Genomic DNA, 57,671 nt, shown 5'->3' with positions numbered 1-57,671 from the left:
ACGTGGAAATCCCGCAGAACCAACGTTTCGTGACGCCCGGCAACAGGCGTGAGCGCAGTTTCCCAAAGCGCACGAAAAGCGACATCAAACGCCTCTGTGTCCAGTCCGGGCGCAACCGCAGGCGCGAACCAATGCGAGAAAGTCGATAGCTCATCAAGATACACTTGCATGTCGTAGGCCGGGCGGTCGATCTGCCGACCCTCTGGGGCGTGGTGAAGCTTGAGAAGGGCGTCAACCGCCAACTCATACAGGGCTTTCTCATCAAGCCCACGGGCGAGGCAAGTCGCATAGGTCGCATCGCCGAAATCCTCCAGCAGTGCCAGCCCTTCCTCATGTTCCGCATGCCAGACTCTCGGTGCCGACAGCCCCAATCCGTTCAGGTGCGACGAAATCATTATGAAGGCGGCAAAGCCCGGCAGGTCGAACTGGTCATCCATCAGCAGCAGGTCGCGCCCTACCACACGGTAGTAGCTGCGGGTGGAGGCATCGGCGGTGAAGGCCTCCAATCGGGCGCTCCCCAAGCCATGTGATCCTAAAAACGCGGCCGCCGCAGTACGCAGGTTTCCTGCGCCAAGGGATTTAGACGTCGTCTGGGTCATCGGATCGTGCAGACCTTCTTCACAGTCACATGAACGGGGCTGGCTCCTTGCCAACCTTTGGGGAACAATCCCGCAGAGTCTGGCGTGGACTCAATCACATCTCCAGAAGCGTTTGAGTAGGTGCCGCGGCCTTCCAGAAAGTGGCAGACTTCGTCGCGGGTCATATGGTACTCCCATTTGTCGGGCGTACAGATCCACAGACCGCATTCGCTCTGGCCATCGGAACCTTTGTGCAGGGCCTTGCCAGAAACATGGCTTTCGCCCCCGATCATGGTCCGGATGCTTTCCCAATCCATCGCTTCGGTAATGTCCAGTGGCCTGTGCATTGCGGGTGCTTTCAAGTCTCTCTCCAATTCAGACCAACATGTAGATGTTGCGCAAGGGTTCTGTGATCTCAATCGTGCCTCCCCAGCCTGCCGGAAACAACACACACGTGCCGGTACCTGCCTAGATTACCTCTTCTCCATCTTCGCGGCGATAGATTACGCTCCCTTTGACGACGTGGCAGAATTCGTCGCGCGTAAGGTGATATGCCAGAGCCCGGGGTGCACTCCCAGATCTCGCTATGCGACGAATTGTTCGTCCCCCTGTACGAGAGCCGACCGCTGAAAAGGGACGCATTGTCGACCACTTGGGACTGCGGCCCCCAGTCGAGCAGCGCGTCATGGGCGGTAGCACCATGGACGTTCGATGCGGAAGATGTCAGATCAATCACCGCTTTTCTTCGTCACGCATATGAGCAGGTTTGCGGGCTATACCTGACCTTCTGGTACTGCATGTGATCGAAAATTTTTTCAAGCCGCGGCGCGATATTGGAGTCGTTCAGAATGTCTTCGATCTTCTCAATCATTTCATCTTCAATCGGCTCTGTTGCACAAATCGGCTGAAGGTCGAGGTTCCCCTTTCCCCGGAGGGACTTATCCTAAGGGCCCTTTGACTGGGATGCCGGGAGCTGTGTAACGGTTTAGCACAGCGATGCGGATTTGGGTCTCCGCGACCTGCCGGTCGAAGTGCCGCGCCATGCCCCGCCCGGCAACGGGCAAAAACCGATAAAAAGGGAATTACCAATGAAACCCACTGAAAACCCTTTCCCCCTAGATGACGGTGAGCGTCATGCCATCTGGGAGACCCATATGCGCGTTGATATTGACGCCTTTATCGCTGGCGATTGGGAGGCCGTGGCGCAGGATTTCGACGCTGAGCGTTTTATGGCCTTTGACGCCCATCACAGTCACGACCCCGCCAAATGGACCATAGGGTTTCCCGATCTCGCGGCCTACCGCGACACATGGCTGCGCATGTCCGCCGAGACCCGCGATAGGGCCGCCCCGGACAGGCTGCGAGACGCGATGTTCGCGGGGGCGAGGGTAAAGCGTATCGAATTCCAGAATGATACTACAGCTATCCTGCACAAGGTTTTCAACGGCAGCACGCCCCTGAAGGGCGGCAGTGAAGAACCTTACGGTTGGCAGTCGGTTTTTTCGCTGCGCAAGGCTGACGGCCGCTGGAAAGTCTGTTCCTTCGTGGGATACATGCCGCACACGGACCGGTAGACCGATCCTTTAGCGATTTCAGGCGTTCAGTGCTTCCATCTGGCACGCTGCGCCGAGCTGTCCCCACCGATCCTTGAATGCCCGCTTTGCAAATGCGGGCATGGGGCGTGAGGTTTGGACAGTGCGCGCCATTGGTTCGGGTGAAATGGTCAATAGGCGCTTTCACCAAACGCGTGAAACTGTGTCAGAGGCGTCCGCGCACAGCGTATCGGTGCTACTGTCGCGGCACATTCTTTGTAAGCCAAAGAGAAAGTTATCGTCTTTTTCGGGGACGTATTAATACCACCAGGACCAGAACCCACTGATCTTCTTGGGGCATGGTGAGCCACTGTTCGAGAATAGAGCGGTGAACATTTCTGGTCTCCTGTGGCTGAGCGACGCGCCTGCAAAATACGGTACACACAAGACCCTAAATAGTCGTTGGAAACGGTGGAGCGAAAATGGAAGCTTCGCACGGATGATGGCCGGTCTGGCCACCGAGCATGGCGAGACGAAAATCGTGATGATCCACTCTCGGGATAACCATGTGGGATGCCCTTCCGTGCAGTGGACGCGCCCGGCATCAAAGGGGAGCATGGACGCTTGGTAGACCAAACCGAGGCCGGCATGAACACCAAGCTGCACGCCATCTGCCACAGCCGAGAGCGCCCGTGCGACCTCTTCGTCACAGCCGGATAAGTACGTGTTTACATCAACGCCTGGGCGTTGCTCGAGGGCCTGCCAAATGTCGATTGGCTTCTCGGAGATTGCAGCTAAGACCCGGATTGCCGGAAAGTCCCGCAAGATCGACACTTGTGAGGTGCCCATTTCCAGACGCGTTACAGGTCACCCGGGATGAGCCGCTTCCGGGCAGGTTTGTCCGCCAGCCCCGCAACCCTCAGGCCAGCACCCCGCCGGGCCAGTTCCTCGCTGCTGCGTTGCCGGCGACGGTCGGCGCGTGACCTTTGCGGAGAGGGGGGCTGACATAGCTTTATTAAAAAAACCGCCTTTGGGGCAGACCGCCCCCATTCCAAGCAGGGTTTATCCTACGTCGTCAGTGCCAGGTATGCGACGAGCGGCGGAGACGCCGTTTGACAGAACGCTTCTGCGGTCTTGGTCGCGTTGGGATTTGGTCGAGCAACTCGGGCAGCATAGGGGTATTACTGAACTGCTGTTGACGACCGCGCTTGTCGCTCGGATGTGGTGCCCACATCCTATAGGGATCGAATCAACCCTTTGGGACATCGCCATGACATGCCGCTCCGATCAACGGATCGCAAGCGATCCGCTTCATTTCAGTGTGTCATTGTAAGCCGACGAATTCGTGACCTTGCACTTCGCAGGATCCCAGCTGTTACGCTGTGTGCACGAGATAAATCCCCAAACGGTCGTTGTGCAACAAAGCCGTTATGGCTTTCACCTCATATGGCGTTGCAATTGCTTAATAATTCAGAAACAGCCTTTGCCTTTCCGACGGCTACAGCACTTCTGTTGACAAAAACTCGATTGATTAACATGTTCATTATAGGGGGAAGAATCATGCCGCATATGACCGTGGAGTTTTCGGAAGGTTTGTCGACAGAGAGTCTGCGCCTTCTATGCCGGACGATTTATGATGTCTTGGCCGCCTCGGACGATTTTCCGACGGCGGGCATTCGGGTTCGCGCGCACAAGGCGGACATGGCTTTTGTGGGAGACGGGCTGCCGGAGAACGATTTTGTTGCGCTAACCCTATCCGTTGGCGCCGGGCGGACCCGTGACGTGCTTCACGCTGCAGGCAGTCAAATCTTTGCCGCCGCGCAAGAGGCCCTGGCCGACCGGTTAGCTGAACCATACTTTTCGCTGTCTTTGGAAATTCGCCAGATCGATCCGGATCTGAGCTGGAAAGACACCCCGATTCACGCCCGTTTCTCGCCCAAAAAGGACTGACACCATGAGCATCCTGGATCAGAACATCGAAAAGGCCCGCAACTATATGCAGCCTTTGGTCGAGGCCGGTGTCCTCAATCACATAGACGGGCAGACGGTGCCGGCACACTCTGGTGCGCTGATGGATACGATCAGCCCGGTGGACGGCACAAAGCTGGCCGACGTGGCCAAGAGCGACGCCGCTGACATTGACGCCGCCGTCGCCGCCGCAAAGGCCGCGTTCAGGGGCTGGTCGCAAACGCCGGGTGCGGAACGCCGCAACATCCTCATCAAGGTGGCCGAGGCGATAGAGGCCCGCGCCGAGGAAATAGCCTTTACCGAGTGTATGGATACCGGACAGGCGCTGCGGTTCATGTCAAAGGCCGCCATCCGCGGCGCGGCCAATTTTCGCTTCTTCGCCGATCAGGCGCCGGGCGCAGAGGACGGCGAGGTCAGCCGAACACCGACGCAAATGAACACGACATCGCGCCGCCCTGTTGGCCCGGTGGGAGTGATCACACCGTGGAACACCCCATTTATGCTGTCCACGTGGAAGATTGCCCCGGCCTTGGCCGCAGGCTGCACCGTGGTGCACAAGCCCGCCGAATTCAGCCCCATGACCGCCAAGCTGTTGGTGGAGATCGCCGAAAGCGCGGGGCTTCCGCCCGGCGTTCTGAATGTGGTCAATGGGCTGGGGGAAACCGCAGGAAAGCGGCTGACAGAACACCCCGACATCAAGGCTATCGCTTTTGTCGGAGAAAGCCGCACCGGCTCCATGATCATGAAACAGGGCGCAGAAACACTTAAACGGGTGCACTTCGAGCTGGGCGGCAAGAACCCTGTGATCATTTTTGACGACGCAGATATTGACCGCGCCGTGGATGCGGCGGTCTTCATGATCTACTCGCTGAACGGCGAACGCTGCACCTCATCCTCGCGCCTGCTGGTACAATCGAGCATCTATGATGAGGTCTGCGCTCGGGTTGCAGACGCCGCCAAACGTATCAAGGTGGGACATCCGCTCGACCCTGACACGGTGGTCGGGCCGCTCATCCACCCTGTGCACGAAGAAAAGGTGCTGTCCTATTTCGTTAAGGCAAAGGACCAAGGCGCAACCATCGCGGCAGGCGGCGAGAAGGTCGGCGATCAGGGCAACTTTGTCGCGCCGACGCTGTTCACAAACGCCACAAATGATATGAGCATCGCGCAGGAGGAGATTTTTGGCCCCGTGCTCACCGCCATTTCATTCGACACCGAAGATGATGCGCTGGCGATGGCCAACGACACGCAATATGGCCTCGCCGCCTATCTCTGGACCAACGATCTGAACCGCGCCATTCGTATGACGGACCAGTTGCAGGCCGGTATGATGTGGGTCAATTCCGAAAACATCCGCCACCTGCCCTCTCCTTTTGGCGGGGTGAAGGCCAGCGGCATAGGTCGCGACGGCGGCGATTGGTCTTTCGATTTTTACATGGAAACGGTCAACGTCAGTTTTCCACGTGCGGAACATCGCATCCCCAAGCTAGGCGGCTGACCCCCGTCCGCCACGCCCGCCCCAACTGTCCGTAGGAGACCAGACATGCCGATCCCTGCCCCGAATTTGTATCCGCCGTTCAACATCATCCGGCTGAGCCACGTGGTCTTTGGCGTCACCGATCTGGCGAAATCACGCCACTTCTATGTAGACACGCTGGGCTTGCAGGTCACGGACGAGACCGCCGATACCCTCTACTTGCGTGCCATGGAAGAGCGCGGCCACCATTGCATCGTGCTGAAACAGGCCGACCAAGCCACGGCGCGCGCCCTATCATTCAAGGTCTTCTCTGAAGAGGATCTGGACAAGGCCGCGACCTGGTTTGCGAACAAGGGGCACGCGGTGGACTGGGTCGACCGCCCCTATCAGGGCCGCACGCTCGCGACTGTGGATCATGACGGAATGCCGATCGAATTCTATCACAAGATGGACCGTCTTGCTCCGATCCATCAGAGATACGAACTGTATCGAGGCGTAAAGCCTCTGCGCATCGACCATTTCAACTGCTTTTCGCCATCGGTGGATGCCTCTGTCGCATTTTACAACGAGCTTGGCTTTCGAGTGACGGAGTACACAGAGGACGAGGACAGCCAGCTGCTTTGGGCCGCATGGACGCACCGCAAGGGGGGCGTGCACGACATGGCGTTTACCAATGGCACCGGCCCACGCCTGCACCACACGGCCTTTTGGGTGCCGACGCCGCTGAACATCATCGACCTGTGCGACCTGATGGCCACCACCGGCTATGTGGGCAACATCGAACGCGGGCCGGGGCGACACGGAATTTCCAACGCCTTCTTTTTGTATATTCTCGACCCCGATGACCACCGGATCGAGATTTATTGCTCCGACTATCAGACGGTTGACCCGGATCTGGAGCCGATCAAATGGGATCTGAAAGACCCGCAACGTCAGACACTTTGGGGCGCCCCCGCGCCGAAATCGTGGTTCGAGCAAGGCTCCCTGTTCGAGGGTGTCACCCCGCGCAAGGCCGATCTGGACGCCACCCCCATCGTCGCGCCATAACGGCAGCATCCGCTTCACCCGTTGTATTGAGAGACCGCCATGCCTGCACCAGCCAACCCGTTCAAAGCCCGCCTAAAAGCAGGCGACACACAGATCGGCCTTTGGGTTTCTTTCGGGGATCCATCGGTGGCGGAGCTTTGCGCACATACCGGCTTTGACTGGCTGGTGATCGACGGGGAGCATGGCCCCAACGGTCTGCGCGATGTGATGGCACAGCTTCGGGCCGTGGGGACCAAAACGCATCCCATTGTTCGCACCAAAGACGACAATCGCGCCGACATCAAGCAAATGCTCGACATCGGGGCGCAGACCATCCTTGTGCCGATGGTGGAAAGCGGCGCGCAGGCAGCAGAGATCGTTCGCTCGGTGCATTATCCGACCCAAGGCGCGCGCGGCGTCGGTGCGGCGTTAGCAAGAGCGTCGGGCTATGGTACGATCCCGGACTACCTGACCACCGCCGCCGATCAGATTTGCCTGCTGTTGCAAGTGGAAACCATGGCAGGGCTAGAGGCGCTGGACGATATTCTCAGCGTGAACGGCGTCGACGGGATCTTTGTCGGACCAGCGGATCTGGCTGCCGACATGGGCCACATCGGCAACCCCGGCGCGCCAGAGGTGCAGGCTGCGATCAACAATGCGCTGACCCGTATCCGCGCAGCGGGCAAGGCGGCAGGCATCCTGACCTCTGATCAAAAGCTGGCGCAGGGCTACATTGATATGGGATGTGAATTTGTCGCCGTCGGGTCTGATGTGGGCGCGCTGCTTGGCGCTTTGCGTGCGCTGCGGGCAACTTATTGATCCGGTGCATAGCGGTCGAGGGCATCGCATGGTGACTTTTGACGTGCTTGCCCTTTAAGCTGTCCGCCAGAACCAAGCCGCCCGGCAGACCAAGGCAGGCTTGCAGCAAAGGCTCCTATGACGAAAAAGCTGCCCTCTACCACGCGGTCTCTACCGATTGCCCTTATTCGCGCGCGCGAAGGCGTCATGGCGCCGATCCGTCATATGCTGTCCGAGACAGGCCTAACGGAGCAGCAATGGCGCGTCCTGCGCGTTCTTGCGGAACAAGGCGTTATGGATGCCAAGACGCTGGCGGACCGTTCCAGCCTGCTTTTCCCAAGCCTGACCCGCATCACCTCCACCTTGCGTGACAAAGGGCTGGTGACGCAGAAGCGCGACGATCAGGACCGCCGACGCCAGTTCGTCGCAATCGCCCCCGCCGGTCAGCAGATCATAGACGATCATTCTGCAAATGCCGCCGAGATCGTCGAAAGCTTCAAGGCGACACTCGGCGCAGACAATTACGACACGTTGCTCGACTTGCTGGCCCTGCTCGACCCCGGCCAGCAGGACCAATAATCAAATCACCTTAATGTCTGCCCCATGCCAATCCCGACCATGCGAGTCAGACGACACGCTCTCCTAAACCGGATCGCTAAGGTCACCGCCAAAGGCAGGGACGGCGGTTAAAGGTTCAAGACTGGATAACAGAGTGTGACTGGCAGCAGCGTCATGGCGGTGCCCATATTTAAGTCCACAGGCATTTCCGCAACCACCAGCGGGCACTCCAGAATGCCATCTCTAAGGAATTCGGAAAGCTCGGCAGAACTTTCCCGGAAACGTGTGGCAATGCGGGGTCGCTAATCGCCTGTGCCACCATCAATCTGCTGTGCGAACAACCGTTTCCGGGAGGGCCGTTGCAAGATTTCTCCATCGCGCTCCTCGGGCCCTGGCACGGCATTTTCGCCTTGACCGATCAGCGCAGATCCAGAAGCTGACAGTCGATGCTCGCCGGCTTTACGATAAGATAGGCGCTGCCATCAGCCTGTTGCTTTTCAGGCACCAACTGGCGGAAGGGGTAAAAGAGTGCAAAGCCCCGTCGCAAGGACATAAGGCCAGACGTGGTATATACGACATCTGAAAATCCGTCATGAAACCCCTACGAGGCCCGAGATCACAGGATCACCCGGCCCCCACCTCTACGCGGCAAACTCTCGTGCGGCTTATCCTGAATGGCCACCTCCGCTTAAGATTCAGAGAATGCACTGAATAAAGTTCGGCGATTTGTTCGGTCCGACGCCGTACAGACCTTCAAAGTGTGCAGATGCCTGACATCGCAACGTTCATCCCCGAACCTAATGTCAATGGAGCCCAGCCTGTCGGGGCGCGGCGGATTGAGCGGACGCGATCATGAAACTTGGCGCGTACATTCGCGGCGTCAATCGTGAGCTGCGCAACCTTGCCTTTTGCCGCCATCCGAGAGGCAAGGCTTGAAAGTGACCATCGGACTGATCGACCGGCGTGCCTTCCACCTGCCTACGGAGAAGGCACAAGACAAAGGTCTAGCGCGGCACGCCCTCCTCCAGCACCACGTGTCCGCCCTGAAAAAATATTGCCATTTCGCCGAAGGAATATGAGCCGGTTTTCGGATTGGGCGGTGCACGTGGTTTGCATCAGTTTATTGCATTCTGAATGTTCAGACCCAGACTGTTGAGCCCTACTGAAGTGCGACCATCAGAAGGATGCATCAAAGGAGAAACTCTTCACGCGAACACCACGACCACGTACGCCGTCCAAGGCCTGTTACAGCGATCACTGCCCGGCCGGGCTATGCAGAGCGTCCGTCCGATGGGGATATCATCCCAAAGAAGCGCTGTGCCAGAACTTGGGTATCACCCCAAAGTTATCGAGACGTGGCCAACGCCTGCGACCAAACTTGACCGCCTCAACTTCGCCCCCTTAACCTGAAACCCGCTTCAGGTAGCGCGGTTTACATCCATCATCCTGTGCTGACATCGGCCCAACGGCCCATGGTCAGGGGCACCACTGTAGGTTCGGCGCCCAGAGCACGACGTGCCGCCGTTGCAATGTCCAGCGCGGTCATACCGGCATCGGCATACATGTCTGCGGGACTGGCTTGATCGATGAACCGGTCCGGCAGACAAATGTTGCGCATGGCCAAACCACGGTCGAATGCACCCGCCCGCGCCAGCGCGTGCATCACGATCGAGCCAAACCCACCCTCGATCCCCTGCTCTACGGTCAAAAGCGCGCGATGCTCGCGCGCGAGCCGCATCACCAGATCGCTGTCGAGTGGCTTGGCAAAGCGGGCATCGGCCAGGGTCACAGACAACCCGTCGTCGCGCAGCATTCTGGCCGCGGCGCGACATTCTTCGAGGTGAGCGCCGTAGGACAGGATCGCGACATCCTCTCCCTCCTCCAGCACACGGCCTTTGCCGATCTCCAGCACCTGACCACGGTCTGGCAGCGCAACTCCTGTGCCCGCGCCGCGCGGATAGCGGAAGGCGATCGGACCGCTGTCGTGGGCCGCGGCGGTGGCCACCATATGCGTCAGTTCTGCTTCGTCTGAAGCAGCCATGACGGTAAACCCGGGCAGGTTGGACAGGTAGGCAATGTCATAGGCCCCGGCGTGGGTCGGCCCGTCTGCCCCCACCAAGCCGGCGCGATCAATGGCAAAGCGTACAGGCAAACCCTGCAGTGCCACGTCATGCACCACCTGGTCATACCCGCGTTGCAGGAAGGTAGAGTAGATCGCGCAGAACGGCCGCAGACCGCTGGCGGCCATCCCGGCGGCAAAGGTCACAGCGTGCTGTTCAGCGATACCGACGTCGAAGACGCGCGCAGGAAAACGGTCGGCCATCAGGCTTACTCCGGTGCCCGAAGGCATCGCTGCCGTCACCGCTACGACGCGGTCGTCGCGCGACGCCTCCGACAGCAGCGCTTTGCCGAACACGCTGGTGTAGCTGGGTGGGCCGCCGCTGGATTTCACTTGGGCAAAGGTTTTTGGGTCAAATTTCGACACACCGTGTCCACGGTCGACGCTGGCTTCGGCGGGGGCATACCCCTTGCCCTTGACCGTGCAGCAATGAATCAGAACGGGGCCGGTGGCACGAGACCGGGCGGCGCGCAGCACCGGCAGGAGCTGGCCCATATCGTGGCCGTCAATGGGGCCGATGTAGTCGAAACCCAGCTCCTCGAATAGGGTGCCGCTGCCGGTCAAACCGGTCACCAACTGACGTGCACGTTTTGCGCCCATTCGCATGGGTTCGGGTAGTGCAGCCTCGAACCCTTCGGCCAGCACTTTCATTCGGGCCATGGGTTCTGTGGCGTACATACGGCTGAGATAAGAAGACATGGCCCCCACCGGCGGCGCGATGCTCATTTCATTGTCGTTGAGGATCACGAACAGTCGGCGGCCACTGGTGCCGGCGTTGTTCAAAGCTTCATAAGCCATCCCCGCGCTGATCGACCCGTCGCCGATCACGGCAATGGCGTCACCCGTGGGCCGCCCCATGTCTCGCGCCACGGCAAACCCCAGCGCAGCACTGATCGAGGTGGAACTGTGCGCCGCGCCGAATGGGTCATGGTCGCTTTCGCTGCGCTTGGTAAAGCCGGACAGACCACCTTTTTGACGCAGAGTGTGCATACGGTCGCGCCGCCCGGTCAGGATCTTGTGCGGGTAACACTGGTGGCCGACATCCCAGATCAGCTTGTCCATAGGGGTGTTGAACACGGCGTGAATGGCCACAGCCAGTTCGACAACCCCCAGCGACGACCCCAAATGTCCGCCGGTTTCCGAGACGACGGAAATCACCTCGGCGCGCAGTTCATCGGCCAGAAGGGTCAGTTTGTCGTCGGGCATCTGGCGTAGGTCAGAAGGTCCTGCGATCCGGTCCAACAACGGGGTTTTCGGGGTGTCCTGGGTCATCACGCGCGCTCCTCCCGCAGAGTGGTGGGGCGGCGAACGCGATGCGGGGCGCGAACGGCGCGAAGGAAAAAACGGGCGGCGCGAGGGATCGTACCGCCCGATCTGATCTTATTGGCTGTAGCTCGGGGCACCTTCGGTGACAGCGAGTTCGGGCCAGTCGTTGATGACATTGGTTCCTTGGATGGGCTGCTGCGCGCCTTTGTGGCAGGTCATGCAAGCCGCCTTTGGGGCGTCACCCATAACTGGACCTAGGCGGGTCTGCGGGTAGACGTCCTTTAGCGGAACGAGATACTCATTGTTCAGCTCGTTCACCATCTGAATGCCCAGCGTTGCCGTCGCCCATTGTGGTGTCACCTGACCTGCATCGTAAAACGCGCGGGTGTTGTGGCAGAAGGTACAGTTTACCCCCAGAGAATTGGCCACGTAGTTCATCAACGAATAGGTGCGTTCCGCGTTCTGGATGGCAGGATAGTCGTCCTTGCCTGGTACCCCGGCAACACGGCTGTCAAGATCATGGACGGCAATGATCTCACCATTCAGCAGGTACGCTTCGAGCGCGTCAGACGGCAGCGAGGTATACTGCGACAAAGGGGTTACGCGGTTTTGATGTGCCGCCCACCCTTCGGCGGATTTGTTTACCTCGCCCAGTTGGTACCAGATGCCGCTGGGAACGTTCTGCCCGCGGTGGCAGGTCAGGCATGTGACGCCAACCTGCTTGTTCGCGTTCACATGCACATCCCAGTTTTCGTTGATGTTCTGGGTCATCTGGATCATGCGGCGGGCAACGACCTTGGTATACAGAGTGTCCTGGCCGTAGGTCTCCAGATCGCCATCACCGTGGCAATAGGCGCAGCCTTGTTCGGGGGCGACCCATCGGGTCATCGCTCCCATCACACGGTTGAAGTTGGCGTCGGTCAGATCGCCCAGCACCTGGACGTTCTGGTAGATGTCTCCAGCCAGCTCTTCGCCTTCCTCGGGCAGATAGGGTTCGTCCGAGAACATCGTGGCGATGATCGGGTCCGGGGTCGCCAGATCGGCCTTGAATTCCGGCACGGACATCCCCGTGCCGCGTGGGCCGGTCTGCAGACTGTCGGTGGCAAAGGGTTGCCCCAGTGTCACCAGTGCCGTCACTGCGATCACTGCAACTCCGACCACTCCGACCACAACCGCCGGCCATTCGACGTTCACCGGATTATCGCGATTCCATTTGCTAAACCACTTGGGGAACATTGGGCTCACTCCTTTCCGATGAAGGCTTCGTAGGACCCAAAGGCCTCGTAGCCGTAACTGCCGTCATACATCGGCGCAAAGTTGTGTTCCTGTGCCCAGATGAACCAGTTGTCGACCACGGTGCCGGTCAGCAATATGCCGATGCCACCGGTGATCGGGCAGAGCACGGCAAACCACCAGGCCCAGCGGTGAATCCCTTCCATCGTGGCGTTGAAGCCCATGGTCCAGCGCCAGAAAAGAGCCGCCCGTTCCGAGGCCGTGCCCCGGTCGACAATCTGTTCCAGTTCACGGTCGCCGCCAAAGCGGCTGACCGCCAGAATGGTCGCACCGTGCATTGCGAACAGCAGAACCGAGCCATAAAGGAAGACGATCGAGAGACAGTGGAATGGATTATAGTAAAGATTGCCGTAGCGAATGGAAAAGGCTGCGGTCCAGTCCAGATGCGGGAAGATACCATAGGGCACGGCCTCGCTCCACGACCCCATCAGGATCGGGCGGAAAAGGCCCAGCACCAGGAACAGCCAGATCGCACTTCCAAAGGCCCAAGCGACGTGTTTGCCCATCTTGTGCTGTTCGGCCAGCAGATAACTGCGCAGCCACCAAGTGCAGACGCTGACCAGCAGCATGAAGCTGGAAATGATGTACCAGCCGCCATCCTGCAACGGCGGGATTTGAAGCCCATAGCCCGGGCTGGGCGGTTCCAGCGCCAGCCAGAACCCCTGCCGCAGGAACTCGGGGATCGACCAGTTGACCTGCGCCAACATGTTGATGCCCACGATATTCAGGAAAAGGATTCCGGTTGCGAGGCTGACCATGCCGGTCCAGCCCAAATAGATCGGACCGATCTGCGCATTGCCGATCAACCCCATCAGTCGGCTGAAGAACGGGGTAATCATCCGCTCTTCGGTCATCTTGTTTTCATTGTCCATGCCCCACTCGACCGGGCCCTGAACCTGCACTTGGGTGAAAATATTTTTATACTCAATCATTGGTCACATCCCCACTTGGCTTGGCCAGATCGGCAGTTCAAGCCACCAGTTCCACCACTCGGGCCAGCCCTTGGTCCAGACCGGGCCGCTGATGATGATGCAGACCGCGCTGAAGAAAACCGCGTTGATCGCCAGAAGGAAGCCGACGCGGTGAATACCCAGCGTGCCGATGGAGTAGCCGACAAAATCACGAAAGAAGGTGTCCTCGTCGTCGGGCGTCTTCATCTTCTGACCCTTTTCAGGGTTGGCCGCCGACAAGATCAGCCCGCCATGCAAGGCCAGCGCCAGCGTGGTGGTAAAGAACAGCGTCACGGCCAGCATATGTGCCGGGTTGTAGTGGAAGTGCAGATAGGCGTAGCCGGTGTTGCTGACCCAATCGAGATGGCTGAAAATGCCGTAAGGAAATCCATGTCCCCAGGCCCCCATCAACACCGGCCGGAACACCGTCAGTGTCACATAGGCCAGGATCGCGAAAGCGAAGGCCACCGGCACGTGGTACCCCATCCCCAGCTTGCGGCAGATTTCGACCTCGCGTAGCGCCCAGCTACAGAATGCGCCGATGGCGCAGATCGTGATGATCTGCCACAGGCCGCCTTCCATCAGGGGGGCTGCGCCCAGCCCATAGGACAGGTCCGGAGGGGCGATATTTATCAACCAGGGATTAAAGGTGCCTTGATAGGCCGCCCCCCAGAAAATCAGAATGGTTCCGAGCAGGGCGAAAAATGCCGTCGTGACCCCGAAAAAGCCCACGTAGAATGGACCAACCCAGAAATCGAAAAGTTCGCCGCCGATCAACGTCCCTCCGCGGACGCGATACTTTTTTTCAAAGCTAAGCAACGCCATCGTTGTACTCCGCGTTTGGCGGCTCGTCCCGTTCAGATTTCAAGCCGTCGTCATGAATGGTTAAGGTTGCAGCGGGCGATCACACCGCCCGCAGCAGTCTCGTCGGGCTGACGCCCGGTCTGGTTTAATCGGCTGCTGCGCGCGACTCGGCGGCATTTTCGAACCAGTTGACGCCATTGGACAGAACCACCAGGTGGATCATGACAGCCAACAGGAACAGGAAAACGCCTTGCGCGACGAAGACGCGGCGAGGATCAAAGATCAGCCAAATCTTGTAAAATTTTGACACGTCCATATCCCTTCCTTAAAACCAAGGGGCCCAGATGTAGGTTGCCAAGTGGGCAACCACTGCGACGATCGTGAAGAGGTATAACCCACTCATGTAGACCGAATGCAGCTCTTGGGCCTGTTCGTCTGTGAGACCTGTGAAGGACAGGTCGGTGTTATCAGCCATTAACTTTCCTCCGGAAAACTACGCTGACGCCGCGATCCCCGCGGCCGGGTCCTGCGGGGCCTTCACGGTCCCTCAGGTCTCTGTCCGCCCCTGAAAGGGCAGGCAGCTGGTGTCTCGGGTCCTGTGCCGCCGTGGGCTCAGGCCGAGAAAATCATCGGGGTGATCCGCCCGGCGTCGCGTCGCGCGCGCGCCAGAGGGCCGGACCACTGCCGGGTGTTGCCCAAAGCGAGATCGCGCAGGCAGCTCACAACGGCAAATGCCAAGGCGGTCACGAAGATTGCGCCAAAATAGACAGCATACTCCGCCCCCTGGCCGCGGCGTGCCGCATAGCGGCCGGGAGCGTGGGATGTGACATCGGTCATCGATCAATCCTCCTCATTGACAAAGCGTGTTTTTGGGGCCAGCCCCTGCACGGTTTCCAGAACAACGCGTTCGGCACCGGACTTCAGAGCGGCGTCTTCAGCAGCATCCCGCAGGGATTTGGCCGCGGAAATTCGGGTCAGAATGGGGTGGCTGGCTACCAGCCGATCCAGCGCCGCCTGTGCATCCGCATCCCATGGGAAATTGCGGCGCAGCGGAGTTGGCGTGGCCTCGACCGCATCCATGTCGCTGGCCAGCGGCAGGATATGGAACAGCGCGTCGAACAACCCGTTGCAAACCTCTTGCAGCAGGTAAGTCGCCCCAGCGTAGCCCATCATCGGCGTGCCCGTGGCGCGCCGGATCGCCGCTCCCGGAAAGCTGGCAGGGATGAACGTCGGACGCGGACCATGCCCGCACTTCAGTTCGGCCAGATACATCTTTTCGTTGATCGACCCCAGCACCACCAGCGGGCGGTCCTGCGCGATGCGGGCGCGAACCTCGACGTTGTTGGTTTTCTTGCCCGCGATGCGCGCAATGGCAAAGGCGCAGGGCAGTCCAAGGTCATCTTCCAGATACTTGCGGATGCCCCGGGCGTAGGTCTCGTTCGCCACAATGCCAAAGCTCGCGGTGGCAAAGAAATCCTGCGTGACCGACCGCCAAAGATCCCAGACCGGTTTGATGGTCGAATGCTTTTCCTGCTCGATGAACGGTTCCGGGTCCAGATCCAGCATCTCACCCAGCTTGCGGAGGAACAGGGTTGTGCTGTCGACGCCGATGGGCGCCTGCAGATAGGGCTTGCCCAACACCTCGCACAGGCCACGTCCAAATTCGCGGTACATGCAGATATTGACGTCGCTGTTTACCAGATCGCGCATTTCAGCCAGATGCGCGCCAAGCGGCAGCACCATGTTGACCTCTGCGCCGATACCTTCGACCAGGCGGCGGATCTCGGCCAGATCTGATGGCATGTTGAAGGTGCCGTACATCGGGCCCAGGATATTGACGCGCGGGGCGGCATCCTCGGCGCGGGGCTTTTCCTTGGGCATGCGGCCCTTGGTCATGCCGAATTCGGTGAACAGCCAGGTCATGGCGCGATCCGCCGCCTGCCACTGGTCCTCGTCGATGGTGCGCGGCAGGAACCGCTGAATGTTGGTGCCCATGGGCGTCACGCCCCCGCCGATCATCTCGGCAATCGAGCCGGTGACAACCACCGCAGGCAATGCCGGGTCCAGCGTGCCCCAGGCGCGTTTCATCGCGCCTTCGGTGCCTTCGCGCCCCAGTTCCTCTTCGCCCAGACCTGTCACAACGATGGGCAGTTCATGCGGCGGCAGCGCGTCGGTGTAGTGCAGCACCGATGTCACCGGCAGGTTCTCACAGCCCACCGGGCCGTCGATCACCACTTGCAGGCCCTTTACGGCGCAAAAGGCATAAACAGCGCCCCAATATCCGCCGGCGCGGTCGTGGTCCTGGATCAGCATGGGCCTGCCTCCCCGGTTCTGATGCCGAAAGGCGCAAACTCGAAACCAGCGGTCATATCATCTGCTCCGCCTTGGCGGCGCGCGCTTTCTTCTCGATCTTCTTGAGGTTCAGCGCCCGGTATTCCGGCCGCAGGTTCGGCGCGCCTTCCCAGACACCGGCGGTGTCGCCTGCACCGACCCCTTCGAAAAAGTCGCGCATCTTGTCCATGCGGCCCTTGTTGGCCATGGCGGCATTCACGACTTCGGCCAGCGACCCGGCCCCGGCAGGCCCCATCAGGGGGCGCGCGGAGATCAGGTTGGTGAAATATAGCGCCGGAATGCCCTGCGCCTTGGCCTTTTGCACGACCGGAGTCGTCCCGATGGCGAGGTCGGGTTTGACCCCTTCCATCGCGGCGCAGTCATCCTCCAGAGAGGCGCGGAATTTCACCGTCACGCCGCGCGCGCGCAGCCATTCCGCATCCTCGGCGGACCAGGGCGACTTGGCGCAGGCGGTCCCGACGTAGGGAATATGCGCGCCGCTTTCGATCAGCAGGCGGGCGACCAGAAGTTCGCTGCCTTCGTAACCCGACAGGGTGATGGTGCCCTTGATCGGGACGGCGGCCAGCGCGCCCTTGATCGCGGGCAGAAAGGCATTCTGCGCGGCGGCAATCTTCTCCGGCGACAAGGCGAATGCATCACCAATCGCCGCAAGCCAAGCCGCGGTGCCGTCATGACCCACGGGGGCACTGCCCACGACCTTGCGCCCTGCGGCCTCGAACTCCCGCACGGCGGCAGTGTAGAACGGGTGGATCGCGGCCACAGCGCCACAATCCAGCGCGGCATACAATTCTCGCCACTCGCGCGTTGGCACCACCGGCCCCGCCGCCAGTCCCATCGGGGCCAGCATCGCGCCGATCATCATCGGGTCCGCCGGGAACATTTCGCCCAGCAGGGTCACGGTCGGCAAGTCGGATGTCCCACCCACCGGGGCGGGCACCGGGCCTGCCTTGATCTCCTTGCGAGCGTAATTCAGCATCGCGCCGGCCAGCACGTCTTTGGCTTCGGCGTGGGTCGGGATGCCAAAGCCGGGCACGTCAATGCCGACGATCCGCACGCCGTTGATCTCATCCGGCAACAGCCGCAGAGGCACGCCAGAAGCGGTCGGCACACAAAGGTTGGTCACAACCACCGCGTCATAGAGATCAGGGTCGGCCAGTTCATGCACCGCGTCACGGATGTCTTCGAACAGCTTGCCCGTTACCAGCGATTCCGAATTGAATGGCACATAGCCCACAGACCGCCGCGCACCATAGAAATGGCTGACAAAGGTTAGACCATAGACGCAGCAAGCCGAGCCGCTGAGCACCGTGGCCACCCGCTTCATCCGTAGGCCCACACGCAGCGACCCGAATGCGGGGCACATGCTTTGGGGTTTGTCATGTGGACCTTTGGGGTAATCGCGGGCGTATTGGTCGAGGATCTCGCTGGAACCTGCGGCTCTGGCTGCCTTTTCCAACTCGCTGCCGGAATGACAGCCAAGTCCTTGATCTGCCGTGATTTCGGGCGCGGCTTCGTCAGAGGGATCGGAACTTTTCAGCACCTTGACCTCTGCGGCGGCATCATATGTCACTTCGTCGTTCATTGCATGTCCGAACGCGAAGCGTGTTGCCGGGCAGATTTCCGGATGTCCTGCAAGAGCCGGCGGATCTGTTCGGGGTTGGCACGGGCCAGAATGACATGAGCCGACGCCATATGTGGATCCCGTTCTTCTTGGGTTTCAGACGGTGTCATAGACCACCTCCAGCGTTTCCTGCGGAGCGGCGTATTTGCCGCGCATGTCCGCATCGGTGGCCGGGACCAGAACGTAGTCGCCGCCGGTGTCCTTGCTGTCGAACAATGCCAGAAGGCCGTCCTGCTCCAGTGGCGTCGGGCGCACGGGCGGTGCAATGGACACCGCCTCTGCCAGTTCGGCAAACAGGCTGCCCCATTGGCTTTGTTCGGTGCCAACGATCTGGTAATTGGCGGATTTCTTGCGCAGATCATCGTCCTGCGGGATCGCTGCCAGCACTGGAATGCCTACTTCGCGGGCAAAGGCCTGCGCTTCGCCGGAATGGTCATCCTTGTTGACGACCAAACCCGCGACACCCACATTGCCGCCCAGCTTGCGGAAATACTCCACCGCCGAACATACGTTGTTGGCCACATAGAGCGACTGCAGGTCATTCGAGGCGACCAGGATTACCTTTTGCGCCATGTCCCGGGCAATCGGCAGGCCAAAGCCGCCGCAGACCACGTCGCCGAGGAAATCCAGCAGAACATAGTCGAAATCCCAGTCGTGAAAGCCCAGCTTCTCCAGCAACTCAAAGCCGTGGATGATGCCGCGCCCGCCGCAACCGCGACCGACCTCGGGTCCGCCCAGCTCCATGGCGAAAACGCCGCCGCGCTTGAAGCACACATCGCCGATGGCAACCGCTTCGCCAGCGAGGTTCTTCTTGGTCGAGGTTTCGATGATCGTCGGGCAGGCCTTGCCGCCGAACAACAGGCTGGTGGTGTCCGATTTCGGGTCGCATCCGATCAGCAGGACGCGCTTGCCCTGCTCCGCCATCATGTGGCTGAGGTTGGCAAGGGTAAACGATTTGCCGATGCCGCCCTTGCCGTAAATCGCGATGATCTGGGTCTTGCTCTTGGGCTCTTCGGTGATCCGGTCCGCCAGATCCTCGTGCGCTTCGTCACGCAGTCGCTGGTCGAAGTCCTTCAGATTGGGTACGTCGTCCTTCACGCTGCGTCCTTCCAGTTGAGTATCATTTTCAGGCAGGTCGGATCCTCAAAGGCGGTGCGGTATGCCGCTGTCGCCTGTTGGGCCCCGGCCTGGTGTGTGATCAATCCGCCAAGCGACAGCGCGCCGGTGTCCACCAAGGCGCGCACGGCGGTGAGATCTTCGCGCTGCCATTCAGCGGCGACGCGCAGGCGCGCCTCCTTCATGAAGGCGGGGGGAAATGCAAAGCTGAGACCTTGCGGATAGAACCCGGCCAGCACCACTTCGCCGCCTTTGACCAGACGTCCGATGAGGTCGTTGAGGATCGAAGCGTTGCCTGAGGCGTCGTAGATGGCGCAGTAATCGCGGCGTGGATCGTCGGCGGGGTCAATCACCTCATAGCCAATCGCACCGCTGCGGCGGCTCATGTTGGTTTCCCAGACGGTGGGAGCCGGAGCCCCAGACGCGACGGTCAGGCGGGCCAGCAACCGGCCAAGTGTACCGTGTCCAACGATCAGGTCAGGGACGCGCTTCTCCAAACCAGCCATGGCGTGCCGCGCGGTGGCGGCCAGCGCCAGCAGCGCGCCTTCGGGCCCCATGGCGCTGTCGATCTTTGTCACCCGCGCCGCATCCGACACCAAGTGCCCCGACGCGCCACCGAACAGGCCATAGGCTCCTTCGAAACAATCGGCTCCCGGAACAAACACGCGGTCGCCGGGGCGGTAGCCTGTGCCCGGTGCGGCCTCGATGACCTCGCCGGTGGATTCGTATCCCGGAACCAACGGATAGCCCATGCCCGGAAATGGGGGCATCGCCCCGGACCAGAAAAGTTTTTCGGTGCCGGTCGAAATCCCTGAATGGGACACCTCGATCAGCAGCTCACCTTTGGCCGGCGTCTTGAGCGCCAGTTCATCCAGGTGAAGATCCTCGGGACCCTTCAACAGGACAGCGTGGGTAAACATGAACGCCTCCTCTCCGTCGTTCGTCTGGCGTGTGCCGCCAGTGGTGAACGCTACGTTAACGTAAGGCTACATCTACACACAAATCTGTCAAGTTAAGTTTACACTGTGGTGAACTTTGTCAGGCGCGATTGGCGGTTACAACACGCGTGATGTAAGGACGCTCTGACGGAATAGGGCGAAGATTGGCGAATCCCGCCTGCTGACACAGTTCAACGATTCGCTCGGCAGAACGCGTGCGTCCGGTGCCCATCGCCATAGTGTAAAAAGCGAAGTAGACATCCGTCGCCCGATCCGGCCGCGAGCCACCAGACATCGGTTCTGAAATAATAAGTCGACCGCCGGCCGGCAGCGCCGCGTGGACCTTGGCCAGAAGATCACGCACCGTGTCGTCGTCGTGGTCGTAAAGCACCCGCACGAGGGAAACGGCATCGGCGCCAGTCGGCAGCGCAGTCGCGCGAAAACTGCCGGGACTGAACCGTGCCCGCCCAGCCGGCCCCAACAGGCCTTCCCGGGTCAGCGCAGTTTCTGCCGCGCGTTGCACACCGGGCAGGTCAAAAACGACGCCGGTCATGCTTCGGTATCGGTGTAGCGCCGCGCTCAGAAACACGCCCGATCCGCCGCCAACATCCATCAGCTGCCGCACGCCTCTCAGGCGCACTGCCCGCAACGTGTCCTCGGCCACCAGAACCTGCGACCGCGCCATAAGGTCGGAATAGCGGGCCGACGCCTCCGGGCTGATGTCGGCCCCTTGACCAAAGACATAGGGCCAGAAGCGGGCCATGTTGGTTTCACCTTCCCCGCGCAGCAAAGCGACGGGGTCAGACATGTCGTCATAAAAAACGCGGTGATGGCGAACCATATCCTCCAACCCCGGCACACCCAAGATTGCCGCGCCCTTGCGGGCCAACACGAAACGGCCATCACGCCGCAGCCGCAGCAGGTCCAGCGCCGCGCCCGCCTGCAACAGCGCCTGCATTCGTGCCACGTCGATCCCGTGATCCACCGCAAGCTCGGCCGCGTCCCGCGCGCCGTCAAGCAAGCGCCGCAGAACGTCCATTTCGATCAATGCCAAGAGCACCTGAGCCGCCACAAACCCTTGAAGAATATCAAAGATATTCGCCCCGTCGCGCCGCGCCATGCCGCGCCCGAACGGAACACGCCCGGCCCATTTCTGGAAGCCGGGCCGCGCAATCAGACGGGGAAGCCAAGCGCCAGACGCCCTTGGCCCGCTTGTCGAGACCACCTTCTCAGACCCGATATTTTGCGGGCACCGACGGCATTATCTTTTCCGCTTGGTGACTGACCATGCGGGCCAGAGCCGCCTCTCCGGGACACGACGGAATCGACGCGATTGCTCCTGCAAGGATTTGCGACAACCGGTCCAGCGCGCCCTTCACCCCCAGTTGTGCCACCGCGTTGGGTCGGCCGTGCAGATCGTCCTGACCGGTCGGCTTGCCCAAGGTCTGTTCGTCCAGCAGCGCGTCGCGAAGGTCGTCGGCGACCTGAAAGGCCTCGCCGATCAGCGCGCCAAGGTCGTGCCATTCCTCGGGCGCGTGCCCAGCGGCGATCGCGCCCATTTCGGTTGCGGCGATGAACAGCGCGGCGGTTTTCGACCGATGGTATGCGCTAAGGTCGATTTTGGCCTCGCTTTCCCAGCCCTGCCCGGCGCAGATCCCGCCCGGCATTCCTGACCGATGTGTCAGCGACAGCAACAGCTGCGCAGCGCGGTCGGGGTGGTCGGGGATTGCGCGGGCCAGAACCTCGAACGCCAAGATGATCAGACTATCGCCGGCCAGCACCGCCAACGGTTCGGAATAGGCGCGATGCAAAGAAGGCTTTCCGCGCCGCAAGTCCGCATTATCGAAACACGGCAAGTCGTCGTGAACGAGGCTGGCGCAATGGATCAACTCCAACGCCGCCGCCGCAGAACTGGCCAGGGCCGGTCGGTCATCACCACAGGACATCGCCACCGAAAGCAGAATCGTCGGGCGAATGCGCGCGCCGCCCGGCGACGTGGCATAGTGCAGCGCACTGGCCAGTTTCCGCGGCGCCAAGGGGTCTTGCGACAAACTCAGCGCCTGTCCCATCGCCGTTTCGATCCGTTTGGACAAAGGCATCGCAGTCTCCCCGATTGCAGCTATGTAATTATAAATTTACCCTTCATTGTGTAAATATTAATGGACACTTCGTCAGGCCGAGTCAATAATTTCGAAATGACATCTGCCCCACGAGGTCCGGGATCCGGACAAACTGCCCTTGTAATCGGTGCTGGCATAGGCGGGCTGGCCGCAGCCGTTCGGCTGGCTCAGGCGGGGTTTGCAGTGACGGTCCTGGAACGCCAAGCCACCCCCGGCGGCAAGATGCGTTGCCTGCCGTCCGATGCAGGGCCGGTCGACGCCGGCCCTACCGTGTTGACGATGCGCCCAATCATTGATGAGCTGTTCGCCGACGTCGGCGAAGCGCTCGACGACCACCTGACCCTGCATAGGCAACACCTGATCGCGCGGCATTTCTGGCCGGATGGCAGCTGCCTGGATCTGTACGATCGTCTTGCGCTCAATCTTGCCTCCATACGTCGCTTTGCGGGGAACCGGGCGGCGCAACAGTTTTTGGCTTTCTCCGACAGAGCCCGCGTGCTGTTTTCCAGCTTCAACGGGCCGATGATGCAGACCGCCGCGCCGTCGCGACTGGCCTTGGCGCTGAACTGCCTGCGCAGCCCCAATTTGATTGCCCGCATGGCGCCGTTCTCATCCTTGGCGACGTTGCTTGAGAACAGCTTTGACGATCCGAGGCTGGCACAATTGTTCGGGCGCTATGCGACCTATGTCGGCGGCGCGCCCGATCAGGTGCCTGCCCTGCTGGCGCTGATCTGGCAGGCCGAACTGTCGGGAGTGTGGAAGATCCACGGCGGTATGCATCATCTGGCGCGGACGCTGGAAACGCTGTGTATCGCGCGTGGCGGCCAGTTCGTGTACAATTCGCATGTCTCGGAAATCACCCAGACAGCGGGGCGCGCCACCGGGGTTCTGCTGGCAGACGGCAGCCGTATCAAGGCGGGTGTTGTGGTGTTCAACGGCGACCCGCGCGCGCTCGCCACCGGCGCGCTGGGAGGTCAAGTCACCTCCATCGCCTCCCAAACACGCAGTGTTGCACGTAGCCTGTCGGCGCAGGTCTGGGCCTTTGCCGCCCGCGCTGAAGGCCCAGACCTCGCGCATCACAATGTGTTCTTCCGCAACAGCGGCCAATCTGAATTCGACGACCTCGCCCGGGGCGCACTGGTTTCAGACCCGACGCTGTACATCTGTGCGATGGACCGCGGCGACACCACCCCGCCACCAAATGTAGAGCGATTCGAAATCATCGCCAACGCTCCGCCCCTGCCCGCGCCCGATCAGGAGTTCGCTCAATGCCACACTCGCACTTTTCAGACGCTGCGGCGTCATGGTCTTTCCTTCGATCCGGAACCGGGACCAGAGGCGCTGACGACCCCGACGGGCTTCGACCAACTGTTTCCGGACTCTCAAGGATCACTCTACGGGCAGAGCCCGCACGGCCTGATGGCGGCCTTTCAGCGCCCTACGGCCCGAACCGCGGTGCAGGGACTGTACCTGGCGGGCGGCGGGGCGCATCCGGGGGCGGGTGTGCCGATGGCGATCCTCTCCGCGAGGCACGCGGTCGAGGCGATCTTGGCGGACCCAACTTTGACCTCCATGTCCCGCCGAATGGCTACGCCTGGTGGTATGTCGACGGACTCAGCGCCTGCGGAACCCGCGCCGTCAGCGTCATCGCGTTCATAGGGTCGGTGTTCTCGCCTTGGTATGGCTGGTCCGGGCGACGGCAACCGGACAATCACGTCTGCATCAACGTCGCCACTTATGGCCCCGGCGGGCGGTTCTCCATGACAGATCGTGGCAGTGCAGCGCTGCGCCAGACCCGGCACAGCCTGACCGTCGGGCCGTCGTCACTGCATTGGCAGGGCGACCGGTTGGTGATCGACATCAACGAAATCAGCGCCCCCCCTGTGGTGTCGCGGGTGCGCGGGCAGATCACCGTAATGCCCGCGGCGCTGACCGGTGTTGAACTGCCTCTGACGCCAGACGGCACGCATGTCTGGCGGCCCTTCGCGCCGACCTGCGAAATCGACGTGGACTTGGATGCGCCCGGCTGGCGTTGGCAGGGGCACGGATACTTCGACGCAAATTTCGGCACGCGCGCGCTGGAGCAAGATTTCGACTACTGGACATGGGGGCGGTTCCCCACGTCACAGGGCAGTACCTGTTTCTACGATGCAACCCGTCGCGACGGATCCGTGCTGGCGGCGGCGTTTCGATTCAGCCGTGACGGCAGCGCGACAGCCATCACGGCCCCGCCCAAGGCGCCCCTACCCCGGTCCTTGTGGCAAGTCCGCCGGGAGACCCGCGCCGATGCGGGCTTCAGGCCACGTCAGGTGCAAAACATGCTGGACGCGCCGTTCTACAGCCGCAGTGCTGTGCAAACCTGTCTGGACGGCATAGCCACCACTGGCGTGCACGAGGCGCTCGACCTGCGCCGGTTCCGCATACCACTGCTGAAGCCAATGCTGGCGATGCGCGTTCCGCGCCGGGCGCATTGGTCCTTCGATTGAGAGGTCAGGCAGTGCTTTCTGCGGGTTGGTCCGGGTTCAGCCGCCATACAGAAAAGTTCAACGCCCAAGCAACTGTGACCCATGTCAGGTAAGGCGCAAACAGCATCCCAGCGATCTGGTCCACCTCCCACAGCGCCACAAGGCACGCCGCGACAGCTATCCAAAGTCCGCTAAGGACAATCAGCCCTGCTTTCATTCGGTGAAGGCCGAAAAAGACCGGCGTCCAAAGCCCGTTCAGCGCGATCTGCAAAGACCATAACGCCAACGCGACTACGTTATCCGGCGCCATCGCCGCCCGCGCCCCTGCAAAGGACATGCACAGGTAAAGCGTCGTCCAAGCCACCGGAAACAGCCAGTTGGGAGGGGTCCATGACGGCTTTGCCAGACGGTCATACCAAGAGCCGGGCGGGAACAACCCGCCGGTTGCGCCGACCGCCAGACAAGACGCCAAAAAGATGCCAAAGAGAATCCAGAACATGTTTTTTATCTTAAGCCGTGTGCGGAAGACATCAATGCCGCGCGGCGCTCTTCTTCGCGGGTGTGCAGAATTTCCAGCGTCGCGTTCAGCCCGTCGCTCCAATGCGGAACCTGCCGGTGATCCGCCGTGGCCGTGATCAGAAAGGCGGTTTCCGGCACCGGTCGCGCGTGAATGACTGACGACCTTGGCAAGGCGAGCGTCGCTCCGGTCCGCAGGATCGACAACGCCAGCCAGCCCAGCTTTTGCGCCTTGTTGGTGCGGGCGCGCCGCGTGATGGAGTCATAGCCTTGGCGCGCCACCTGTTGACCGATCCCGGCATAGATGAACCGCGCGGCGTAAATCCCTGGACGAGCGCCCAGCGGCAAGGCTGCGATCCCCGCCTCGGACCGATGGTACAGGCCCTGCACTTCGCGCAGCAAACGCCGCACGACACGGCCCAGGTCCGGCGTCATGGCGGGCGCTTTCAGAAACGCGTCCGGATCAATCCCGGCCTCTGCCAACCAATCCAGCGGTAGATAAAGCCGCCCTTCACGGGCATCCTCGCCCACGTCGCGCGCGATGTTGGTCAATTGCATGGCCACGCCCAGATCGCAGGCACGCGCCAATGCATCCCGGTCGCGCACCCGCATCAACACACACATCATTGCGCCCACAGCAGAAGCCACGCGCGCCGAATAGGCGCGCAAACCCGAAAGATCGTCGTACCGCCGTTCCATCGCGTCCCAGGCCAAACCCTCCAGCAGAGCCTCGGGCAATGCACGGGGCATCTCGAATTCCTCAATGATCGCGGCAAAGGCCCGATCGGCCGGGGCATCCTTCGGGCGTCCGGCATAGGCCTTGTCCAGCCTGTCATGCAGCCGCAGCACCGCATCGCCCTTGGCCGATTGCAAATCGACCGCGTCGTCCGCCAAACGGCAAAAGGCATAAAGCGCCAACGCCGGGTTGCGCACGCGCGCGGGCAACAGCCGGGAGGCCGCGTGAAACGACCGCGACCCATGGCGGATCGACTCGACGCAGTGCTCCAGATCCTTTGGTGCAATCATTCTTGTCCTGCCATTTTTGCGTGAGGGACCAGTTGGTCCAGAACTTCGGCGCTGCCGATCACTCCGGGCAGGCCAGCGCCGGGGTGCGTGCCCGCACCGACGAGAAACAGCCCCTCGGCCTCTTCGCTCACATTGTGCGGGCGGAAATAGGCGCTTTGCAGGATGCGCGGCTCGATCGAGAACCCTGCCCCGTGGGGGCTCAGATACCGGTCCCGGAAGGTCTCGGGCGTGAACACCAGCTGCTCTGTCAGATGCGCGCCCAAGCCAGGCAGCACGTCGCGTTCCAGAACGGCCTGCACTTTTTGACGATAGACTTCGCCCATACGCGCCCAGTCGACTGGGTTATCGTGGCCCAGATGCGGCACCGGGCTGAGGGCGTAAAACGTATCGTCACCCTCTGGCGCGGCACTGGGGTCGGTCACTGTGGGACGATGGATGTACAGGCTCATGTCCTCGGACAGCTTTCCCTTTTGGAATATGTCCTGCAACAATCCTTGGTAGCGCGGCCCGTTCAGGATCGTGTGATGGCCCACGTCCTGCCACTTGTCCCGCGTGCCCTTGGTCCCGAAGTACCAGACAAACAACCCCATAGACCAACGCGTGCGTTTCAGGCGCGGCGCGGTCCAGCGACGCCTTTTGTGGTTGCGCAACAGCCGGTCATAGGTGTGGCCCGCATCGGCATTCGAAACGGTGATATCGGCGTCGATCATTTCGCCGCTCGTCAGGGTCACGCCACGCGCCCGGCCATCAGTGATGCGGATCTCGTCAACCTCGGATTTCTGCCGGATCAGCCCGCCTTGGTCGGTGATTACGTCGGCCATCGCCTTGGCGATCGCCTCGACCCCGCCCATGGCATAGTGCACGCCAAAGGCCTTCTCCAAGTGGCTGACCAGCGCATAGATCGAGGTGACGCTAAACGGATTGCCGCCGATGAACAAAGGATGGAAAGACAGTGCCATGCGCAGCCGAGCATCCTTAACGCAGCCCGCGGCGTGGGTGGCAATGGATCGGTCAGCCCGCAACAGCACAAATTTCGGGAGCGCCTTCAGCAGATCGCCGACGCGATGCATCGGGCGACGCCCCAAATCCTCGAAACCGACGTGATACCGCCGTTCGCTGTCCCTTAGAAATACAATGTAGCCTTTTACGTCATCGGGCGACAGACGCTCGACCTCGGCCAGCATGGCGGCCTCGTCTTGGCGCACGGTAAAGTTGCTTCCGTCGGGCCAACGGATTTCGTAGTATGGGTCCAGGGCGCGCAGATCGACGGCCTCTTCGAACCGTTTTCCGCAGGCCGCCCAAAGATCCTCAAACAGTTGAGGGACGGTTACGATGGTGGGCCCTAGATCAAAACGGTGTCCACCCTGAGTGATCGCAGACCCGCGCCCGCCTGGACTGTCCAGGCGGTCCAGAACCGTGACGCGGTAGCCTTTGGCACCCAGTCGCATAGCCGATGCAAGGCCACCCAGCCCCGCGCCGATCACCACGGCATGAGGGCGCGGCCCCAAGAGGGCTTCTGCCTTTTGTACGGGATCTACGCCTGTCAACATTCCCCAATCCTACATGTGTAATGTTTAATTGACAATCTGAAATTCTTCTCTTTTCCAATGACCTCGAACATGTAAAGCTGATTAGACATAACGCGCTTTTGGGGAGAAGTTCGATACAAGTCGTCAGCCTCAGCTTTTTTCACTTTCCCAAGGGGACTTCGCGGCTCTGGGCCTTTGCCATGATGGGCGTGGCCCGGCGGGGCCTGCGTCGTACCGTTGGCATTGGCTTCTGGAAGCTTTGTGGCTCTGGTACTGGTGAGGGGTTCACACCCGTCCCGAACACCGGCGTCTACGCGATCCTCGCCACTTGGCCCGATCTGGATACGGCGCGGCACCAGACTGACGCGACGCCAGTGTTTCGCGCCTACCACGCGCGCGCTGACGAAAGCTGGACAGTCTTCCTGACGCCGATCTCTGTGCGCGGCGCGTGGTCGGGGCACAATCCGTTCAGCGCCACTCCGATCGTTTCTTCCCCGGAATCTGGCGCAAAATCCGGGCCCATCGCCGCGCTGACCCGTGCCACCGTGCGCCCTGCGCGTGCCATCCGGTTCTGGCAGCGCGTTCCTGACATCAGCGCAATGATCAGCCAAAATCCCGACGCTCTTTTCAAGATCGGGATCGGCGAAGTCCCCTTGCTGCACCAAATCACCTTTTCGATCTGGCCCGACACCTCATCCATGGCGCGTTTCGCACGTGAAAGCGGTCCGCATGCGTCGGCCATCCGCGCCGTGCGGGACGGCGACTGGTTCCGTGAAGAGCTATATGCCCGCTTCCGCATACTCGGGGATAGGGGCACATGGATGGGCAGATCCCCTCTCAATGCTTTCGGAACAACCTCATGACCAACCCCTTCCCGTTTTCCGCAATCGTTGGCCAAGACCAGATGAAAACCGCCATGATCCTGACGGCCATCGACCCCGGCCTGGGTGGTGTTCTTGTGTTCGGGGATCGCGGAACAGGGAAATCCACCGCCGTGCGCGCGCTGGCCGCGCTGCTGCCGCCAATCACTGTGGTACAGGGCTGCCCGGTCAATTCCGAAGCTCCCCAGGATTGCCCGGTTTGGGCCAATGTCACTGATCATACCACGACGGAGCGCCCAACCCCGGTTGTCGATCTGCCGCTGGGAGTGACGGAAGACCGCGTGACCGGCGCGCTGGATATCGAACGCGCACTGGCCCACGGCGAGAAGTCCTTTGAGCCCGGTCTGCTTGCCCGCGCCAATCGCGGATACCTTTATATAGATGAGGTCAACCTGCTCGAGGATCACATCGTCGACTTGCTGCTTGATGTTGCGCAGTCCGGCATCAACACCGTAGAACGCGAGGGCCTGTCGATCCGCCACGCCGCGCGGTTCGTGCTGGTCGGGTCCGGCAATCCCGAAGAGGGAGAGCTGCGTCCGCAGCTGCTCGACCGCTTCGGACTGTCTGTCGAGGTGGCATCCCCCAACACCGTCGAGGAACGGGTCGAAGTGATCCGCCGGCGCGACGCCTATGACCGCGATCACGCGGCTTTCATGGCGAAATGGCAAGCCGAGGATGCCACTTTGCGCGATGCGATCCTTGCCGCCCGCGCGGCCTTGCCGCAGGTCGAAACTTCCGACGAGATTTTGCACGATTGCGCCCACCTCAGTCTCGCGCTTGGGGCAGACGGCCTGCGCGGCGAATTGACTCTGCTGCGCGCGGCGCGCGCGCTGGCCGCCCTGCGCGGCGCCGGCCGGATTGATCGCGCGCACCTTCGAGACATCGCCCCGCTTGCGCTCAGCCACCGGTTGCGACGTGATCCACTGGACGATGCCGGCTCCTCTGCCCGGGTCGCCCGCACCGTGGCCGACACCCTGCCATGATCAACACTGCGCCAACCGCCCACTCCTCGGACTGGGACCGGGCGCTGCGAGCGCTGTCGGCGCTGATGGTAGACCCTGCCGGACTCGGTGGCATGGTTGTGCGCGCCCGTCCCGGCCCCGTGCGCCAAAGGCTGGAAGGCGCCCTGCCCGGCCTGCCCTTACCCCTGCGCCGCATTCATCCCGGGCTGGATGACGCACAGCTGTTTGGCGGATTGAACGTGGCGGCCTCGCTGGCGGCGGGGCATATGATCCGAGATCCTGGCCTGGCCGAGACACCTTGCGCGCTGGTCCTGCCCATGGCAGAGCGCACACCCGCCGCACTTGCCGCGCGGCTGTCGCAACTACTGGACTCAGGTCGCGGCCATTGCATCGTCTTGCTGGACGAAGGCGCCGAGCCGGAGGAAACCGCGCCAGCCAGCCTGTCCGACAGGCTGGCATTTTTCGCTGACCTGTCCGCGGTGCGCCCCGCTGACGCCGCGATTCGCCTGCCAGCGCCCGCCGATCTGGACAGTGCGCGCCGTCACTTGGATCGGGTGCAAACCCCTAGCGATGACCTGACGCAACTGGTGCTGCTGGCCGCACGTTTTGGAATAGACGGCGCACGTGCACCAATGTTTGCGCTGCGCTGCGCTCGGGCATTGGCCGCTTTGGACGGCAAGGACAACACAACGCAGGACCACCTGCGCGAGGCTGCGCAGCTGATTTATGCCCCGCTTGCGACCCAGATCCCCGAAGACGATGAGAGGCCAGACCCAGACCCCGATCACGACGCCCCGCCTGACCCCGCAGATACGGACGCGGACAGTGTCGCGTCTGACACGGGGCAGATCCCCGACGATTTGCTCGTCCAGGCCGTCGCCGCCTGCCTCCCTGCGGACCTGCTGATGCGCCTCGAACGCAGCAGCCAGCCACGCGGCAGCCACGCTGCCGGCAGCGGGGCGGGGTTCAAACGCCAAGCCAACCGGCGCGGACGGCCGCTTCCATCGCGCCCCGGCCGCATCGACGGGCGCGCCCGCATCGACGTCATTGCTACGCTACGCGCGGCCGCCCCTTGGCAAACTCTCCGCCGAAAAGCACGAGAAAGCCACCCACAGCTGATCATCCTGCCCGCCGACATCCGCTTGCGACGGTTCGAGGATCGCTCTGACCGGCTGCTGATTTTTGCGGTCGATGCGTCGGGGTCCGCCGCATTGTCCCGCATGGCCGAGGCAAAGGGCGCAATCGAGATGCTGCTTGCGCAAGCCTATGCCAAGCGGGATCAGGTGGCGCTTGTCGCCTTTCGCGGCTCGGGTGCCGAGGTCCTTTTGCCACCGACACGCTCTCTTGTGCAGGCCAAACGTCGGCTGACGGCCCTTCCCGGAGGCGGCGGCACGCCGCTGGCATCAGGGCTGCGGGCGGCATTCGACATGGCGCTGCACGGCCAGCGTGTTGGCCTCAGCCCCAGCATTGCTTTTCTCACCGACGGGCGCGGCAATATCGGCCTGGACGGAGCGCCCGGACGCACGCAGGCCCGCGAGGATGCACAGACAATAGCGCGCCTGCTGTCCGGCCTGCGGCTACCTTCGGTTGTCATTGACATCGCACCCCGCCCAGGTCCCGAAAGCGCGGCCTTGGCCGGTTGGTTGAACGCGCAATACCTGCCTCTGCCCCGCGCCGATGCGTCTCGCATCTCGGCGGCGGCGGATGCGGCGCTGACCCGGTAATCCTATGGACTGGAACCGCGCCCTGCCAACTTGGCCGATGTCGGAACTCTCTCGCCGGGTCCGCTGCCGTCCACATCAGTGGCATGTGCAAGAAGCCGGATCCGAGCGTGACCGTCCGACGCTCTTGCTGCTGCACGGGGCGGGCGCCTCGACCCACACATGGCGGGACATGATCCCGCCATTGGAACAAAAGTATCACGTCGTGGCATTGGACTTGCCCGGACAAGGGTTTACCAAACTCGGCCCGCGCAACCGCTGCGGGCTGGTGCCTATGGCACAGGACATTGCGCTCCTGTGTCAGGATCAGGGCTGGGCTCCCTCGGTGATCATCGGACATTCCGCCGGGGCAGCGATTGCGCTGCACCTGTCGCGAATCCTGCCAAACAGCCCGCGCATAGTCGGGATCAACGCGGCCCTCGGTCGATTTGATGGCGTGGCAAGCTGGCTGTTTCCGTTGCTCGCAAAAGTCCTTTCCCTGACACCGCTGACCGCGCTGGCCTTTACCGCTGGGGGCAATCCGACCGCGCGCGCGCGCCGCCTGATCGAAGGCACTGGGTCGCAACTGCCACCCGACGGCTTGGCTTTGTATGGTCGCTTGGTATCTGACCGCGACCATGTCGATGGGGTTTTGCAGATGATGTCGCAATGGGATGTGGGGCCATTGCTGGACGCGCTGCCGCAGATCAATGCGCCTTGCCTGTTACTGACCGGCGACAAGGACAGCGCCGTCGCCCCGCAGGTGTCGGCAAAGGCTGTTCGCGCCCTGCCCCACGCCACCTTGCAATCGTTGGGCGCATTGGGTCACCTCGCACATGAAGAAGATCCCGCCCTGGTCACCCGCCGCATCTTCGACTGGATCGCGCAAACTGATAGCGGGTCGTAGGGACCGATCAGGCGAAAATCCGGGCCGCGTGCTCTGCAAGGTAGATCCTCAGCCAGGGCGTGTACTGCGCGGGCCGCGCGCGCACCCGCCGGACCAACAGGTCCATGTCTACCCAATCGGTCTGCATGACCTCTTGGGGGTTCGGGTCCACGGCGATGTGCGACGGGACGCGGGCCACGTATAAATCGACGCGCTCGTGTTCGATCAGGCCATTGCCCACGTCGGCGCGATAGGTCAGCTGATCCTTGTGATCCAGCCTCAGCCCGGTGATCCCCAGCTCCTCTCGAAGTCGGCGCATGGCGCACTCCTTGGGATCCTCGGACCAATGCGGATGGGTGCAGCAGGTGTTGGCCCATAACCCCGGCGTATGATATTTACCCATGGCCCGGCGCTGAATCAGCACGTCGTTGCCGCACATCACAAACACGGACACCGCCTTGTGCAGCAAGCCGCGTTGGTGCGCCTCCAGCTTGTCGATGGCGACCAGATTGCCATCGACCCAAGTGGGAATCAGCGAAGTCATATGTGTTCCACGGGCACCAGTCGCGTCAGGTGGGCCAGATTCTTCAATCCGATCTTAAGATGCGCCATCGGCCGGGCGTGGACCAGTTTCTTGTTCATATAGGCCTCGAAGGTCAGTCTCTGCACATCCACATCATGGCACAAAGACACAAAGCGTTCCCGCCGTTCGTCACTGCGGTAATATGCTCTTTGCATCGAGGCAAGAACCCGAAACACCGTCTTGTGTTCGCGCATGAACAGCTGCCGGGCGAGCCGCAGGTCGCGCACCCGCCCCGAAGCAAGGCAGGCGGCACAGGCGGCAGCGGCGACCTGCCCACCGACCATGGCATAATAGATGCCTTCGCCAGAGCTGGGCGCGACGACGCCCGCCGCATCGCCTGCCAGCACGACATCGCGGCCATTGTCCCAACGGTCCAGCGGTTTCAGCGGGATCGGCGCGCCTTCTCGGCGCAGGGTTACGCAGTCGGTCAACCCGGCCGAGGCGCGCAGATCGGCGGTGGCCTTCTTGACGTTCACTTCGCGCACCAGTGAGCCCATGCCGACACTCGCGTTTCCGCCATGCGGAAACACCCAGCCGTAAAAATCCGGGGATATACGGCTGTCATAGATCACGTCGGCGCGCGTCGGATCGTATTCCGCGGTAGGCTCGGGCGCTTCGATGATCTCGTGGTAGGCGATGACGTAGGGAATGGTATCGCCGCCGGGCACTTCATCGCGGGCAACATTGGACCGCGCGCCATCCGCGCCGATCACCAGGTGCGCCGCGACCGCCCTCTCGGTCCCGCAGCCCTTGTCGCGATAGACGACGCGGACGCCTTTTTCGTCGCGCTCGATCCGTCGATAGGTGCCGGTCAGCAGGGTTGCCCCGGCCTCTACAGCCCGCTTACGCAAGAACGAGTCGAAACGGTCGCGGTCGACCATTCCGATGAACCCACCATTGATCGGGATGTCGACCTTGCGACCGCTGGGCGAAATCATGCGCGCCGACGTCATGCGCGCGACGATCTGCACCTCCGGGATGTGGAAATCGGTGACAAGCCGGGGGGGAATCGCGCCGCCACAGGGCTTTATCCGTCCGGCCCGGTCCAGCAGCGCAACCTTGTGCCCCGACCGCGCCAGATCCTCAGCCGCCGTGGCGCCCGACGGGCCGCCGCCTACAACGATGACGTCATACATATCTTCACTCTCCCGGAACCAGAGGGGCCGCAGACGCGATGCGACGGTGGGCAATGACACGCAGCGCCAGCAGCGCCGCAAACAGGAACAGCGATGCTTCGGCCAGAAAAACGGCACCAAATGCAGTCGTGTCGGGCAGACCTGTGCGCAGCAGGTCAACCGCCGCCGCCCCAAGCAGTCCGCCGAATCCGGCAGCGATGGCCTGCGCCGCGCCCCACAGGCCCATGCGGGTCCCCTCGCGCGCGGTGCGACCCTCTCCGGCCAAAGCCATCATCGATCCGATGGCGGCCACCGCGAACATGCCGTTGAACACTCCCAGCCCGATCACGGCGGGCAACAGTGCCGCGCCAAGCGCCAAGTTCCCGATCAGCGTGATGGCACACAGGCTGACTGCGGAGCCCAGGCACCCGGCCACCACCCATGTTCGCAGACTGCCGAGGCTCAACCCGGTGGCCGCTACACCGACGGTCAGCATTCCCAGGAACACCCCGCCGTTCTGCGCGCCACTCAGTTGCGTCGACTGGCCCGGCGTCAGGCCAAAGACCAGCCCGGCATATGGCTCAAGTATCAGTTCCTGCATGAAATAGGCGGTCATCGACAGGCCGACAAAAATGGTAAAGTTGCGCGCCGCGCGCTCGGCCCAGATTTCGCGCAGGCCGTCGATGAACCGGGGCGGATCAGCCACCGGCGCAGGAGCGCTTAGACGGGATTCGATCCCCCAAACCGCCAGCGTGGTCAGCACGCAAGCCCCGACCGTGACGACCCCGACGATGCGCAGCAACAGCGCCGGGCTGTAAGGATCCAGAAACGCCCCCACCGTGCCAGCTGTCACCGCAATGCCAAAAATCATCATCAGCCATGTAATGGTCGCCGCCGCCGCGCGACGGCGCGGCTCTGTTGCAGTGGCCAGCAGCGCCAGCAAAGACGTGCCGGACGCGCCTACACCCAGACCAATCAGCGCATAACTGACAGTCGAGACCGCCAAACCCGCAGACCAATTCTCGGCAAACAGCACCACGCCGATAGCCGCGCCAAAGCCCCCGAGCGCCAAGATCCCCATACCACCAATAATCCAGCGTGTGCGCTGCCCGCCCGTGTCGGACAGAAAACCCCAATTCGGTCTGGTGATCTGGATGCCGTAGTGCAACGCCACCAGCAGGCCGGGCAATACCGCGGGCAAGGCCATCTCAACCACCATCAAGCGGTTCAGGGTTGAAGTGGTCAGGACAACGATCGCCCCCAGCGCCATCTGCACCAGCCCGAGCCGGACAATCGAAAACCATCCGAGAGTCATATTGCACCTTCCATCAAACGCAGGGCAAAGGCTGCAATCATCATGCCACTTACGTACATCAGAACGCCGGTGCCGTTATACCACGGGGCACGGGCCTTTGGGTCGGATAGAAGGACGCGCATCGCCCAGACCTGCCCACAAACCAGCGCGGTTACCGCCAGCGCAAACATCGGCGCCCCCCACAGCACCAGCAGCGCGATCACCACCAACTGCGGCAGAACCATGACCCAACAGGCCACCCGTGCAGCCCGTTCAGGGCCCAACGTGACGGGCAACGAGTTGACGCCTGTCTGGCGGTCACCCTCCAGCGCCTTGAAATCGTTCAACGTCATTATGCCATGCGCGCCAAAGGCATAAAGCCCGGCAATCAACACAATCGCCAGCGACGGCGCGCCTGCCGACAACACGGCGGCGCCGGTGAACCAGGGCAACCCCTCGTAGCACAGACCCACAAGCCCCGGCCCCCATATGCCTGACCGCTTCATCCGGACGGGTTCCGCCGAATACGCCCAGGCCGCCAGCACGCCAAACACCGTCGCACCAAATCCCCATAGACCCAAAAACGACCCCACCCACAGCGACAGCGCCGTCATGGCCAACGCAATCCACAGGCCCCAGCGGCCGGGAATGCGCCCAGAGGGGATCGGCCGGTCGGGTTCGTTGATGGCATCGACATGGCGGTCACACCAATCGTTGGCCGCCTGACTCATGCCGCAGACAATCGGACCGGCCAATAGCATCCCCAACGCGACCTGTACTGGGGCGGAAGTGAACGGCACCCCGGACGACACAGCGCCACAAAGGTACGCCCAGATCGGCGGGAACCACGTTATGGGTTTGATCAGCGTCAGAACCGCCAGAGGTTGCGGGTATCTACGCCCTATCTGTATGTCATGTGTTACACTCATATTGTAAACTAGACTATACAATCGGAGTCGAAGGAAGCTTTTTCTGGGATTATCGTCAGAAAGGGCGCAATATCGCACCCCAGCCGCACACCCTCTAATGAGAGTGAAGGTTATTCGTCGGGATTGCCGTTCAGCATCTCGAACTTGCGAAGTTTGACGTAAAGGCTCTGACGGGAGAGGCCCAGCATCTCGGCGGCAGCGACGCGGTTGTTCTTCGTCATCTCAAGCGCCGTCGAAATGCAGATGCGCTCGATCACGTCCGAGGTGGCGGACACCAGCTCTTTGAGTGACGCAGTGCCAACAAGGTCCATCACATTCTGAAGCGCGTCTTCACTGACCACCGCCTGTGGCAAATTCTCGGCGGCGCGGGCGTTCTGGCTGACATCCCGGATAATCATGCCAAAACCGCGTTCCTTGGTGCCCGTCTTCAGCATGGCAACAGAAATGTCGACGGATGCGCGGGTGCCGACCGTACTCTTGAATTGCGTGGTATAACTGCGAACGCGACCGTCACGCAGCGCGGCTTCCATCATCAATTGCATGTCCACTTCGCCGCGCACCAGGAAACCAGCAAAGCCGCTGCCAATCACGTCACGGAACTGAGCAGCATCCGCCAGCGTCAGAAAGGCATCGTTGGCTTCGCGGATCTGGCTTTTGGCGTCCAGGATCACAATGGCATCGGTCGAGGAATTGAAAAGCGAACCCAGCGCCATGGCGATCTCGGTGCCACCAGGATCGTCCTCATCGACCTTCGCCAACCGACACAGCATACATAGCTCGCCAGCCGCCCGGAAAAATTCCGGAAAAATTGCCACATGCAAACCGCTGCGTCGCGCCACAGCCTGAATGCTGCGGGTTTCATCCGACGAACTGGCGTTTTGCAGCGCCTCCATCAATTCGCCCCGGCGCAATCCCTGAAAGGCCTGGTTGAACGTGTTGCCGGGCAGGGTGTCGCCTTTGGCCCCCAACATTGTCGACGCGACACTGTTGATGTCGCGCACGCGGCCAGTTTCGGGATCGACGAGCACAAGGGCGGTTTCAGAGGCTTCCAGAACCACCCGATAAAATGTCTCAGCCCTGCGGATACGTTGCTGGTCACGTTCCCGCGCCAGCTGTTCATGCACAAGTCGCTGCTGAACCTCCGCCAAGGGCTGAAGGTCACGGCCGATCAACATCAGGGCGTCGCTGTTACGGACGCGCAGCATCGCGTAGCGTATAGGGAATTCCCAATCGGCATTGTCGCTGTGGTTCAGCTCCACCGCGACCGACGTTTCCGACGCGTTCTTACGAAACTGAGCCAGCCGTATATCGAATTTCTCTTTGCTTTCTTCATTCAGAAAACTGTGAAAGCTCCGTCCGACCCAATGATCCAAGCATCCAAGCGAAGGGCTTTCGGGGCTGACATAGATGCCCTCCACCACGCCGGCACTGCTCAGGTGAACTGCGATATCCGACGCTTGCTCGATCAGAAATTCTACCGAAGCAGTCTCAGGAAACACGCCCGAATGGCTGAACTCGAGAGCCGAAGTTTGATCTGTCAAAACACCACCTCGAGTCGCTAACGCTCCTATTCAGACATCGAATCCATAGCGAGCGTCTCGTTGACAGTCGCCAGCTTACATCGCGATATTGCCTCTCGCACAGATTTAACAGCGAAATCCGCACCTGTGCGTTCTTCGATATCATCCGCGTCAAGCACGTACTTGCCACCAATAACAATTGGCGGGCAGACGTCCAGTGTAGTTCGCAAAAATCGTATCAGTTCTTCAGCATGTTGCACCGATTTTCGGCTGGCCAAGGACATACCGAGCATAGAAAAGCTGCCCTCTTCGATAGCACGCACAACCTCAAGTGGTTTCAGGCGAATTGCCATGCGCACCCACAGCCCGTGTCGACGGAACTGATCCGCCGCCACAAAGGCACCCAGTGTGTGATCCTCGGTTTCGGGCAAGATCATCAGGATCGACTGCCCCAACGGCACGGTGCGATCCAGCCACTTGCCCTGCGGCGACTGGCTTTCGTCATGAAACAACGCTTGCAGACGGCTGGCTCCGATAGTGACTTGCACGAAAGTCACCTTGTCCAGGACCCAAAGCTCGCCTATGCGACGGGCCGCTGCGGGCACGTAAATCTGGAAAACATCCTCGGACGAGACACCGGTCGCCATCAGCGCCGCGATCACGCTTCGATGACTGGTCTCCGACTCTGACATGATCTCGACACAGAGCTTATCTATCCACTCTTCACGAGTACTGGGTGCGCAAACATGCTTTTTAGCGGCAACCGATTGCAGAGCCGCCTCGACTAGAAAACGAATAGCGGTGTCACGATTGGTGGCCAGCGCTTTTCCCCCTGATATGCAATTCATCCCCCCCCTCCCAAGGTTAGCAAGAATGCTGTTCTGATCAAGCGAGTCTTGCGTGGACGTTCCCGCTACAAGAGTGCTCCAGAGCGAAATACCTGTCAACTTTTATTGACATTCAGCCGCTGGTATGCGGCGGCATGCACCCCGGAGGGCCATGGAAACATTGCACTAAATATTTTTACTTCTTGGAAACAGCGCCTAGATACCAGCGCAAAGGTGTGATCCTGACGGTACATTTCGCGACAAGCAAATGTGTAAGTTTAGATTGACACACTGCCCGCGAGGCCCGTAGCATCAACGAAGAATTAACTTCGAGGACGCGACCAGATGCCGTCAGAGACTCATCCAGAAATCGGCAAAAGGGGGCTGTACACCAGCGCCCAACGCGCTCGCCGAGACGAAAGTGTCTGGACACTGATCCAAGGCATTCTGGCACCTCTTCAATTCGCCGCCTTCCTCATTTCCGCTGCCCTGGTGCTGCGGTTTATGATGACCGGACTAGGCTACGACGCCGCAACCCTCTCTATCCTGGTCAAAACAGGCTTCCTGTTCCTGATCATGGTGACCGGCGCGATCTGGGAAAAGGTTGTTTTTGGTCAATACCTTTTCGCCCCCGCCTTTTTCTGGGAGGACGTGTTCAGCTTTGTCGTGATCGCATTGCACGCCGCTTATGTCTGGGCACTGTTCACCGACAGCCTGGCGGCCAATGCATTGATGGTCCTGGCGCTCGCCGCCTACGCCGCCTACCTGATCAACGCCGGGCAATTTCTGCTGAAACTACGCGCCGCGCGCCTTCAGACGGAGGCAGTAGCATGACGTTGCCTCTCGCCCCTCTAGCCGGTGGTTGCCGCGATGTGCCCGTGCTCAAACAACGCGGCCAGCACGAGGTCTTTTGCGGCCTGACGGGAATCATCTGGCTCCATCGCAAGATCCAGGATGCGTTTTTTCTCGTTGTGGGAAGTCGCACATGCGCTCACCTGCTGCAAAGCGCCGCTGGCGTGATGATATTTGCCCAGCCCCGGTTCGGAACCGCGATTCTCGAAGAGACGGATCTGGCAGGGCTCGCCGATGCGCAGGCCGAACTGGAACGCGAGGTCGACCGCCTGCTTTCGCGCCGTGGCGACATCCGCCAGCTGTTCCTTGTGGGCAGTTGCCCGTCCGAAGTCATCAAACTCGATCTCGCCCGCGCGGCCGAGCGTCTGTCGGCCAAACATGCGCCCAAGGTGCGCGTGCTGAACTATTCCGGCTCCGGCATCGAAACCACCTTTACCGAAGGCGAAGACGCCTGCCTCGCCGCAATGGTTCCGGCCCTGCCGCAAACCGACAGGCGGCAGTTGCTGCTGGTGGGTGCCCTGCCCGACGTGGTCGAGGATCAGGCGTTGGACCTGCTGATGAATCTGGGGATCGAAGACATCGCCGTTCTGCCCGCCCGCCACGCCGATTCCGGTCTGGCGCTGGGGTCGAACACGGTCTTTGCCCTCACACAGCCGTTCCTGGGAGGCACCCATGCCGCCCTCGAACGGCGCGGGGCGCGGCACATTCCCGCGCCATTCCCGTTTGGCGAAGAAGGCACCACCGCGTGGCTTCAAGCTGTGGCGCGGGAGTTCGGCGTTGATCAGGCGCGCTTTGACGCCGTGACCACCGCGCCCCGCGCCCGCGCCAAAAAGGCGGTCGCCCAGGCGGCGGCGCGCCTGACAGGCAAGAGCATCTTCTTCTTTCCCGACAGCCAGTTGGAAATCCCGCTGGCACGCTTTCTGACCCGCGAATGTGGCATGACCGCCATCGAGGTCGGCGCCCCATACATTCACCGCGCCATCGTCGGCCTTGATCTGGACCTGCTCGGCCACGGCCCAACCATTTCCGAAGGCCAGGACGTGGACCTGCAACTGGACCGTTGCCGGGCCGCGCAGCCGGATCTGACGGTCTGCGGCCTTGGCCTTGCCAATCCGCTGGAGGCCGAGGGCCTGCCTACCAAATGGGCCATCGAACTGGTGTTTACTCCGGTGCATTTCTACGAACAGGCGGGCGATCTGGCCGGGCTGTTCTCGCGCCCGCTGCACCGTCGCGCGGCGCTTCGTTTGGAGGCTGCGGAATGAAGCTTTCGGTCTGGACATACGAAGGCCCGCCCCACGTCGGCGCCCTGCGCGTCGCGACAGCGATGAAGGGTCTGCACTACGTGCTGCACGCGCCGCAGGGAGACACCTACGCCGATCTGCTGTTCACCATGATCGAGCGACGCAACCACCGCCCTCCGGTAACATACACCACCTTTCAGGCCCGCGATCTGGGGGCCGACACGGCGATGCTGTTCAAAACTGCCTGCCAGAACGCCTATGACCGCTTTCAGCCGCAGGCGATGATCGTCGGCGCATCCTGCACCGCCGAACTGATCCAGGACGATCCCGGCGGCATGGCCGAAACCATGGGCCTGCCCTGCCCGGTGATCGCACTGGACCTGCCCAGTTACCAGCGCAAGGAAAACTTCGGCGCAGATGAGACGCTGTTCCAACTGGTCCGCGCGCTGGCCAAGCCGATGACGCGAAGCGCCCATGTCACCTGCAACCTGATCGGCCCGACGGCTCTGGGGTTCCGGCACCGTGACGACATCACCGAACTGACCGGCCTTTTGTCGGACATGGGCATCGGCGTGAACGTCTGCGCCCCCTATGGTGCCACCCCGCACGACCTGACCCAACTGGGGGCCGCGCATTTCAACGTGCTGATGTACCCAGAAACCGGAGAGGCGGCCTGCCGGTGGATGGAACGGGAACTTGCCCAGCCATATACCAAGGTTGTGCCCATCGGCGTCGGGGCCACCCGCGACTTTGCAGATGAGATCGCCGCAATAATCGGTCGCCCGGTCGCACTGGATGAAAGCCGCCTGCGCCTGCCGTGGTACTCCTCCAGCGTCGACAGCACCTATCTGACCGGCAAGCGCGTGTTCATCTTTGGTGACGGCACCCATGTGGCCACCGCCGCCAGGATTGCGCGGGACGAGATGGGGTTCGAGGTCGCCGGGATCGGCTGCTACAACCGCGAACAGGCCCGGATGATCCGCGCCCTGGCCAAAGACTACGGCGTCGAGGCGCTGATTTCCGACGATTATCTGGACGTCGAAGAGCGCATCGAACAGCTCGCACCAGAGATGATCCTCGGCACACAGATGGAGCGCCACATCGGCAAACGGCTGGGCATCCCCTGCGCCGTGATCTCTGCCCCGGTGCATGTGCAGGACTTTCCTGCGCGCTATTCGCCCCAGATGGGGATCGAAGGCGCAAACGTGATCTTTGACACATGGGTGCATCCGCTGGTCATGGGGCTGGAGGAACATCTGCTGACAATGTTCCGCGACGATTTCGAATTTCATGACGCGGCTGGACCGAGCCACCATGGCGGTTACGCCATGTCCGTCCCTGCCGACATTCCCCAGCCGATCCACGCTCAGGTTGGCGAACTGGACACTGCGCCCGTCGATGCTGCCACCGCGCAGGTGATCTGGCTGGCCGATGCGGAGCGTGAACTGAAAAAGATCCCGTTCTTTGTCAGGGGCAAGGCTCGCCGCAACACAGAAACCTTTGCCGCCCAAAAGGGTCTGAACGAAATCGGCCTCGAAACCCTCTATGAAGCAAAGGCCCACTATGCGAGATGATGGCTTCATGACGAGCTTCGGCGGCTCTTCGGCTTTCGAGTATCACATCGTGATCCTCACGCTGGATTCGCATGTGGCCGGCCCCTGCAACCGGGCCGCCGAGCGGCTGGTGAAGGATTTCCCCGGCCTGTGCATCAGCGTGCACGCCGCCGCCGAATGGGCCGAAAGCCCCGCCACGCTGATGCAGGCCCGTGCCGACATCGCGCAGGCGGACATCATCCTGTCAGGTTTGATTTTTCTCGACGAACACATCCGCCAGATTCTGCCAGCTCTTCAGGCGCGCCGCGATACCTGCGATGCGATGATCGGCGTGATCTCGGACGCGCAGATCGTCAAGCTGACGCGCATGGGCACGTTGGACATGTCCAAACCCGACACCGGCCTGTCCAAGCTGATGAAGAAGATGCGCGGCGGTGGCAACGGCGCGCCGGGCACACAGGATGCCGCGAAAAAGATGAAGATGCTGCGGCGTCTGCCGCGCATACTGAAACTGATCCCGGGCAAGGCGCAGGACCTGCGCGCCTGGTTCCTGATCATGCAGTATTGGCTGGGTGCGTCTGACGACAACATTGAATCGCTCGTCCGGTTCCTGATCTCGCGCTATTGCCGCCACGCCGAATGGCGCGGCACGAGTGCTCCGGCCCCGGTGGAATACCCTGATGTGGGCCTGTACCATCCGGATCTTCCGGAACGGATCACCACCAATGCCGCCGATATGCCCGCCCAGGCGGGCACCAAGGCCACCGTTGGCCTGCTGATGATGCGCAGCTACGTGCTGTCCGGCGACACCGCCCATTACGACGCGGTGATCCGCGCGCTGGAGGGCCGCGGTCTGCGCGTCCTGCCGGCCTTTGCCGGTGGTCTGGATGCACGTCCCGCCATCGACGGTTTCTTTCAGGGGCCGGAAGGCCCACGGATCGACGCGCTGCTGTCTTTGACCGGCTTCTCGCTGGTGGGCGGGCCTGCCTACAACGACAACGAGGCCGCCAGCACATGGCTTCAGGCGCTGGACGTGCCTTATATCGCCGCCCACCCGCTGGAGTTTCAGACGCTTGCACAATGGGCTGGTTCCGCGCAGGGCCTTGGCCCGATCGAGACCACCATGCTGATTGCCCTGCCGGAACTCGATGGCGCCACCAATCCCACGGTTTTTGCCGGGCGCCATGGCGAGAATGGCTGCGACGGCTGTGCGCACAACTGCGCCATCACCTCGACGGTCAAGGCGATGGCCCCTTGCCCCGAACGTATCGAAAAGCTGGCACTTCGGGTTGAGCGGCTGGCCGCACTGCGCCGCTCTCAAGTGCGCGACCGTCGGGTCGGGATCGTCCTGTTCGGTTTTCCGCCCAATGCGGGGGCTGCGGGCACGGCGGCTTATCTGGATGTGTTCCGCTCGCTGTACAACACGCTGCATGCCATGGCCGACCGCGGCTATGACCTGACACCGCCCGCCAGCGTCGAGGCGCTGCGCGAAACCGTTCTCGACGGCACAGCCAAGCGCTACGGCACAGAGGCCAACGTCGCCGCCCATGTCAGCGCCGACCAGATCGTGACCGGCACGCCATGGCTGGCCGAAATCGAACAGCAATGGGGCGCGGCCCCGGGCAAGATCCAGAGCGACGGACGCGGTGTGTTCATCCTTGGCGCGCAATTCGGCAATGTCTTTGTCGGGCTGCAACCGGCCTTTGGCTACGAAGGCGACCCGATGCGCCTGTTGTTCGAGGGCAATTTTGCCCCGACCCATGCCTTTACCCAGTTCTATCTGTGGTTGAAGAACAGCTTTCAGGCTGATGTGTTGCTGCATTTCGGGATGCACGGCGCACTGGAATTCATGCCCGGCAAACAGGCCGGTCCCAGCTCAAAATGCTGGCCCGACCGGCTGATCGGCGACATGCCAAACGTCTATCTTTACGCGTCGAACAACCCGTCCGAAGCGACGCTGGCCAAGCGCCGTACCGGGGCGGTCACCGTGTCGCACATCACGCCGCCGCTGTCGTCTGCGGGCCTGTACAAGGGGTTGGCAGAACTCAAGGACAGCCTGACACGTTGGCGTCGCAGTGCGCCCGACGCCCATGAGCGTGACGAGCTGGCCCTGTTGATCGCCGAACAGGCCGAGGTGGTTGACATGACCGGCACCGACCCGGACGCATTGTGGTTGCGCCTGCTGGATACCGAGGATGCGTTGATCCCCGAGGGTCTGCATGTGGTCGGCCAACCGTTGTCTGACAAGGCCCGCGCCAGCTACCTAAACCTGCTACCGGCAGGGTCCGACCGTGCGGCAATCGAAGCGTTACTGATGCAGGACAGCGAAATCCCAGCGCTGCTGAACGCGCTTGAGGGCCGCTTTACCGCGCCAGTGCCCGGTGGTGATCTGATCCGCTCGCCCGATGTGCTGCCGACAGGGCGTAACATTCACGCCTTTGATCCGTTCCGCATGCCCAGCGAATTTGCCTGCCGCGCCGGGACACGTCAGGCGCAACTCCTGCTGGACACGCATCACACCATGCCACGTTCCGTAGCGGTGGTGCTCTGGGGGTCGGACAACATCAAGTCCGATGGCGAACCGCTGGCACAGGCGCTGGCGCTGCTCGGCGCGCGGCCCCGGTTCGACAGCTTTGGCCGCCTGTGTGGCGCTGACCTGATCCCGCTGGCAGAGTTGGGCCGCCCGCGCATCGACGTGATCATGACCCTCTCGGGCATCTTCCGCGATCTGCTGCCGCTGCAAACCCGCCTGCTGGCCGAAGCCGCGCTGAAGGCCGCCGAGGCCGACGAACCGCTCGACCAGAACTTTGTCCGTGCCCATGCGCTCGCCAATATGGCCGACACCGGATGTAACATGGCCACCGCCGCGCTGCGGGTGTTTTCCAACGCCGAAGGGGCCTACGGTTCGAACGTCAACCAGTTGGTCGACAGCTCATCCTTTGACAACGAAGACGAACTTGCCGACGCTTACGAGGCACGCAAAAGCTTTGGCTATGGCACCGATGGCAAGGCGCAGGCCAGCCCCGCCATGCTGCAACGGGCGCTGAAAAACGTCGATCTGGCCTATCAGAACTTGGAATCAATCGAACTGGGCGTGACCTCGGTCGATCATTACTTTGACACGCTGGGTGGGATTTCGCGGGCCGTGAAACGCGCGCGCGGCGGCACCGATGCAGCGATCTATATCTCTGACACCACGCGTGGCACCGGCAAGATACGTCCGCTGGCGGATCAAGTGGCGCTGGAAACCCGGTCGCGCACGCTGAATCCAAAATTCCACGAAGCGCTGCTGAGCCACGGCGCCGAGGGTGTGCGCCAGATCGAAAGCCACCTGACCAACACCATGGGCTGGTCCGCCACAACCGGTCAGGTTGACCCTTGGGTCTATCAGCGCATGTCGGAAACCTTTGTTCTGGACGAGGCCATGCGCAAGCGGATGGCCGACCTGAACCCGGCGGCTTCCTCGCGCTTTGCCAACCGCCTGCTGGAGGCGCACGACCGCGCCTACTGGCAGACCAGTGACGAAACACTTGCCGCGCTGCGCGACGCCGCAGACGCGCTCGAAGACCGGCTCGAGGGAGTGGCCGCAGAATGAACCCCCTCACCCAACCCGAAAGGACCGCAACATGAGCCCGCGCGACGACATCCCCGAGCTACGGGGCCAGGACGGCGAAGGATCGGTGCAGGTGCATCAGGATCCTTCGGCACAAATCACCGGGGCCAAGGTCTTTTCAGTCTACGGCAAGGGCGGCATCGGTAAATCGACCACCTCGTCGAACCTGTCCGCAGCCTTCGCCAAGATGGGCAAGCGGGTGCTTCAGATCGGCTGTGACCCCAAGCACGACAGCACCTTTACCCTGACCGGTCAGTTACAGCCCACGGTGATCGACATCCTCAAGTCGGTGGATTTCCACCCCGAGGAACTGCGCCCCGAGGATTTTGTCACCGAAGGCTGGGGCGGCGTGAAATGCGTCGAGGCCGGCGGCCCGCCCGCAGGCACCGGGTGTGGGGGCTATGTTGTCGGCCAGACGGTCAAGCTGCTGAAACAGCACCACATGCTCGAAGACACCGATGTGGTGATTTTCGACGTGCTGGGCGATGTGGTCTGCGGCGGCTTTGCCGCGCCGCTACAGCACGCCGACCGAGCCGTGATCGTCACCGCCAATGATTTCGACAGCATCTACGCCATGAACCGGATTATCGCCGCCGTTCAGGCCAAGTCGGTGAACTACAAGGTCCGTCTGGCGGGATGTATCGCCAACCGCTCGCGCGAGACCAATGAGGTGGACCGCTACTGCGACACCGTCGGTTTCAACCGCATCGCGCATATGCCTGACGTGGACGCCATACGGCGGTCCCGCCTGAAGAAAAAAACACTGTTCGCCATGGATGACGAAGAGGACATCGTTCGCTGCCGTGCGGAATACGTCCGGCTGGCGGAAACGCTGTGGCGCGGCACGGAACCGCTGGCTCCCGCCCCGATGGAAGACCGCGACATATTCGAGCTTCTGGGATTCGATTGATGAGCTACGAGCGCACTCTGGCCCGTGTCGAAACCTATTTCGACAAGACAGCGACCCGCACCTGGGAACGCCTGACCAGCGATGCGCCGGTCAGCCGGATCCGCGAAACCGTGCGGCGCGGGCGCGACGAGATGCGCGACCAGATGCTGTCACGCCTGCCGCAAGACCTACGCGGCGCGCGGGTCCTGGATGCAGGCTGTGGTGCGGGCCAGATGACGCAGGCTCTCGCGGAACGTGGGGCCGATGTGGTGGCGATCGATATCTCGCCCTCACTGGTGGAGATCGCGCGCAAGCGTCTGCCCATCGACCTGCACGGTCGGGTGCGGTTCACCTCCGGCGACATGCTGTCTGACGGACTGGGTCGCTTTGACCACGTCCTCGCGATGGACAGCCTGATTTACTATGCCGAGGACGACCTGACCCGTGCTCTGATGAGCCTGGGCCGTCGCACCAACAACAATGTGGTGTTCACCGTCGCGCCGCGCACGCCGCTGCTGATGGCAATGTGGCGCATGGGCCAGATGTTCCCGCGCGCGGACCGCTCACCCATCATGGTGCCGCACGCGCCCGCCAGACTTATGCGTTCACTCTGCGATGCCGGGGCACCAGGCACGTTGACCGCGCTTAATCGTATCAGCGTCGGCTTCTACATTTCTCAAGCGATGGAGCTGACAGAATGATTTTGCGGGCCGCGCATCTCAAACAGTTGACCACGCGGTTCCTGCCCTTTGCGGATGCCGCCAGCGAAGGCTTGCCACTGGGTCAGCTGTTACGCCTATCGCTGTTTCAAGTGTCCGTGGGCATGGCCTCGGTGATGCTGCTGGGCACGCTGAACCGGGTGATGATCGTCGAACTATCAGTCGTCGCGATCATCGTCGCCGCGATGATTGCCCTTCCGGTGCTGATCGCGCCGTTTCGCACGCTGCTTGGGTTCCGCTCCGACACCCACCGCAGTGCGCTAGGCTGGAAGCGCATTCCCTACCTCTGGTTCGGATCACTGTGGCAGATGGGCGGACTGGCGGTCATGCCCTTTGCGCTGCTGGTTCTGTCGGGCGACACCGTCCACCATGTCCCCTTTGCGGGCGAAGTGCTTGCCGCAATGGCCTTCTTGATGACCGGGCTTGGCCTGCACATGACCCAGACCGCCGGTCTGGCCCTGGCGACAGACCGCGCCGACGATGAAACCCGCCCCCGCGTGGTGGCGCTGCTGTACGTTATGTTCCTTGTGGGCATGGGGCTGTCGTCGGTCATCATCGGCTGGCTCCTGCGCGATTTCACGCCTCTGCGGCTGATCCGCGTCGTGCAAGGGGCCGCCGTTGTCGGCATCGCCCTGAACATGATCGCCCTGTGGAAACAGGAAAAAGTCCGCCCCATGACGCGGGCCGAACGTCAAACCCCGCGCCCCCGCTTCCGGGACGCATGGGCCGATCTGGTGTCTGGCGGTCAGGCAGGGCGGCTGCTGGCTGTGGTGTTTGTCGGGACCATCGCCTTCAACATGCAGGACGTGCTGCTGGAACCCTATGGCGGCGAAATCCTCGGCTTGTCGGTGTCCTCCACCACGTTGTTGACCGCCGCGTGGTCGGTCGGTGCGCTGGCCGGGTTCGCTTTGGCAGGTCGCAAGCTGGCGATGGGGAGCAACCCCATGCGCCTAGCAGCCTTGGGGCTTCTGGCCGGGATCCTTGCCTTTTCCATCGTGGTGTTTTCCGCGCCGATGGGGTCGCCCGCGCTGTTTTTTGCCGGGGCCACTCTGATCGGCTTCGGCGGCGGGCTCTTTTCCGTCTCGACCTTGACCGCAGCGATGACCCTGCCGACGCGTGGCGCGGCGGGCAACGGGCTGGCGCTGGGAGCTTGGGGAGCCGCGCAGGCCACCGGGGCCGGGCTGGCCATCGCCCTGGGCGGCGGTCTGCGTGACTGGATCGGCTCCTTGGCGATCCACGGCCAGCTTGGCGCGGCATTGAATGCGCCCGCCACCGGATACTCCTTTGTCTATCATACAGAAATCGGACTGCTTTTTGTGACGCTGGCGGCGCTTGGCCCGCTGGTGCGCAGCGCAGGCCGCCCCGCAACAACGCAAACCCAACATCCGCAGTCGGCCCGTATCGGCCTGGCCGACTTTCCGACCTGACAGTGCCGCGCCTTTTGAAAGGAACAGGACATGACTGAACCATTTTTTGGCAATTTCGATCTGGCGAGCCTCAGCCTCTGGCTTTTTTGGGTCTTTTTTGCGCTGCTGATCTTTTACATCCAGCGCGAAAACATGCGCGAAGGCTATCCGCTGCAGGATGACGACGGCAAACCGTCGGCGAACCAGGGCCTCTTCCCGGTGCCCGATGACAAAACGTTCAACCTGCCGCATGGCCGTGGTTCGGTTACCGTACCTTCGGGCCAAAACGCCGAACGCCCCAACCTGCCGATGGCCAAGACCGCTGCCGGCAACGGGTTTCCGTTTGAGCCGACCGGCAACCCCATGCTGGACGGTGTCGGCCCCGCCTCATGGGCCGCGCGCCGCGACGTGCCGGAGCTGGATGGCCATGGCCACCCAAAGATCGTCCCGATGAGCGCGAGGCAGAGCTTTCACGTCTCGGCCGGTCGCGATCCGCGCGGTCTGCCCGTAATGGCAGGTGACAACGAGGTGGTCGGCACGATCAGCGACATGTGGATCGACGAACCCGAACAGCTGATCCGCTATCTCGAAGTCGACCTGATCAATGAAGGCGGAAAACGCCTGATCCCGATGACCGTCGCCCGGGTCCACAAATCTCACGTCAAAGTGCGTTTGATCTTTGGCAAGCACTTCCCCGGCGTGCCGCAACATGCCTCGCTGCGCCAGGTGACCTTGCTCGAGGAGGACAAGATCATGGGGTATTACGGCGGCGGCATGCTCTATGCCAGCGAGGCGCGCCAAGCGCCCCTGCTCGGCTGATCCCTCGACAGAAGAACAGGAGCGCCACACCATGAACCACCATGCGGACCACGATGATTTCGCCTTTGAACCCGTTGAGGGCCTGCCCGAACTCCCGCCCCAGGGCGAAGAGATCCTGTGGCAGGGCCGCCCCGACTGGTGGACCCTGACGAAGGAGTCGATGAACCTCAAGTGGGTGGCGCTCTACTTTGTCGTGCTGGCGCTTTGGCGCTTTGGCACGATGGTCGACCAGGTCAATTTCGCAACTGCCTTTGCCGCCTCCATGCCGCTGTTGATCTTGGGTGGCATCGTGCTGGCGATGTTCATGCTGGTCGGTTTCGTGCAGGCCCGCGCCACGGTCTACACCATCACAAACCGCCGCGTGGCCATGCGGATTGGCGCCGCGCTGACCGTGACGCTGAACCTGCCGTTCAGCCAGATCGGCCGCGCTGATCTGGCCCTCCGCCGCGACGGCACCGGCACCATCGCGCTGGATCTCACCGACGACGACACCCGCCTGTCCTATCTGGTGTGTTGGCCGCATGTGCGCCCCTGGGTGCTGCGCCGTACCCAGCCCGCCCTGCGCTGTATCCCCGACGCGGAGAGGATCGCCCACATGCTGGGCGAGGCCGCCGAGGCCCGCGTCAACACTCCGCAGATTGCCCGACGCACGGCAGCCAAGCCCTCTGCCGTTGCCGCTGAATAAAGGAACGCCCGCGCCATGACGCAGATCGACACCCACGCCGCTCCGCCGATTCACGACAAGGACCTCGTGCCGCGCATGATGGTGCGCGCCATGCTGGCGCTTGTCCTGACGGTGCTGACCGTGGTGACGATCGCACGCGTGACCGGGCAACCGCTGATCGCAACCCTCCCCGAGGGCAAAATCATCATCCAACGCGAGATCGTGCTGTCCGGCGACATGTCCGGCGCCGCGCAGGTCCATGCCCCTGACGGCACCCTGATCGCAGACCTTTCGCCCGAAGAGGGCGGATTCATTTCCGGTGTCTACCGGGTCCTGCTGCATGAACGCAAGAAGACCGGCGTCGCGCCTGACGCCCCTGTCTTGCTGCTGCAAAAGGACACCGGCCGCCTGGAAATTCACGACCACAGCACAGGCTGGCGCGCCGATTTAATGGGCTTCGGTGCGGATAACGCCAAAGCCTTCGCGCGGCTTTTGGCACAATAGGAGAGGAGGCCAATAAATGGGATGGCTGACCAAGGAAGTTGAACGCGCCCCGTGCACCGTCGAAGTGTCACACTGTTTCGAAAGCCTGCACGCACATGTGCGATTCAACAACGGGGCGACGGTCTATCCGGGCGACGAGGTGCGGGTGCATGGACCGGAAATCATGGCGCCCTATGGCGAAGTGATCAGCGAAGACCGCGAGGCGACCATTGTGCGCGCCTCGTCATTGGAACGGCTGTGGACCCGCCTCACCGGCGATTTCGAAGTCATGGAGCTGTGCGAATTCTCCTTCTCCGAAGAGGTGACGCTATGAACATGCAGAACACCCGCCACACGGCCGATGCCACCACGGTCGAGGAAGGCCTGGCCATTCAGGAAGAACAGGCCAAGTTCGACAGCACCGCCGCCACCGAAGTGGCCATGCAGAACACCCTGCTGACGCCGCGCTTTTACACCACCGACTTTGACGAGCTGGACGCCATCGACGTGTCCCCGGTCCGCGAGGACTGGGACAAGCTGATCGCGCAGATGGTCAGCGACCCGAACAAGGGCCACTTCAAGAAGAACGCCGACTGGGACAAGGTCGACTGGGACGGCATGGACCCGGCCCTGCGCAAGGAATTCATCGACTTCCTGATTTCGTCCTGCACGGCGGAGTTTTCCGGCTGCGTGCTGTACAAGGAAATGAAGCGCCGCGGCAAGAACAAGGACATCACCCAGCTGTTCCAGCTTATGGCCCGTGATGAGGCACGGCACGCTGGCTTCATCAACGATGCTCTGCGCGAGGCCGGCGTGGCGGTAAACCTCGGCTTTCTGACGCAATCCAAGAAGTACACCTACTTCAGGCCAAAATTCATCTATTATGCCACGTATCTGTCTGAAAAGATTGGGTATGCCCGGTATATCACCATTTTTCGGCATCTGCAGGAACACCCGGAGCACCGCTTTCATCCGATCTTCAAATGGTTCGAGGAGTGGTGCAATGACGAGTTCAGCCATGGCGAGGCCTTCGCCCTGCTGATGAAGACCGATCCCAGGCTGACCTCCGGCACCAACGTTCTGTGGATCAAGTTCTTCCTCACGGCGGTTTTTGCCACCATGCATGTGCGCGATCACCAGCGGCCGGTGTTTCACGCCGCCCTTGGTGTCGATCCCGACTGGTACGGCCACGAGGTGTTCGTGAAAACCAGCGCCCTGACCAAACAGATCTTTCCGATCACGCTGGACATCGATAACCCGCGTTGGGCTGCAGGTCTGAAGCGCCTGCAAAAGGCCAACGCCGATCTGGACAATGCGCGCCAGTCAAAGGGTGTGGGCGCCATGGCGCGACGCATGTCCGCACAGGCACGCGCCGCGACAGCCTTTGTCGGCCTCTTCACCATTCCGATGAAAAAGCACCGCGTGCCCGACTCCACCCGCATGGTTCCGGCCTACTGATGTGCGGGGCGCCCACATATCATGCTGACCGTCGGGGGCTGACGCAGGCCGCCTCCGGCGGGCGTGTGCATTACGTGGGCGGGGGGCTGACATGACCAGTCCCTGGATCGCCGCGCTGGCTGCCTTGTTCCTGTGGTGGTTTTCCACCGGAGCGATCCTGATCGTGGTGCGCCGCACCGAAGGCGCGCGCTTTCGTGCCCGGCTGGGGGCAACACTCGCCGGCTTGCCTTGTCTCGCCCTCGGGATCTGGACCTTTGAACACACGCTGGCGGCCACGAACTACGCCAGCGCCTACCACGCCTTTCTGGCGGCGCTGGCCATCTGGGGCTGGATCGAACTGTCCTTCCTCACCGGCGTCATCACCGGCCCCAACCTGTACCCCTGCCCCGTCGACGTGCCGGAATGGGAACGCTTCTTCCGCGCTTGGGGCACACTGGCATACCATGAGATGCTGCTGACGACGATGCTGATCCTGTTGTGGCTGTACGGGCATGATGCGGAAAATACCTTTGGTTTGTGGACGTTTACCGTGCTTTACCTCGCCCGCGTTTCGGCCAAGCTGAACCTGTATCTGGGGGTGCCGCGCATCAACGTGGAATTCGTCCCACGCGCGCTGTCTCACTTGTCGAGCCATTTTCGCATCCAGTGGATGAACTGGCTGTTTCCGCTGTCCGTCACCGGCCTGACCCTTGCTGTGGGCTGCTGGCTGGAACGGCTCTATTCCGCGCAGACTTTGCAGGACATCACCGGCTTTGCCCTGCTGACATCCATCACGGCGCTCGCGCTGCTGGAACACTGGTTCATGGTCGTGCCGCTGCCGGACGCGAAACTGTGGCGCTGGATGTTGCCTGCGCCCGACCAGAAGACACAAAAATCAAGACACCCGGAGGAACCCCATGGAATTTGACAGCCTGTTCAATGCGCAGCTCAAGGCGCTGAAAGACGAAGGCAATTATCGCATCTTCGCCGAACTTGAACGTCGCTGTGGGCAGTTCCCCACCGCCAAGAGCTATGACGACGACGCCCCGGACGAAGTGACTGTCTGGTGCTCCAACGACTACCTTGGCATGGGCCAGCATGAGGCCGTGCGCCAGACCATGAAAGACACCGTCGACCAATGCGGCGCTGGCGCTGGCGGCACACGGAACATTTCAGGCACCAACCACCACCATGTCCGGTTGGAAGCCGAACTGGCCGACCTGCATGGCAAAGAGGCAGCCCTGCTGTTCACCTCCGGCTACGTATCCAATTGGGCGGCGCTGTCGACCTTAGGCAGCCGCCTGCCCGACGCAATCATCGTGTCGGACGCGCTGAACCATGCCTCGATGATCGAAGGCATTCGCCACTCCCGCGCCAGAAAGGTCATCTGGAAACACAACGACCCCGAGGATCTGGACCGCAAGCTGGCCGCGCTGCCTGCCAACGCCCCCAAAATTGTGGCCTTCGAGTCTGTCTATTCCATGGACGGTGACATCTGTCCGATGCAGGAAATCGTCGAAGTTGCGGAAAAGCACCGTGCGATGACCTACCTTGACGAAGTCCATGCCGTGGGCCTCTACGGGCCGCGCGGCGGTGGCATCTCGGAACGAGAAGGCCTGGCCGACCGCATCACACTGATCGAGGGCACCCTGGGCAAGGCCTTCGGATGCATGGGCGGCTATATCTCAGGGTCCCGGGCGCTGTGCGATTTCATCCGCTCCTTTGCCAGCGGGTTCATCTTTACCACCGCACTGCCCCCTGCGGTCGCTGCAGCAGCACAGACGTCAATCGCGCATCTGAAGGTGTCACAGACAGAACGCGAACTGCACCAGCGCCAGGTGGCCCGCTTGCGCCAGATGCTGAACGCGCGCGGCATCCCGCACATGGACAACCCCAGCCACATCATTCCCGTGATGATCAAGGACCCTGTGAAATGCCGGATGCTGGCGGATATCCTGATGAACGACTACGGCATCTATGTGCAGCCGATCAATTATCCCACCGTCCCAAAGGGCACGGAGCGCCTGCGTTTCACCCCTTCACCGCTGCACACAGACGCCGATCTAAACCGCTTGGTCGAGGCACTGACCGTCCTATGGAAACAGTGCGCTATCGCCCATGAAGTCGCCTGAAATCTAAACGCAACAGTAGCGCTTCGGGGATGAATGTCACCCCTTTCGCTACACCCTTAACCCACGGGGACACAGGAGAGGAGACCAACCATGAAACCGATTTTTCTGGCAATCGCATTAACGAGCGCGTCAACGATAGCCATGGCCGAAAGCCACGCAACAGGAGACCCTGCCGCTGGTGAAAAGGTATTCAATCAATGCAAGACCTGCCACGTTATCGAGGATGCCGACGGCAACGCGATACAGAAAGGTGGCAAGGTCGGACCCAACCTGTACGGTGTCGTCGGTCGCACCGCCGGCAGTGTCGAGGGCTTCAGATATTCGAAGTACATGGTCGCCGCTGGCGAGCAGGGTTTAGCTTGGGACGAAGACCATTTTGCCGTCTACGTCAAAGACGCCTCCGCCTTTCTAAAAGACTACCTGGATGACAAGTCCGCCCGCGGGAAAATGACTTACCGCTTGCGCGATGATCAGGATGCCTTGGACGTCTGGGCTTATCTGGCCTCGGTCGGGCCGGAGCCAGATATGACGGATGCAGACGCTCCATCGAACTGAACCTTTCGACGGATCGCCTGAAGATATCAAAGGATACGACCGCGCCAGAAAAGATTGGCGCGGTTTTTCTGTCGCAAAACGGCGGACCATTTTGCCCCTCCTCTCCCACATACTGGCATTTACTGGTGAGCAGCGGCACGGGGCCGGCTTGCCAGCCGGATTGAGAGAACCGGCTGTGCCTTGAAACAAACTCACACATGCTCTGTGTCAGCGATTTTGCCAATGTCGCGACGTGGCAAAAGGTCTGGGTATGGTCTTCGTCAGTGTTGTTTTGCGCGGCGGGTCGTGAGATCTCCGAAAGCCGCACAGCCAATGAGGGCTTCGTTTCAGAGATTTTGGGCACAGGCCATTTACCAACACAGCCCAGCACAAGATAAGTTTCTGTATCATTCGGGTCGCATGTTGCACGACGTGTCGAAAAGTAGACTGGCTGAGGCGCTGAATACACCTATCGTCGGCCGCGTTCAGAGCTCGCTTCATTATCACGCAGATATGCATGCATTGCCGGGCAACGGACACTGCTCTGACCGAACCGATCACCCGCTTGGTCAAAGCAGAAACCCGGTCACAAAGATAGCGTTGATTGTTTCCGAGACCTGACCCGGTAGCCTGATAAACTGTCACTGAGATTGGACCCACGTGAACACGGTGCCCCGACGGTTTTGATTGGGGGCATTTGGTGTGATAGGCATGGAGTTTTCGATTGTTGTTCGATGCTCGGTACTGTGTGGCAAAATTTCAATATAGGAGATCGCCCGTCGAACGGGTTTGTTGCAACACCTTCAAAAGGACCTGCGTGGAGCCGAAGTTCAGGACGCCCAAGCGTCCAAGCAATTTGGGCCCGTAAGCGGATCGGCTTTCAGCTTGGCGTTTGATCCAGTCATGGATGTGGCGCAAAGCGCGGCCGACAGTGAAGCAGATGTACGCGGATCTGTTAAAGCTGGGTTATGATGGCTCTGAATCGCCCCGGGTTTGTCGGAGATCATCAACTTAAGTACCGATGGTGGTTATGGCGAAAAGCAAAATGGCAAACCGCTACTCGCCTGAGCTCCGCGCGCGTGCGGTCCGGATGGTGTTCGAGCACCACGGCTCCTACGAAACGCAGGCGGGCGCGATTGCGGCCATTGCACCGAAGATAGGCTGTATCCGCCAGGCTCTTCGCGGTTGGGTGATGCAGGCCGAGAAAGATAGTGGCATGCGCAACGGCGTAACGACGGAGGAACGGGACCGGATCAAAGCGCTTGAACGTGAGGTTCGCGAGCTGCGCCAGGCGAATGAGATCCTGCGCAAGGCAAGCGCGTATTTTGCGCCCCTCTCGGCAGATTGCGTGCCCGGCGGACCCTTCCAAAGCTTCTGCACGGCATCAGCGTGACACAGAGCTTCGGCTCGAGATTAAACGGATCTGGGACGCAACCTATCAGGTCTACGGAGTTCGCAAGGCGTGGCACCCGTTGAAGCGCGAGGGCTTTTCGCTGGCGCGCTGCACGGTGGACCGTCTCCCTCTCGGGCATTGCTGCGCAATACCCTGCCGGGCAGTGGGACGAGCAATATTTGTCCATTCGATACACCGAGCGTTTGGCTGAGGCTGGCATTGAACCATCGGTCGGCAGTGTCGGTGACTCGTATGCCAACGCCCTCGCCGAGACGATAAACGGTCTCTACAAAACCGAACTGGTCCATCCATTGCCCGGCAGGCGATGCGGGCATCGCCGAGAGGGGCCAAGGACCGTGGCGCAACATGCAGGATCTGGAAATGGCAACCCTCGGCTGGGTCGATTGGTTCAACAACCGCCGGCTGCCTGGACCCATCGAAAACATCCCGCCAGCTGAGGCGGAAGAGACCTTCTATGCACAGCGCGACGTGCTCGATATGGTCGCGCAAGATGAAGCTATAGGTCTCCGACAGATCCGGGGCGATACAGGCGATGTGCCTGTGATGCAGCATCAAAGAAGGCGGATCGTGCCTGTCCGACAAGGCCATGGGAAAAGCCGGACAAAACGGGGAGACCCTCATCCGCCTCGACCTCTTGAACCTGAACAAGCTCGGATACTTGTCTTTCACCGCTTCAGAGGGCGCTCTGGGTCGTGGGAAAGTTGATCCTTGGATCAATTCCTGATCCTCCTGTATCCACCTGTTGGGCAAGTTCTACGAGCGCGCCAACGTGATCATCACCACCGAGCTCAGCTTCAGCGCGTCGGCCACTGTTTTCGATGCCGTCAAGATGACTACTGTATTGCTGGACCGGCTGCCCCCTCTCGGCACAGGCCATTGAGCTTGAACCGATCGCGCTTAGTGCCTCAATCCTCGAAACCAAAAACGACATTTTCCGCCTCAAAGACAGCGCGGTTGCAGCAACGCGGAAAAAGAGGGCGGAGAGCCGATCCCCGCTTCGGGCGCGGGGCCTGGCTCGGCTCGATACGGAAGCGGATCTCCAGAAAGGATGCCATACCTGAGCTTTGTTGAGCAAATTGAGGCCTGAACGCACTTCCCCAATCCCCGGACAGACTTATCCTGCGGCCTCGGTGATAGGTATGCCAAGAGCGGTGTAGCGGTTGAGC

Annotated in this window: 52 protein-coding genes and 2 pseudogenes (1 of these 54 running past the window's edge); 29 read left to right on the top strand and 25 right to left on the bottom strand. The window is 61.5% G+C overall.

The window, feature by feature from the left end; all coding sequences use genetic code 11:
• The 3 genes and pseudogenes from GGQ68_RS21505 to GGQ68_RS21495 form a co-directional block, all read right to left on the bottom strand.
• Positions 1-506 carry the 5' portion of an aminoglycoside phosphotransferase family protein gene (locus GGQ68_RS21505; RefSeq protein ID WP_246429492.1) on the bottom strand. 466 nt of this gene lie to the left of the window's left edge, so 506 of the gene's 972 nt are visible here — the first part of the coding sequence; the start codon lies at positions 504-506; its stop codon lies off the left edge, out of view.
• A gap of 89 nt (positions 507-595) precedes the next feature.
• Positions 596-940, bottom strand: a complete 345-nt coding sequence (locus tag GGQ68_RS21500; protein ID WP_246429491.1) for a cupin domain-containing protein — start codon at positions 938-940, stop codon at positions 596-598.
• A gap of 576 nt (positions 941-1,516) precedes the next feature.
• Positions 1,517-1,627: pseudogene (locus GGQ68_RS21495) on the bottom strand (IS5/IS1182 family transposase); the annotation flags it as partial.
• A gap of 105 nt (positions 1,628-1,732) precedes the next feature.
• Between GGQ68_RS21495 and GGQ68_RS21490 the strand changes: the two are divergent.
• The 6 genes from GGQ68_RS21490 (at position 1,733) to hpaR (ending at position 7,958) form a co-directional block, all read left to right on the top strand.
• Positions 1,733-2,152: a hypothetical protein gene (locus GGQ68_RS21490; protein WP_183969631.1), complete on the top strand. Its 420-nt coding sequence runs from the start codon at positions 1,733-1,735 to the stop codon at positions 2,150-2,152.
• A gap of 1,404 nt (positions 2,153-3,556) precedes the next feature.
• Positions 3,557-4,060, top strand: a complete 504-nt coding sequence (locus tag GGQ68_RS21485; RefSeq protein ID WP_246429490.1) for a 5-carboxymethyl-2-hydroxymuconate Delta-isomerase — start codon at positions 3,557-3,559, stop codon at positions 4,058-4,060.
• Between the two features lie 4 nt (positions 4,061-4,064).
• Positions 4,065-5,576 (top strand): 5-carboxymethyl-2-hydroxymuconate semialdehyde dehydrogenase, encoded by a 1,512-nt coding sequence (hpaE, locus tag GGQ68_RS21480; protein WP_183969629.1) that lies wholly within the window; start codon positions 4,065-4,067, stop codon positions 5,574-5,576.
• A gap of 45 nt (positions 5,577-5,621) precedes the next feature.
• Positions 5,622-6,602 carry a 3,4-dihydroxyphenylacetate 2,3-dioxygenase gene (hpaD, locus tag GGQ68_RS21475; protein ID WP_183969627.1) on the top strand — a complete coding sequence of 327 codons (981 nt, stop codon included), beginning with the start codon at positions 5,622-5,624 and terminating at the stop codon, positions 6,600-6,602.
• A 39-nt stretch (positions 6,603-6,641) separates the two neighbouring features.
• Complete coding sequence (locus tag GGQ68_RS21470) at positions 6,642-7,400, top strand: aldolase/citrate lyase family protein (RefSeq protein ID WP_183969625.1); 759 nt, start codon at positions 6,642-6,644, stop codon at positions 7,398-7,400.
• Between the two features lie 117 nt (positions 7,401-7,517).
• Positions 7,518-7,958: a homoprotocatechuate degradation operon regulator HpaR gene (gene hpaR, locus GGQ68_RS21465; RefSeq protein ID WP_183969623.1), complete on the top strand. Its 441-nt coding sequence runs from the start codon at positions 7,518-7,520 to the stop codon at positions 7,956-7,958.
• Positions 7,959-9,378: 1,420 nt separating this feature from the next.
• Here the strand turns inward: hpaR and dxs are convergent.
• The 13 genes from dxs to GGQ68_RS21395 all read right to left on the bottom strand — a co-directional run bounded on the left by dxs (position 9,379) and on the right by GGQ68_RS21395 (position 22,495).
• Positions 9,379-11,328, bottom strand: coding sequence for a 1-deoxy-D-xylulose-5-phosphate synthase (gene dxs / locus GGQ68_RS21455; protein WP_183969619.1), 1,950 nt, complete (start codon positions 11,326-11,328; stop codon positions 9,379-9,381).
• 108 nt (positions 11,329-11,436) lie between these two features.
• Positions 11,437-12,558: a photosynthetic reaction center cytochrome PufC gene (pufC, locus tag GGQ68_RS21450; RefSeq protein WP_183969617.1), complete on the bottom strand. Its 1,122-nt coding sequence runs from the start codon at positions 12,556-12,558 to the stop codon at positions 11,437-11,439.
• Positions 12,559-12,563: 5 nt separating this feature from the next.
• Complete coding sequence (gene pufM / locus GGQ68_RS21445) at positions 12,564-13,547, bottom strand: photosynthetic reaction center subunit M (protein ID WP_183969615.1); 984 nt, start codon at positions 13,545-13,547, stop codon at positions 12,564-12,566.
• Between the two features lie 3 nt (positions 13,548-13,550).
• Positions 13,551-14,390 (bottom strand): photosynthetic reaction center subunit L, encoded by an 840-nt coding sequence (pufL, locus tag GGQ68_RS21440; protein ID WP_183969613.1) that lies wholly within the window; start codon positions 14,388-14,390, stop codon positions 13,551-13,553.
• A 124-nt stretch (positions 14,391-14,514) separates the two neighbouring features.
• Positions 14,515-14,679: a light-harvesting antenna LH1, alpha subunit gene (gene pufA, locus GGQ68_RS21435; RefSeq protein WP_183969611.1), complete on the bottom strand. Its 165-nt coding sequence runs from the start codon at positions 14,677-14,679 to the stop codon at positions 14,515-14,517.
• 15 nt (positions 14,680-14,694) lie between these two features.
• Positions 14,695-14,844 carry a light-harvesting antenna LH1, beta subunit gene (gene pufB, locus GGQ68_RS21430; protein ID WP_183969609.1) on the bottom strand — a complete coding sequence of 50 codons (150 nt, stop codon included), beginning with the start codon at positions 14,842-14,844 and terminating at the stop codon, positions 14,695-14,697.
• Positions 14,845-14,981: 137 nt separating this feature from the next.
• A complete protein-coding gene (gene pufQ / locus GGQ68_RS21425; protein WP_183969608.1) occupies positions 14,982-15,206 on the bottom strand; it encodes a cytochrome PufQ in 225 nt (74 codons plus the stop codon).
• 3 nt (positions 15,207-15,209) lie between these two features.
• Positions 15,210-16,682 (bottom strand): chlorophyllide a reductase subunit Z, encoded by a 1,473-nt coding sequence (bchZ, locus tag GGQ68_RS21420; protein ID WP_183969606.1) that lies wholly within the window; start codon positions 16,680-16,682, stop codon positions 15,210-15,212.
• A gap of 52 nt (positions 16,683-16,734) precedes the next feature.
• Positions 16,735-18,303, bottom strand: a complete 1,569-nt coding sequence (gene bchY / locus GGQ68_RS21415) for a chlorophyllide a reductase subunit Y (protein ID WP_183969604.1) — start codon at positions 18,301-18,303, stop codon at positions 16,735-16,737.
• A 135-nt stretch (positions 18,304-18,438) separates the two neighbouring features.
• A complete protein-coding gene (locus tag GGQ68_RS21410; RefSeq protein ID WP_183969601.1) occupies positions 18,439-19,440 on the bottom strand; it encodes a chlorophyllide a reductase iron protein subunit X in 1,002 nt (333 codons plus the stop codon).
• Positions 19,437-20,378 (bottom strand): chlorophyll synthesis pathway protein BchC, encoded by a 942-nt coding sequence (gene bchC / locus GGQ68_RS21405; protein WP_183969599.1) that lies wholly within the window; start codon positions 20,376-20,378, stop codon positions 19,437-19,439. Before bchC ends, GGQ68_RS21410 begins: the two co-directional genes overlap by 4 nt.
• Before the next feature lie 118 nt (positions 20,379-20,496).
• On the bottom strand, positions 20,497-21,516 hold the full coding sequence (locus GGQ68_RS21400; protein WP_183969597.1) for a methyltransferase: 1,020 nt from the start codon (positions 21,514-21,516) through the stop codon (positions 20,497-20,499).
• Positions 21,517-21,625: 109 nt separating this feature from the next.
• Entirely contained in the window at positions 21,626-22,495 is an 870-nt protein-coding gene (locus GGQ68_RS21395) for a polyprenyl synthetase family protein (RefSeq protein WP_183969596.1), read from the bottom strand.
• A gap of 96 nt (positions 22,496-22,591) precedes the next feature.
• On the opposite strand from GGQ68_RS21395, the gene crtD reads away from it, so the two are divergent.
• Both crtD and crtC read left to right on the top strand, forming a co-directional pair.
• Positions 22,592-24,175 carry a 1-hydroxycarotenoid 3,4-desaturase CrtD gene (crtD, locus tag GGQ68_RS21390; protein ID WP_183969594.1) on the top strand — a complete coding sequence of 528 codons (1,584 nt, stop codon included), beginning with the start codon at positions 22,592-22,594 and terminating at the stop codon, positions 24,173-24,175.
• A gap of 5 nt (positions 24,176-24,180) precedes the next feature.
• Positions 24,181-25,002 carry a carotenoid 1,2-hydratase gene (gene crtC, locus GGQ68_RS21385; RefSeq protein ID WP_343056033.1) on the top strand — a complete coding sequence of 274 codons (822 nt, stop codon included), beginning with the start codon at positions 24,181-24,183 and terminating at the stop codon, positions 25,000-25,002.
• A gap of 4 nt (positions 25,003-25,006) precedes the next feature.
• Here the strand turns inward: crtC and tspO are convergent, their stop codons facing one another.
• From tspO to GGQ68_RS21370, 3 genes are read right to left on the bottom strand one after another with little or no spacing between them, the layout of a single operon-like run.
• Entirely contained in the window at positions 25,007-25,480 is a 474-nt protein-coding gene (gene tspO / locus GGQ68_RS21380) for a tryptophan-rich sensory protein TspO (RefSeq protein ID WP_183969592.1), read from the bottom strand.
• A 5-nt stretch (positions 25,481-25,485) separates the two neighbouring features.
• Positions 25,486-26,523: a 15-cis-phytoene synthase gene (crtB, locus tag GGQ68_RS21375; protein ID WP_183969590.1), complete on the bottom strand. Its 1,038-nt coding sequence runs from the start codon at positions 26,521-26,523 to the stop codon at positions 25,486-25,488.
• Positions 26,520-28,070 (bottom strand): phytoene desaturase, encoded by a 1,551-nt coding sequence (locus GGQ68_RS21370; RefSeq protein WP_425502995.1) that lies wholly within the window; start codon positions 28,068-28,070, stop codon positions 26,520-26,522. The genes crtB and GGQ68_RS21370 overlap by 4 nt, the downstream gene beginning before the upstream one ends.
• Before the next feature lie 116 nt (positions 28,071-28,186).
• On the opposite strand from GGQ68_RS21370, the gene crtA reads away from it, so the two are divergent.
• From crtA to bchO, 4 genes are read left to right on the top strand one after another with little or no spacing between them, the layout of a single operon-like run.
• Positions 28,187-28,915 carry a spheroidene monooxygenase gene (gene crtA / locus GGQ68_RS21365; protein WP_344717046.1) on the top strand — a complete coding sequence of 243 codons (729 nt, stop codon included), beginning with the start codon at positions 28,187-28,189 and terminating at the stop codon, positions 28,913-28,915.
• Positions 28,912-29,916 carry a magnesium chelatase ATPase subunit I gene (gene bchI, locus GGQ68_RS21360; protein WP_183969584.1) on the top strand — a complete coding sequence of 335 codons (1,005 nt, stop codon included), beginning with the start codon at positions 28,912-28,914 and terminating at the stop codon, positions 29,914-29,916. Before crtA ends, bchI begins: the two co-directional genes overlap by 4 nt.
• Positions 29,913-31,619: a magnesium chelatase subunit D gene (locus tag GGQ68_RS21355; RefSeq protein WP_183969582.1), complete on the top strand. Its 1,707-nt coding sequence runs from the start codon at positions 29,913-29,915 to the stop codon at positions 31,617-31,619. The genes bchI and GGQ68_RS21355 overlap by 4 nt, the downstream gene beginning before the upstream one ends.
• Before the next feature lie 4 nt (positions 31,620-31,623).
• Positions 31,624-32,502, top strand: coding sequence for an alpha/beta fold hydrolase BchO (gene bchO / locus GGQ68_RS21350; protein ID WP_183969580.1), 879 nt, complete (start codon positions 31,624-31,626; stop codon positions 32,500-32,502).
• A 7-nt stretch (positions 32,503-32,509) separates the two neighbouring features.
• On the opposite strand, the gene idi is transcribed toward bchO, so the two are convergent.
• The 6 genes from idi to GGQ68_RS21320 form a co-directional block, all read right to left on the bottom strand.
• Positions 32,510-33,025 carry an isopentenyl-diphosphate Delta-isomerase gene (gene idi / locus GGQ68_RS21345; RefSeq protein WP_183969578.1) on the bottom strand — a complete coding sequence of 172 codons (516 nt, stop codon included), beginning with the start codon at positions 33,023-33,025 and terminating at the stop codon, positions 32,510-32,512.
• Positions 33,022-34,200 (bottom strand): geranylgeranyl diphosphate reductase, encoded by a 1,179-nt coding sequence (locus GGQ68_RS21340; RefSeq protein WP_183969576.1) that lies wholly within the window; start codon positions 34,198-34,200, stop codon positions 33,022-33,024. The genes idi and GGQ68_RS21340 overlap by 4 nt, the downstream gene beginning before the upstream one ends.
• A 4-nt stretch (positions 34,201-34,204) precedes the next feature.
• Positions 34,205-35,494, bottom strand: a complete 1,290-nt coding sequence (locus GGQ68_RS21335; RefSeq protein WP_183969574.1) for a BCD family MFS transporter — start codon at positions 35,492-35,494, stop codon at positions 34,205-34,207.
• Positions 35,491-36,402 (bottom strand): chlorophyll synthase ChlG, encoded by a 912-nt coding sequence (gene chlG / locus GGQ68_RS21330; protein ID WP_183969572.1) that lies wholly within the window; start codon positions 36,400-36,402, stop codon positions 35,491-35,493. The genes GGQ68_RS21335 and chlG overlap by 4 nt, the downstream gene beginning before the upstream one ends.
• A gap of 110 nt (positions 36,403-36,512) precedes the next feature.
• Positions 36,513-37,943 carry a transcriptional regulator PpsR gene (gene ppsR / locus GGQ68_RS21325; protein ID WP_246429488.1) on the bottom strand — a complete coding sequence of 477 codons (1,431 nt, stop codon included), beginning with the start codon at positions 37,941-37,943 and terminating at the stop codon, positions 36,513-36,515.
• 26 nt (positions 37,944-37,969) lie between these two features.
• Positions 37,970-38,770 carry a cobalamin B12-binding domain-containing protein gene (locus GGQ68_RS21320; RefSeq protein ID WP_183969570.1) on the bottom strand — a complete coding sequence of 267 codons (801 nt, stop codon included), beginning with the start codon at positions 38,768-38,770 and terminating at the stop codon, positions 37,970-37,972.
• A 324-nt stretch (positions 38,771-39,094) separates the two neighbouring features.
• Here GGQ68_RS21320 and bchF point away from each other — a divergent pair, with 324 nt between their 5' ends.
• The 17 genes and pseudogenes from bchF (at position 39,095) to GGQ68_RS24935 (ending at position 57,385) form a co-directional block, all read left to right on the top strand.
• Positions 39,095-39,583, top strand: coding sequence for a 2-vinyl bacteriochlorophyllide hydratase (bchF, locus tag GGQ68_RS21315; RefSeq protein ID WP_183969568.1), 489 nt, complete (start codon positions 39,095-39,097; stop codon positions 39,581-39,583).
• Positions 39,580-40,863, top strand: coding sequence for a ferredoxin:protochlorophyllide reductase (ATP-dependent) subunit N (locus GGQ68_RS21310; protein WP_183969566.1), 1,284 nt, complete (start codon positions 39,580-39,582; stop codon positions 40,861-40,863). The genes bchF and GGQ68_RS21310 overlap by 4 nt, the downstream gene beginning before the upstream one ends.
• Positions 40,860-42,416 carry a ferredoxin:protochlorophyllide reductase (ATP-dependent) subunit B gene (gene bchB / locus GGQ68_RS21305; RefSeq protein WP_183969564.1) on the top strand — a complete coding sequence of 519 codons (1,557 nt, stop codon included), beginning with the start codon at positions 40,860-40,862 and terminating at the stop codon, positions 42,414-42,416. The genes GGQ68_RS21310 and bchB overlap by 4 nt, the downstream gene beginning before the upstream one ends.
• A complete protein-coding gene (locus GGQ68_RS21300) occupies positions 42,406-45,990 on the top strand; it encodes a magnesium chelatase subunit H (protein WP_183969562.1) in 3,585 nt (1,194 codons plus the stop codon). The genes bchB and GGQ68_RS21300 overlap by 11 nt, the downstream gene beginning before the upstream one ends.
• Positions 45,991-46,021: 31 nt before the next feature.
• A complete protein-coding gene (gene bchL, locus GGQ68_RS21295; RefSeq protein ID WP_183969560.1) occupies positions 46,022-46,918 on the top strand; it encodes a ferredoxin:protochlorophyllide reductase (ATP-dependent) iron-sulfur ATP-binding protein in 897 nt (298 codons plus the stop codon).
• On the top strand, positions 46,918-47,598 hold the full coding sequence (gene bchM, locus GGQ68_RS21290; RefSeq protein WP_183969558.1) for a magnesium protoporphyrin IX methyltransferase: 681 nt from the start codon (positions 46,918-46,920) through the stop codon (positions 47,596-47,598). Before bchL ends, bchM begins: the two co-directional genes overlap by 1 nt.
• Positions 47,595-49,043, top strand: coding sequence for a PucC family protein (locus GGQ68_RS21285; RefSeq protein WP_183969556.1), 1,449 nt, complete (start codon positions 47,595-47,597; stop codon positions 49,041-49,043). The genes bchM and GGQ68_RS21285 overlap by 4 nt, the downstream gene beginning before the upstream one ends.
• A 30-nt stretch (positions 49,044-49,073) precedes the next feature.
• Entirely contained in the window at positions 49,074-49,841 is a 768-nt protein-coding gene (gene puhA / locus GGQ68_RS21280) for a photosynthetic reaction center subunit H (RefSeq protein ID WP_183969554.1), read from the top strand.
• 31 nt (positions 49,842-49,872) lie between these two features.
• The gene (puhB, locus tag GGQ68_RS21275; RefSeq protein ID WP_183969552.1) at positions 49,873-50,526 is read left to right on the top strand and encodes a photosynthetic complex putative assembly protein PuhB; all 654 of its coding nucleotides are present in this window, start codon (positions 49,873-49,875) and stop codon (positions 50,524-50,526) included.
• 15 nt (positions 50,527-50,541) lie between these two features.
• Entirely contained in the window at positions 50,542-51,009 is a 468-nt protein-coding gene (gene puhC / locus GGQ68_RS21270; protein WP_183969550.1) for a photosynthetic complex assembly protein PuhC, read from the top strand.
• Positions 51,010-51,025: 16 nt separating this feature from the next.
• Positions 51,026-51,322 carry a hypothetical protein gene (locus tag GGQ68_RS21265; protein WP_183969548.1) on the top strand — a complete coding sequence of 99 codons (297 nt, stop codon included), beginning with the start codon at positions 51,026-51,028 and terminating at the stop codon, positions 51,320-51,322.
• Positions 51,319-52,446: a magnesium-protoporphyrin IX monomethyl ester (oxidative) cyclase gene (acsF, locus tag GGQ68_RS21260; RefSeq protein WP_183969545.1), complete on the top strand. Its 1,128-nt coding sequence runs from the start codon at positions 51,319-51,321 to the stop codon at positions 52,444-52,446. The genes GGQ68_RS21265 and acsF overlap by 4 nt, the downstream gene beginning before the upstream one ends.
• Before the next feature lie 91 nt (positions 52,447-52,537).
• Entirely contained in the window at positions 52,538-53,353 is an 816-nt protein-coding gene (puhE, locus tag GGQ68_RS21255) for a putative photosynthetic complex assembly protein PuhE (protein WP_183969544.1), read from the top strand.
• The gene (gene hemA, locus GGQ68_RS21250) at positions 53,343-54,557 is read left to right on the top strand and encodes a 5-aminolevulinate synthase (protein ID WP_183969542.1); all 1,215 of its coding nucleotides are present in this window, start codon (positions 53,343-53,345) and stop codon (positions 54,555-54,557) included. Before puhE ends, hemA begins: the two co-directional genes overlap by 11 nt.
• A 90-nt stretch (positions 54,558-54,647) precedes the next feature.
• Positions 54,648-55,112 (top strand): c-type cytochrome, encoded by a 465-nt coding sequence (locus GGQ68_RS21245; protein ID WP_183969540.1) that lies wholly within the window; start codon positions 54,648-54,650, stop codon positions 55,110-55,112.
• A 1,009-nt stretch (positions 55,113-56,121) separates the two neighbouring features.
• Positions 56,122-56,991: pseudogene (locus GGQ68_RS21240) on the top strand (transposase); the annotation flags it as partial.
• Between the two features lie 256 nt (positions 56,992-57,247).
• Entirely contained in the window at positions 57,248-57,385 is a 138-nt protein-coding gene (locus GGQ68_RS24935) for an ATP-binding protein (RefSeq protein WP_425502994.1), read from the top strand.
• Positions 57,386-57,671: the final 286 nt, after the last annotated feature.

Origin of the sequence: Sagittula marina (assembly GCF_014196795.1) — a bacterium.
GTDB lineage: Bacteria > Pseudomonadota > Alphaproteobacteria > Rhodobacterales > Rhodobacteraceae > Sagittula > Sagittula marina.
Note: the sequence above shows the minus strand (reverse complement) of the source record. Positions and strands in the feature narration are given on the sequence as shown.

Bases quoted from the DNA above. Each gene is read 5' to 3' on its own strand.
- GGQ68_RS21490 (WP_183969631.1), top strand. From the start codon at position 1,733: ATGCGCGTTGATATTGACGCCTTTATCGCTGGCGATTGGGAGGCCGTG.
- GGQ68_RS21485 (WP_246429490.1), top strand. From the start codon at position 3,557: ATGGCGTTGCAATTGCTTAATAATTCAGAAACAGCCTTTGCCTTTCCG.
- hpaE (WP_183969629.1), top strand. From the start codon at position 4,065: ATGAGCATCCTGGATCAGAACATCGAAAAGGCCCGCAACTATATGCAG.
- hpaD (WP_183969627.1), top strand. From the start codon at position 5,622: ATGCCGATCCCTGCCCCGAATTTGTATCCGCCGTTCAACATCATCCGG.
- GGQ68_RS21470 (WP_183969625.1), top strand. From the start codon at position 6,642: ATGCCTGCACCAGCCAACCCGTTCAAAGCCCGCCTAAAAGCAGGCGAC.
- hpaR (WP_183969623.1), top strand. From the start codon at position 7,518: ATGACGAAAAAGCTGCCCTCTACCACGCGGTCTCTACCGATTGCCCTT.
- dxs (WP_183969619.1), bottom strand. From the start codon at position 11,328: ATGACCCAGGACACCCCGAAAACCCCGTTGTTGGACCGGATCGCAGGA.
- pufC (WP_183969617.1), bottom strand. From the start codon at position 12,558: ATGTTCCCCAAGTGGTTTAGCAAATGGAATCGCGATAATCCGGTGAAC.
- pufM (WP_183969615.1), bottom strand. From the start codon at position 13,547: ATGATTGAGTATAAAAATATTTTCACCCAAGTGCAGGTTCAGGGCCCG.
- pufL (WP_183969613.1), bottom strand. From the start codon at position 14,390: ATGGCGTTGCTTAGCTTTGAAAAAAAGTATCGCGTCCGCGGAGGGACG.
- pufB (WP_183969609.1), bottom strand. From the start codon at position 14,844: ATGGCTGATAACACCGACCTGTCCTTCACAGGTCTCACAGACGAACAG.
- pufQ (WP_183969608.1), bottom strand. From the start codon at position 15,206: ATGACCGATGTCACATCCCACGCTCCCGGCCGCTATGCGGCACGCCGC.
- bchZ (WP_183969606.1), bottom strand. From the start codon at position 16,682: ATGCTGATCCAGGACCACGACCGCGCCGGCGGATATTGGGGCGCTGTT.
- bchY (WP_183969604.1), bottom strand. From the start codon at position 18,303: ATGAACGACGAAGTGACATATGATGCCGCCGCAGAGGTCAAGGTGCTG.
- bchC (WP_183969599.1), bottom strand. From the start codon at position 20,378: ATGTTTACCCACGCTGTCCTGTTGAAGGGTCCCGAGGATCTTCACCTG.
- GGQ68_RS21400 (WP_183969597.1), bottom strand. From the start codon at position 21,516: ATGGCGCGGCGCGACGGGGCGAATATCTTTGATATTCTTCAAGGGTTT.
- GGQ68_RS21395 (WP_183969596.1), bottom strand. From the start codon at position 22,495: ATGCCTTTGTCCAAACGGATCGAAACGGCGATGGGACAGGCGCTGAGT.
- crtD (WP_183969594.1), top strand. From the start codon at position 22,592: ATGACATCTGCCCCACGAGGTCCGGGATCCGGACAAACTGCCCTTGTA.
- tspO (WP_183969592.1), bottom strand. From the start codon at position 25,480: ATGTTCTGGATTCTCTTTGGCATCTTTTTGGCGTCTTGTCTGGCGGTC.
- crtB (WP_183969590.1), bottom strand. From the start codon at position 26,523: ATGATTGCACCAAAGGATCTGGAGCACTGCGTCGAGTCGATCCGCCAT.
- bchI (WP_183969584.1), top strand. From the start codon at position 28,912: ATGACCAACCCCTTCCCGTTTTCCGCAATCGTTGGCCAAGACCAGATG.
- GGQ68_RS21355 (WP_183969582.1), top strand. From the start codon at position 29,913: ATGATCAACACTGCGCCAACCGCCCACTCCTCGGACTGGGACCGGGCG.
- bchO (WP_183969580.1), top strand. From the start codon at position 31,624: ATGGACTGGAACCGCGCCCTGCCAACTTGGCCGATGTCGGAACTCTCT.
- idi (WP_183969578.1), bottom strand. From the start codon at position 33,025: ATGACTTCGCTGATTCCCACTTGGGTCGATGGCAATCTGGTCGCCATC.
- GGQ68_RS21340 (WP_183969576.1), bottom strand. From the start codon at position 34,200: ATGTATGACGTCATCGTTGTAGGCGGCGGCCCGTCGGGCGCCACGGCG.
- GGQ68_RS21335 (WP_183969574.1), bottom strand. From the start codon at position 35,494: ATGACTCTCGGATGGTTTTCGATTGTCCGGCTCGGGCTGGTGCAGATG.
- chlG (WP_183969572.1), bottom strand. From the start codon at position 36,402: ATGAGTGTAACACATGACATACAGATAGGGCGTAGATACCCGCAACCT.
- GGQ68_RS21320 (WP_183969570.1), bottom strand. From the start codon at position 38,770: ATGAATTGCATATCAGGGGGAAAAGCGCTGGCCACCAATCGTGACACC.
- bchF (WP_183969568.1), top strand. From the start codon at position 39,095: ATGCCGTCAGAGACTCATCCAGAAATCGGCAAAAGGGGGCTGTACACC.
- GGQ68_RS21310 (WP_183969566.1), top strand. From the start codon at position 39,580: ATGACGTTGCCTCTCGCCCCTCTAGCCGGTGGTTGCCGCGATGTGCCC.
- bchB (WP_183969564.1), top strand. From the start codon at position 40,860: ATGAAGCTTTCGGTCTGGACATACGAAGGCCCGCCCCACGTCGGCGCC.
- GGQ68_RS21300 (WP_183969562.1), top strand. From the start codon at position 42,406: ATGCGAGATGATGGCTTCATGACGAGCTTCGGCGGCTCTTCGGCTTTC.
- bchL (WP_183969560.1), top strand. From the start codon at position 46,022: ATGAGCCCGCGCGACGACATCCCCGAGCTACGGGGCCAGGACGGCGAA.
- bchM (WP_183969558.1), top strand. From the start codon at position 46,918: ATGAGCTACGAGCGCACTCTGGCCCGTGTCGAAACCTATTTCGACAAG.
- GGQ68_RS21285 (WP_183969556.1), top strand. From the start codon at position 47,595: ATGATTTTGCGGGCCGCGCATCTCAAACAGTTGACCACGCGGTTCCTG.
- puhA (WP_183969554.1), top strand. From the start codon at position 49,074: ATGACTGAACCATTTTTTGGCAATTTCGATCTGGCGAGCCTCAGCCTC.
- puhB (WP_183969552.1), top strand. From the start codon at position 49,873: ATGAACCACCATGCGGACCACGATGATTTCGCCTTTGAACCCGTTGAG.
- puhC (WP_183969550.1), top strand. From the start codon at position 50,542: ATGACGCAGATCGACACCCACGCCGCTCCGCCGATTCACGACAAGGAC.
- GGQ68_RS21265 (WP_183969548.1), top strand. From the start codon at position 51,026: ATGGGATGGCTGACCAAGGAAGTTGAACGCGCCCCGTGCACCGTCGAA.
- acsF (WP_183969545.1), top strand. From the start codon at position 51,319: ATGAACATGCAGAACACCCGCCACACGGCCGATGCCACCACGGTCGAG.
- puhE (WP_183969544.1), top strand. From the start codon at position 52,538: ATGACCAGTCCCTGGATCGCCGCGCTGGCTGCCTTGTTCCTGTGGTGG.
- hemA (WP_183969542.1), top strand. From the start codon at position 53,343: ATGGAATTTGACAGCCTGTTCAATGCGCAGCTCAAGGCGCTGAAAGAC.
- GGQ68_RS21245 (WP_183969540.1), top strand. From the start codon at position 54,648: ATGAAACCGATTTTTCTGGCAATCGCATTAACGAGCGCGTCAACGATA.